Raw genomic sequence first — 56,771 nt, forward strand, 5'->3', positions numbered from 1 at the left:
TGGCCCTTGGCCAGAGGACGCCGCAGGAATACCGTTCTCTGGCAAGCCCTTCAGGGGTGTCGGAGGGCTCCGTAGCCGTCGAAGGCTAACGCTGGATCTGGACCACCAAACCCAAGCGCCTCACGGTTCCGCCGAAAAACCTAACACCTCAGATGGACCACTTTCGCCGGGGCACCTCAGCCTGGCGGGCCTGGACTGGCGGGTGCCGCACGACAACATCCTCTGACTACGGCAGAAGGACCTGGTGGTCACCATCCCCTACCGGCCGCGGCGCGGGCCGCTGCACCTCGTCATCAACAGTACCGGGCCTAAGGTGCTCGGCGAGGGCGAGTGGAAGGCGAGGAAACACGGGCCGACAAGCGCCGGGTCTGGCGCACGGTGGCCCTGGTGATCGACGCCGAGACCCACGAGGTGCGGGCAGTCGAGATGACGGATCACCGGCATGCGACGGCGAGATCGTGCCGGGCCTGCTGGCTCAGCTTCCGCCAGGGAGCGGATCGGCGTTATCAGTGGCGATGGCGCCTATCACACCCGCGGCGTCTACGCGGCTTCCGCCTCACGTCAGGCCGCCATGATCGTGCCGCCGCGTCGTACCGGCAGGCCGTGGAAGGCCCGAATGGCAGGTGCGGGCGAGCGGAACGAGACGGTCCGCGCCATAAAGCGTCTTGGCCGGCGACTCTGGAAGAGGTGGAGCGGCTACCATCGCCGCAGCCTCGCCGAGGAGGCCATGTCACGCCTCAAGCGCCTGGGCGAGCGCCTCTCGGCCCGCGAACCCGCCTATCAGGTCGCGGAAGTCCAGATCCGGTGCGCCATCCTCAACACCTTCACCGTCCTCGGCATGCCCGACACCGTCCCTTGCGCCTGATCAAGCCTCGAAAGGGAATAGAGTGTCCTCGGGCGGGATTGTGCAACAGCACCAATCGGCTCATCCAAAGATCGGCTTGCTTGGCCCACTTAGCTGGCGCACAGTTGGGAACGGCGATTTAAACTTCGCTGCGAATCAGACTTGACGACCGTCCGGCTGCGCGGATCCAGGTTCCTCAGCCAATCAGCGGCCTGGCGCTTCCGGTTGATCTTATACTCAGCGATGCGGCTTGAGCTGCTCAGCACGCTTCGCAAGCAACTCAACATCTAACTCGGGATAGCGGAGCAACTCCATCGCATCGGCGAGTTCCGTGTGAGAAAGGCCGCTGTTGTACGTGCCTCCCGTCATGCTGTTTCCATGGCTGTGGCCGAGCAGTGTCCGGATGATGGTTTCCGGAACTTTAGAGGCGAGAAGTCTTGTATTCACGCCATGGCGCATCGAGTGGAAGTCCTGTCCCTCTTTGTAAGCATCGACGGCGAGGCGGTACCCCGTCCACCACTGGCTGAAATTGTGTCCGAAGCGCTTGTCGGGTCCAGCTCGCTTGAAGCCGGGAAAGAGTAATCGAGAGCCGCTCTGCCGCATGGTCCGGACGTAGTCGAGAAAGCCGAGCTCCTTCAGGACGCTGTGAACCGGTACTTTGCGTACACTGCTTGCGCTCTTCACCTGAGTCCGCTTGCGGTCATGGATGGCTCCGATGGAGATCAGTTCAACCCCATCCTCCTTGACTACGTCATCAGGCCAGAGTTCGAGAAGTTCCTCCAGACGTTCGCCCCCGTAGAGCGCGACAAGCGGAACCCAGTACCGCGCATCGCGAATGAGCGTGTTCCCTGGCAGGAAGCGGTCCTCGGGATTATCACTGAAGCCGGTAAAGGCTGGGCCGTGAAAGATGGCTGTGAGGCGATCATCCTCGAGCTGCCTGCGATCGAAGGTGGCATTGGCCTTCACATATGACTTCGAAAATCGGACTGCGAGAAATGGGGTCTGCCCCTTGCGGTCAACATCCAGTTGTTCGCCTACGAGGGTCTGCAAGCTCGTGAGGTGCTTGTTGATCGTGGCCGCCGACATGCGCGGAACTCGTGGTGCGTCCTCCGGGTCGGAGTTGGCGGCGATCGCGGTCCGTATGGCTACCGCATCGTCCTCGTCCGCCAGGAGGATTGCCTCTCGGGCGGTCCTGTTCCGGAAGCGCCCGCCCTTGCCGTGCTGGTTAGGAACGCGGCCTAGCTGCTCGCGTAAGTCCTGGCAGGTCTCTTTCGTGATCGCGGTGATGTTCAGATCGCCGCAGATGTCGCCGAAGAGGCGTCTGGCCACATTGTAGTCGCGGATCTGCTTCGGTCCGACCTGATCCATCGTGCGAGCTTTGATCCGGGCGATCGCGGCCGCCGAGGCCTGCATGAAGCCGGCTGGCTTCGCCGAGGGAACCTGCTCCGCCTGCGCGGGCGCCTCGTCCCCCTCCTGCTGATTGCCCGTCGTCGACGCCGCCGGCTTGCCCGTGACGTTCAGGTCGCGTGCCCTTCCCGGGTCTTCCCTGACAGGGCGGCTCTGGATCGGCATGGCCATGAGTGGATCAAGCTCAGGTGCCGGGTACTGCCCGCGCTCGCGACGGGCGTCCTCGCGTGCGACATCCGCCAGCACCCGGAGCGCATACCGGAGCATGATCCGCCGCTCGGCAGGCTCGAAGGCAATGCCCTCCTCCAACTCAAAGCGCGACAGATGCTCCTCTGCAAGGTCGGTGTCGTTGGCCAGCAGCGCTCTCTCGAAGATGCCGGCCCGTCCCTCGGCGACGGCGGCTCGCCGGGCGCTCTCGCCGAGCAGGCTCGCCCGTATCGGCGTTGCCTTCCCGCCTTCTACCAAGGCCGAGGCAAGTTGCTCTGCAATCGCCCCGTAGGACTCGCCCGAGGTATCCGCGCCAGGGGCAAGCTCCTCTGTCAGACGTGCCAGGAGATTCAGGGGCAGTGTCTGGCCCATTGCGTCAGGTTGGTCCGCGAAGGCGCAGAGGCTACGGCCCAACTCGCTTCCGATGGACCACTCCCTTGCCGGGGCATTGGTACCCCTCACCCCGGCAGGACGTGCCGCCCGCTCCCCCTCGCGCCACGTAGTGGCGCACTTGCGGAAGGCCGCGAGCGCCGTCCCTAGCGTTTCCGTCTGCCCTGCCGTCCCCGTGCCCGTTGCCATCGCCACCAGCCGCTCGAATTCGGCGTCGAGCTGCGCGGCGCGAATCACCGCGGTTCCCCGATCACCTGTTCCCAGGGCCATCTGGACCTCAGAGGACTTGCACGGGAAATCGCCACCCCCGCGATGCCTCAACAGGCGGGAGGGGAGCCGGCGGCGCCAGACCCAGCGACCATCCCTGAGGGCGAGATGGGTGGTGCGGCGCCGCGGCCGCCGCCGGGCGGGGCGGGCCGTTGTGTGACGCTCTTGTGTGACATCGATGTGTGACACGGGCCGCCGAGCCGCCTCTAAGGGCTGGATCGCCGACGTAAGACACTGAAGTAGAAAAGAAATCTGATTCGCTGGTTGGGGCGCCAGGATTCGAACCTGGGAATGGCGGTACCAAAAACCGCTGCCTTACCGCTTGGCTACGCCCCACCAGTGGCTGCGTCTCGCGCGGACCGGAACATGTCCTTGCACGCGCTCCACGTAAAGCCCCCCGCGGCATCAAGTGGCGGAGCGCACGCTGCCGCCCCAACGCCACCAATCCTGCGGCAGCAGCGCCGCGGCCCGGGCCGCGGCGGCGGCATCGGGGAAAATGGCAAAGCAGGTGGCGCCTGATCCGCTCATCCTCGCCATCAGGGCCCCCGGCAGGGCCGAAAGGGCGCCCAGCACCTCCGCGATGGGTGGGCATAGCGCGATGGCGGGCGGCTCCAGGTCGTTCCGCAGCCCGCGCAAGGCAGCCGCCATCTCCTCGGCATTCTTCCAGCCAGCGGGCAACTCCGCAACCGGGGCGAAGGGGCCGCTCCTTGCCGCGAAGATGCGTGGCGTCGCCACCGAGATCCGTGGATTGGCCAGCACCAACCCGAAAGGCGGCAGGACCGGCGCGCTTGAAAGTACCTCCCCCACACCCTGCATCCGGGCAGGGCGGGAAGCGAGGCAGACCGGCACATCCGCCCCCAGGCGCAGCGCAAGCGCCGCGAGCTGCGTGGGGCCGATCTCCACTCCCCATAGGCGGGCCAGCGCCCGCAATGCCGCTGCCGCATCCGCGGAACCGCCGCCGATGCCTGAGGCAACCGGCAGCCGCTTCTCAAGGCGCAAAGCTGCCCCCGGCCGATCAAGGCCCGCCATCTCCGCCAGGAGCCGGCCGGCCCGAAGCACCAGGTTGTCGGCCTCGGCGGCCAGCGACCCGGCCTCTGGCCCTCCAAGGCTGAGGGCCATGCCCTCGCCGCCGGCAGCCGTCACCTCATCCGCCGCATCGGCGAACACCACCAGACTGTCCAGCAGGTGGTATCCATCAGCACGCCGTCCGGTGACATGGAGGTGCAGGTTCACCTTGGCCCGCGCCAGTTCGGTCACCGGCCCCACCACGGGCCGTTGACCCGCCGTCATTTCAAGCATTGCCACGCAGCGCGGAACCCCGGGCTCAGCGCAGTGCGGTGGCGGCGGGCAGGCCGTCCCGCAGCTTGGCCTCGATCCGGCTGGTCTCGCCGGGCTCGGGGTCCAGGCCCAGGGCGCGGCGCCACTGGAAGCGCGCCTCGACTTGGCGCCCGGCCGCCCAATAGGCATCCCCCAGGTGGTCATTGATGACGGCGTTGCGTGACTCCAGCTCCACTGCCTTCTCCAGCCACTCGATCGCGGCCTTCACCTCGCCCAGGCGGAAAAGCGCCCAGCCCAGGCTGTCCGCGATATTGCCGTCCCGCGGGCGGGCGGCCACGGCCCGCTCGAGCATGCCCCTCGCCTCCTGCAGGCGTTCCCCGCGTTCCACCCATGTATAGGCCAGGTGATTAAGCAGCGCGGGCTGGTCCGGTGAAAGCGCCAGCGCCTGGCGCAGATCCGCCTCCGCCCCGCTCCAGTCGCCCGCCCGCTCCCGCGCGAGCGCACGGGCATGGAAGAGCGGCCAGTCCGCCGCACCGGGCCGGGGAAGCAGCGCGATCGCGGAACTGTACGCAACCACCGCCTCCGCCGCCCGCCCCTCCCGGCGCAGGAGATCCCCCATCGCCAGCGCTGGCTGGGGGGCACCGGGATGGGCATCCGCCAGGCGCTGCAGGAGCGCCAGCGCCTCGCCACCCCGGCCGAGACGGCCGAGCACCGCGGCCTGGCGCAGTGCCGCCAGGGGTGCCATCGGATCCGCCGCCGGCACCTGCTCCAGCACAGCCAGCGCGGGCGCGACATGCCGCTCATCAGCCATGCTCTCGGCGGCCAGGATCTGGGCGGGAACGAAGCCGGGGCGAAGACGAAGCGAGAGGCGGGACAGGATCAGGGAAAGCTCCGGAGAGCCCTGGCCACGCAAAGCCGCCCCCAGGGCCACTTGCGCCTCCGCCATGCCCTCCACCGGAGAGGCGACGGCGCGCTCCGTCAGGGCCAGCCGCCGCGCCGCGGGGGTGGCCGTCAGGGCAATGTCGTCGGATCCAAGAGACATCGCATCGAACAGCCGCGCGCCATCCTCCTCGCGGCCCACCCGGGCGAGAATCCCGGCCGCGATGGTGGCGAGCCGCATGTTGGGCTCATCCGCCTCGGCCACCGCAATGCGGATCAGCCGTTCGGCGTCGCGCGGGCGGTTCGCCAGGTCCGCGATCATGGCGCCATGCAGGGCAGCAACCCCACGCAGCGGACCGCCCTCGGTCAGGGGGCGCAGCGTGGTGAGCGCCGCATCCACGCTACCGCGCCCGGCCTGGGCCCAGGCCAGCAGCAGCGGCTGGAGGATCTGTGCGCTGCCCTGGCGGGGCAGGCCGCGGATCCGCGCCTCCGCCCGCTCCCACCGGCCCGCCTGCGCATCCGCCCCCGCCAGCAGCAGCGCGGCCAGCTGGTTCTCGGGCAGGCGGCGGGCCAGGCGCACCGCCTCCGGCCGGCCATCCATCACGGAGGCGTTGAAGGCGCGGGTCAGGATCTCCGGCTCGTCCGGCTCGGCGTTCAGGGCCCGCAGCAGCGCTTCGGCCGCAGCGCCGGCATCGCTTTCATTGGCGGCCAGCCGCCCGGCCAGATAGGCCCCGAACACCCCGGCCGGCGCCGGTACGGAAGCCGGGTTCACCGCCGGAACCGGCGATGCGGGGCGCTGCGGCGAAGCCCCCGCCGGCGCATCCGGCGCAATCCGCATCGGGCCGGCCTGGGCCAGCCGTTGCGGCCCCTCGGCGGCGGTTACCGGGCCGCTACCGCCCGCGGCACATCCCGCGAGCATCGCCACACCCAGGAAAAGGCTCCGCTTGCGCCCGGCAATGCCCATCCAGGCACGGGCCGAGGAAAAGGAGAGGAACCGGAGGGAGCTCTCGGAAGGCATCATGAGTCCTACCGTAAGATCACCCGCCCGTGAGTTTCCAGCACGACCTTCGCCTCCTTCGCGACCGAAGGGCCACTGTGGCATTTCTGTGGCTGCACCACCCGGCCCCAACCGCTCTTCCCGCTCCTCTCCGACTGTGTTTCATTCCGCAATACTCTCGAAGAGGAAACGAAATCATGCGTGCCATGTTCGTGGCCTTCGCCCTGCTGCTCGGCCTCGCCGCCGCGCCGGCTGAAGCCCAGAACCGCTTCTGGCTGGTGAACAACACCGGCGACACGATCCAGACCGCCCATGTATCCCCCTCGCGCCTGTCCAACTGGGGGCCGGACATCCTGGGCAACGGCGTTCTCCCGGCGGGGAACCGCGTCTACGTCACGCCCAATTTCGGGGACTGCACCCTCGATGTCCGCGTCACCTTCTCCAGCGGGCGGGAGGAGACGCGCATGGGGCTGAATGCCTGCTCCCTCAACACCATCGCCTTTGGCGGCGGGACCGGCGCCATCATCAGCGGCGGCCCCGGAGCCAGCATCGCCGCTCCGCGCGGAGGCAACCCATCCTTCAACTTCGTCAACCGCTCCGGTCAGACGATCCGTGAGCTCTATATATCCCTCGCCTCGCAATCCAGCTGGGGCCATGACCGGCTCGGGAACAACGTGATGGGCCCCGGCCAGTCCGTCTGGGTGGACCTCCCGGGCGGCGGCAGCTGCGCCGCGGATATCCGCGTGGTCTACGCGAACGGCTCCGCTTCCGAGCGGAGAGGTGTCGAGACCTGCAGCAGGACCGATCTCGTCTGGCGCTGAATCGCAGCCCCAGGAACGCCGCAGAGGAACGAGCCGCGCGAAAGCCCCGCGCGGCTCTTCTTTTCACGGCTTCGTTCCCTTCTTGTTCTTGACGTTCCGGCCCCTGGGAGACCAAATAGGCAAGAACACAAGGCGAACTCGATAGGAGGCCACCATGCCGGACGGCAGCCTGGGCAGCCCTCTCCTCACCCGCTCAACCCTGCCCGGCCTGCGCCGTGGCCGTGGCGCCATCTCGAACCCCGCGAGCCGCTTCGAGCGGACCCGCCCGGATGCCTTCGACGATGGATGGGGCACCCTGGCGCAGGCCCTGGCCGAGTTGCCGCCCCTCGCCACCTCGCTGACGCGGGACGCCTCCCGCTCTGCCCTCACCTGGAACGACAGCCCGGATATCGGCTTCGACCGTTCGGTGAACCCCTACAAGGGCTGCGAGCATGGCTGCATCTACTGCTATGCCCGCCCGACCCACGCCTATATCGGCCTGTCACCCGGGCTCGACTTCGAATCCCGCCTCCTGTTCAAGCCGGAGGTGGCGAGCCTGCTGGAGAAGGAACTCCGCAAGCCCGGCTATGTGCCGCGCCCCATCGCCCTCGGCTCCAACACGGACCCCTACCAGCCCGTGGAGCGCACCCTCGGCCTGACACGTCAGGTGCTGGAGGTGTTGGACCGCTTCAACCACCCCGTCACCATCGTCACCAAGTCCGCGGGCGTGCTGCGGGACATGGACATCCTGACGCGCATGGCCGCGCGCAACCTCGTCCAGGTCTGCCTTTCCGTCACCACGCTGGACAACCGGCTGGCCCGGATCATGGAGCCCCGCGCGGCCGCGCCGCTGCGCCGCCTGGCCGCCATGCATGAGCTGTCCCGTGCCGGCATACCCGTGGGCGTCCTGGCCGCGCCCATGATCCCCGGCGTGAACGATGCCGAGTTGGAGAAGATCCTGGAAGCCGCGCACGCCCATGGCGCCCGCGCCGCCGGCTATGTGCTGCTGCGCTTGCCCCTGGAAATCCGGCAGATGTTCGAGGACTGGCTGAACGCGCATATGCCGGACCGTGCAGCGCGCGTGCTCGCCCTCATCCGCGAGACCCGAGCCGGCCGTACCTATGACTCCCGCTTCGGCACCCGGCAGACTGGCACAGGCCCCTATGCCGATATGCTGGCCCGCCGCTTCCAGGTGGCGATGAAGCGCCTGGGCCTGGACCAGGCGCGGGAGAATGGAAGCCTGGATTGCAGCCGCTTCGCCGTGCCGCGCGAAGAGGAGCGGCAGCTGGAGCTGCTCTAGGGCTGACGGTTCTCCGGAGAGGGCGCTGCCCTCTCCGGACCTCACCCGCCAAGGGCCTGAGGCCCTTGGAACCCCGTCTGGCTGCCGCGGATATGGTGCAACACGGGGTTTCTTGTTCCCCATCCTGCCCTTGCAGTCGCCTCCGGTCATCGACCGGAGGCGCACCGTCAGCCGGGCTTTTCCAAACTTCTAAAAGAAGATGATGGTGAGGGGTCCGGGGAGAGGAAGAATTCCTTCTTCCTCTCCCCGGCGGCCAGCCGCCTTTACTGCCCCACCCGCACGAAGCGCAGCGGGAAGTAGTTGTCCGCCATCTGCTGCAGGGTGATGTTGTTCCGCGCCGCCCAGACCACGACCTGCTGGTGCAGAGGAATGTGGCCGACTTCGTCGGCGTGCAGGCGCATCGCCTCGTTGATCAGCTGCTGGCGCTTCGCGGCGTCGGTTTCCACCGCGATCTGGTTCGTCAGCTCATCAAAGCGGGCATTGCTCCAGCCGCCCGAGTTGAACACGCCGCGGGCACCGCCCCGCGTGCCCATGATGTTGAACAGCGTGTTGTGGGCGTCATAGGTCGTCGGGGTCCAGCCGAGCAGGTAAAAGCTCGTCTGATAGCGCGGCGCCAGGATTTCCGCGAAGTAGCGGGCGCGGGTCTGGGCGTTCAGCGTCACCTTCACCCCGATGCGCGCCAGCATGGATACGATCGCGGTGCAGATCGCCTCGTCGTTCACGTAGCGGTCGTTCGGGCAGTCCATCGTCACGCCGAAGCCGTTCGGATAGCCCGCCTCGGTCAGGAGGCGCTTCGCGGCGTCGATATTCGGGCGCACCACCCGGTCCTCGGCCTCGGTCCAGCCATTCACACCAGGCCCGATCATCAGCCCGGTGGGGCGGGACTGGTTGCGCATGATGCGCGTCTTGATCGCTTCGAGGTCGATGGCCTGCTGGAAGGCGCGGCGCACACGCACGTCGCGGAAGGGGTTCTTGCCCTTCACATCGGACTTCAGCAGCTCGTCCCGGGCCTGGTCCATGCCCAGGAACACGGTGCGCAGTTCGGCCTGCTGGTGGATCCGCACATTGCCGGAACGGCCCAGGCGGTCCGTATCCTGCGGCGGCACGGTGTAGACCATGTCCACCTCGCCCGAGAGCAGGGCGGCCACGCGCGTCGCGTCATTGCCAATGACGTTGAACACCACCTCGTCCAGGTTGTGCTCCGGCTTGTCCCACCAGTTCGGGTTCGCGCGCAGCACCGTGCGGCGATCCGGCTCGCGGCTGACCAGCATGAAGGGGCCGGTACCGTTCGCATTGCGGGTGGCGAAGTTCTCCTGGCCGGTCGTCAGGTCCACCGCCTGGGCGGCGTTGTTCGCCTCCGCCCAGCGCTTGGACATGATCCCCCACTGGGTGATCTGCTCCAGGAAGATCGGGTCCGGGTTGTTCGTCTCGAACTCGACCGTGAAGTCGTCGATCTTCCGCACCTCCTTCACGGAGGCGAGCGAGGAGGTGAGGTTCGAGCCCGGGCCCCGCACGCGCGTGGCGCTGAAGATCACGTCGTCCGCGGTGAAGGGCGTGCCATCGTGGAACTTCACGCCCTGGCGCAGATTCAGCCGCCACACGGTCGGCGAGGGCTGCGACCAGGAGGTGGCGAGCGCCGGCTCGACCTTCAGCTCCCGGTTCCGGCGGACCAGCGGCTCGTAGATGTTCTGGGTGAAGGAAAGAAGGAAGGTCTCGTTCCGCGCATACGGGTCCATCGAATTGACGTCGCCGTCATTGGCCCAGCGGAAGGTCGCGGCCTCGGCGGAACCCGCCCCCGGGGCAGCCCCGAAGCCCATGCCCAGCATCAGCGCGGCGGCGCTGGCGAGTAGAAGTCGTCGCATTCCCTGGTCTCCCCGCTTGGAATTCGGGAGGCAGGCTATGCGGGCGGGGCGGAAATGGAAACGGGGGCCGCGAGGCCCCCGTCAAACATTCGTCACTTCCGTGGCGATCTATCCAGGCGCTGTGGGCCCGGCCTCAGGCGGCGCGCAGGGCGCGGGGCAGGTCGGCCACGGCCTTGTCGATCATCGCGGCGTCCTGCTCCGCGGTCATCTTCTCCGCGATCACGGAGCGCGCCGCAGCGGCGGCGATCTCGGCAGCGGCGTGGCGCACCTCGGCCAGGGCGCTCGCCTCGGCGGCGGCGATGCGGTCCATCGCCATCCGCTCCCGGCGGGCGGCATTGGCCTCAGCCTCGGCAGTGGCGGCGGCGGCCACGCGATCGGCCTCCGCACGCGCACGGGTGATCATCGCCTCGGCATCCTTCACGGCCTGGGCACGCTCGGCTTCGGCCTGCTTGCGCATGGTCTCGGCTTCCTCGCGCAGGCGGGTCGCCTCAGCGAGCTGGGCGCGAACCTGGGCGCCGCGGGCATCCAGAAGGCCGCCCAGCTTGGACCAGATCATCCGGCCCAGAAGGACGATGAAGAGGATGAAGGAGACAGCGACCCAGAACTTCGGGTCCAGCCAGAAATGCTCGTAATGGTGCATGGCGTCCCCCTCAGCCGGCCGTCTTCAGGTTGCGGGCGGCCAGCTCGCGCTGGACGGCAGCCTGGACAGCCGCCTTGTCCTGCACGCCCGAAAGGCGCTGGACCAGGGCCTCGGTCGCATCGGTGGCCACTTCGCGCAACGCGCCCATGGCGGCGTCGCGGGCGGCGCCGATCCGGGCCTCGGCCTCGGTGATCTGCTTGTTCAGCCGCTCGGCCAGCGCCTCGGCGCGGGCGGCGGATTCGGCCTGCGCGGCCTGCGCCGCGGCGGCGACCGAGGCCTGAGCCTCGGCACGGGCACGGGCGGTGCTGTCGCGCCGGCCAGCCTCGGCGGCCTCGGCCTCGGCGCGGGCGTCACGCGCCGCGTCCAGGTCGGCTGCGATGCGGGCGCGGCGGTTCTCCAGCACCTCGGCCACGGGGGGCAGGAGGAACTGGTAGCAGAGGAAGACGAGCACCCCGAAGATGATCAGCAGCCAGACCACCTGGGAGATCATCAGCGGGTTGCCGAAGTCGAGCTGCGGCATGCCGCCCTTGTCGGCGTCCGACTGGGCGGCCTGCTGGTACTCGGCAGCCGTGCGGTCCGCCTCGCGCACCGCACGGGCGCGGTCGGTATCCGCCCGCACGGCGACGCTCTCGCCCTGCTGGCCCGGCAGGGGCGCGGTGGTGTGCACCGGGCCGGTCGCGTTCGGTGCCGTGACGTGCTGGGCGATCGCGGCGGGTGCCTGCGAGAGCAGGGCAGCCAGCGCCAGCGCGTGCCAGACCTTACGGTGCGAGAGGCGGATCATGCGGTCTCCGTCCCGCGGCGGACGGCCAGGCAATGCGCCCGGCCGCGCCGCGGACCCGATCAGGCGAAGAGGATCAGGAAGGCGATCAGCAGCGCGAAGAGCGCGACGGCTTCCGTGAGGGCGAAGCCGAGAATGCCGATCGGGAACACGGTGTCGCGGGCCGACGGGTTGCGGGCAACCGACGAGATCAGCGTCGAGAAGATGTTGCCGAGCGCGAGACCCACGCCGAACAGCGCGAAGACGGCGATGCCAGCGCCGAGCGCCTTGAAGGCGCCAAGATAGGCGATAGGATCGTTCATCGGAGGACTCTTCCTTGTTAAGCGGTTGGGGATGGTTGCCGGCGCGGCTTAGTGCAGGTGCACCGCGTCGTGCAGGTAGATGCAGGTCAGGATCGCGAACACATAGGCCTGCAGGAAGGCCACCAGGATCTCGAACCCGACGAGCAGCACGTTCACCGAGAGCGGCAGGAGCGCGGCCACCGGCCCGATCATGCCAAGCCCCCCGAGGAGGACGACGAAGGTCGCGAAGACCTTCAGCAGCACGTGCCCCGCCACCATGTTGGCGAAGAGACGCACGGAAAGGCTGACCGGACGCGAGAGGTAGGACACCACCTCGACCGGCACGATGATGGGCGCGAGCCAGAGCGGCGCACCCTCGGGGAAGAAGTAGCCGAAGAACTTCTTCCCGTGCAGCACCAGGGCGACGATCGTGGTCACGAAGAACACGGTGGCCGCGAGGCCGAGCGTGACCGCGATGTGGCTGGTGTAGGTGAAGGCGTAGGGCAGCAGGCCGATCAGGTTGCCGAACAGCACGAACATGAACAGCGCAAAGACGAAGGGGAAGTACTTGCGCCCCTCATGGCCCACCTGGCCTGTCACGAGGTTCTCAATGAACTCGTAGAACATCTCGGCCGCGGCCTGCAGGCGCCCGGGGATCAGGGCGCGCCGGCTGATGCCGTAGAGCATCAGGGCGGAGATCAGGCCAACGGCCAGCAGCATATGCGCGTTGGACTGGGAGAAGCCGACGGCCCGGCCGACCGGGCCCAGGACCGGGATCAGCTCGAACTGGCTCAGCGCGTCGATCGTCTTGCCTTCGGCGGCCACGTCTCGGTCCTTGCATCCCCGTTTGGGGCAATCACGGTCGGGCACCAGGCCGGGGATTGAACAGCCGATAGACGTTCAGCACCCCCGCGGCGCCGCCCACGAGGAAGAAGACAAGGAAGAGCCAGGGGAACGTCCCGAGCCAGCGATCGAGCCCGAAGCCCAACGCCGCGCCCACGACAAGCGCCGACACCACTTCGACCCCCGCGCGGAAGCCAATCCCCCACGGGCCTGTCGGCAGGCTGCCCTTGCCCTGGTCGGGCTTGGGATCCAGGCCCTGTTTGGCCCTGGCCTGCCGCAGTCGGTCGTCGAAGCCGTCCCGGTGTTCCACTTCGCTCCCCCGTGGTCATCCCCCGGAAGGCAGGGGGTCCCTAAATTGGCGTCCATGTGGTGTCAAGCACATGCCGCATCGCAACGCGCCGTATCCGTCCCCTGTTGCCGCAACGGTGGAAGGAGAATCGGCCTCACCCTCCGATAAACCCGCCGGACTGCCGTGCCCAGAGCCGGGCATAGGCCCCGCCCCGGGCCAGCAGTTCCGCATGGGTCCCGCTCTCGGCCACCCGCCCTTCCTCCAGCACCACCAGCCGGTCCAGCGTGGCGATGGTGGACAGGCGGTGGGCGATGGCGATCACCGTCTTGCCCTGCATCAGCGTGGCCAGTTGCTCCTGGATCACCGCCTCTACCTCCGAATCGAGGGCGCTGGTCGCCTCGTCCAGGATCAGGACCGGGGCGTCCTTCAGCAGCACCCGGGCGATGGCGATGCGCTGGCGCTGCCCGCCCGAGAGCTTCACGCCCCGCTCCCCGGCATGGGCTTCATAGCCCTGGCGCCCCCGCCAGTCCGAAAGCGCCTCGATGAACTCCGCCGCCGCGGCCCGGCGGGCGGCCTCCTCCACCTCGGCATCCGTCGCATCCGGCCGGCCGAAGCGGATATTGTCCCGGATGGAACGGTGCAGCAGCGCCGTGTCCTGGGTGACCATGCCGATGGCCGCCCGCAGGCTCTCCTGCGTCACCCCGGCGATGTCCTGGCCGTCGATGGTGATGCGGCCGGCCTCCGGGTGGAAGAAGCGCAGCAGCAGGTTCACGGCGGTGGTCTTCCCGGCGCCGGAATGGCCCACCAGCCCCACCCGCTCCCCCGGGGCGATGTCCAGTTCAAACCTGTCCAGCACCGAGCCGCCTTCCCGCCCATAGCCGAAGCGCACCTGCTCGAACCGGATGGCACCCCGGCGCACGGCCAGCGGCCGCGCCCCTGGCGGGTCCGGCTCGGTCGGCTCGGCCGCGATGCTCCGCAGCGCCTCCTGCACAACGCCGATATTTTCGAAGATCCCGGCCACGTTGAAGGCCACCCAGCCCGAGATGTTGGCGATCTGCCATGCCATGGGCAGGGCCGTGGCCACCGCCGCCGCCTCGATCCGCCCCTGGGTCCACAGCCCGATGGCCATGGCTGCCATGCCCACCAGCAGGGCAGCGTTGAGCAGGCCCAGGAGCAGCGCGTTCAGCGTGACCATGCGGGACTGGTTCTGGAAGGCCCGGGTCAGGCCCATCACCCCTTCCTGGGTGAAGGCATCCTCCCGCTCCGCCCGCGCGAAGAGCTTGATGGAGAGGATGTTGGTATAGGCATCCACGATCCGCCCGGTCAGCAGGCTCCGCTGCTCCGAAGCGGCGCGGGACCGGTCCCGCATGCGGGGCACCACGAAGCGCAGCAGGGCGGCATAGGCAACGAACCAGACAAGGATCGGCATGGCCAGCCGCCAATCCGCGCCGGCCAGCCAGAACACCGCGCTGGAGCCATAGACCAGGATGTACCAGACGGCCGTGACCGACTGGACGACGGATTCCCGCAGCGCCGGCCCGGCCTGCATCACCCGGTTGGCGATGCGCCCGGCGAAGTCCTCCTGGAAGAAGGGCCAGCCCTGGCGGGAGACGAGGCGGTGGGACTGCCAACGGATCAGGCTGGTGAAGCCCGGGTTGATGCCCTGGTTCACCACCAGGTTCTGCGCGAGAATCGCCGCGGGCCGTGCGGCCAGCAGCACCGCCGCCATCGCCAGCAGGCCACCCCCGGCCTCCGCCCAGAGCGCACCCGGCTCATGCCGCGCCAGCAGGTCCACCACCCGCCCGATGAAAACGGGGATCAGGCTGTCCAGCACCGCGACGAGGAAGCCGGTGATGAAAACCGCGATCACCAGCGCCTTCGCCTGGCGCGCGAAGTGCCAGTAGAAGCCGATCAGCCCCGGCGGCGGCGGCGCCTCCGGCACCGCAACGCCCAGGAGCCGCGCGGCCCGCGCCCCGGGCGGCGCGACCGGGTCTATGAAGGATTCGAGGAGGCGGAAGGGCATGGGCGGCATGTAGGTCCGCCCAGCCGGACCCGATAGCGCCGCCCCGGATCACCAGGAGGCGATAAGCCTCGCCCCTGCCGCGCTCAGATCGGGCAGACCCCGCTCGCGCATTGCAGATGCGCCCAGTCCACCGCCTCCTGCACCGCCCCGTCGCGGATACCCTCCACGATGGCGGCGAAGCGGCCGGCGGAGACCTCCTCCTCCGGCAGGTATTCGTAGCCCAGTTCCGAATCCGGCCGGCTCGGCAGCACGGAGCAGCAGCGCACCCCCGGCTGCTCCTCCCGCATGATGCCGCGGAAGGCGTCGAGGTCCACGCGGTCGGTATAGACCTTCAGCGTGTAGCTCACCTGGTTCCCCTGGGTGGCGCCGATCCAGTGCCGCTCCAGCAGGCGCAGCCAGGCATATTGCTCGGCCGGCGTCGCCTCCGGCGCGGTCACCAGCTTCCCACCCAGGCCGAGGCGGAGCGCCAGCGGCACGGTCGGGAAGCCGACGATGCTCATGCCCGGGAAGCTCCGCAGGGTGCGCACCGGATAGCCACGCGCCTCGTATTCGGCCAGCAGCGGGTCGGAATCCGGCAGCCAGGCGCCGCTCACCTCGTCCTTCATGCCCCTGAACTGCACCCAGCGCAGATATTGCCGCCGCGCCGGCAGATGCGCGCCCTCGGTCAGGCCAAACAGCTTGCTGGTGGTGCCGGCGGGCTTCACCGTCGTCACCGTCACCGGCCGCGCCATGCCAAGGCTGGCGGAATAGGCATCCGCCTCCTCCTTCGCGGCGCGGGAGAGCCGATCCAGCGCCTGCCAGAAGGGGCGTGACCGCGCCTCGTCCAGCAGGTCGTGGAAGCCCAGGCCGAAGCGCATCCAGGCCCATTCATGCAGGCCGGTGGGGCCGATGCCGATGCGGTTGGTCCGCGCCACCTCCTCGCCATACAGGGCGTCCATCCGGTTCGCGCGGATCAGGAAGCGCACGCCCAGCCGCACGCTGTCCTCCACCCGCTCATCCCAGAGGGCGGCGATACCGGCCGGCACCTCGCCGGGCGCGAAGGCGTCCAGATCGGCCGGGCAGGCCAGAAGCGGTGCGAAATCGGCGATGACGCAGTAGCCGCCCGTCACATGCAGCGTGATCTCGCCACAGGGATTGGTGGTGACCGGGAAGCGCGCCTCCGCGGCATGGCGGGAGGCCTGGGCCAGCAGCCCGGCCGCATGGTCCACCTGGTAGCGCGCGCTGCGGAAATCCCGCCCATCCTCGTGCACGGGCTTCTCCCAGGCGCTGCCGGTGCGGTGGTCCTCCAGCCGGTCGCCATTGATGAAGCCGGGCTCGCCATTGATGTAGGCACACCGCGTCACCTCGGCGAAAACCGCCTTGGCATGGGCGGTCAGCGGGTCGTCCTCGCCTTCAGCCGCCCGCACGCGGGCCCAGAACTCGGCATCGACCATCACCGAGTTGTTCGCCGTCCAGAGCCCACCCTCAGACTTGGCGCGCACGAAGCGCAGCACGCCCGGGTCGCGCCAGGACTTGGTGGCCATGCGCGCAGCCCGCCGCGCCCCGCCCACCTGCACCTCCACCGAGAGATAATGGTCCACCAGCAGCGCCTGCTCCCAGGGCTGCAGCGCCTCGCCACCGGGGTCGCGCTCCCGCGCCGGGGCCAGCACGTGGCGGCGGATGTTCAGCAGCCCGCGCAGCAGCGAAACCGGACCCGAGGAAGGCCGCCCCTGCATGCCCCGGATCGGGCTGCCCGAAGGCCGGATGGCCGAGAGATCGATCACCAGCACGCGGTCCCGCGCGCCTTCGAAGGCCATGGATTCCAGCTGCTCAACCGCCTTGGCCCAGCCCTCCCGGCTATCGGCCACGGGGTGAACCAGCGCGCCTTCGGGCGCCGCGTCCAGCCCGCCCAGCAGCTCATCGGCCAGGAAGCCCCGCACCCGCGCCTCGGCGGCTGCGTCGAAGCCGGCCTCATCCGTGCCCCAGGGCAGGATGCCCAGCTCGATCCCGAAGCGCCGCAGCCCATCCCGCCCCCGGGGGTAATCGGCATGGGCCGGATCCAGATACAGCAGCAGCGAAGGCGCCTGCCCCCAATCCACGAGACAGAGCTCGTCATCATAGGCCCGGCCCACGCCGCTTCCGTTCAGCAGCAGGTAGAACTCGGCGAAGGAGGCGATCGCCGTCGCGCAGTTCGTGAACACCTCCATGTTCCGCCCGGCCTGCCCTGCATCGCCATGCTGCAGGTGGCGGCCGGAGGTCAGCAGCGCCCCGGTCGCGATGGCGTTGCGCAGCCGCGCCCTCTCCCGCGCATCCGGCACGGGCGCGAGGCTCATGTTCCCGGCCGCCACCCGATCCGCCACGCGGCCGAAATCCTCCGCATCCTCCGGGCGGAAGACGGTGCGGCGCCCCACGGCCATGCCCATCCCCTCATCCAGTGGCCGCCCGGGAAGGGGCACCTCGCCGAAGCCGGCCCCGGGCAGGGCACGGCTCCGCCGGAACGCTGCCGGGGCATCGGAATGAGAGGGAAAGCCGTCCATCGGCATGCTCCGCATCGGGTCTTCAGGCATGGCTCGGGCGGCCCGGTACGGGGGCCTTCCGCTCCGGGGCAGCGCGAATCGCCCCGAGGCAGACACCATATATCGTGTCGCTAACGCCCGATATCCACCACATGTTGCTTTCCGGAGGTGGAATCATCGGCCTGGGCAGAGGGGCCGCCGGCCTGTCCACCTCTTGGTTTCCCCGGGCCCAACGCATAGTGGACAGAACACCCGCGAAGGCCCCGCCCCATGTCCCCCAGCCTCACCGAGCCCCTGGCCGCCCGCCTTGCCGCCATCGCGCTGGGGCATGTGGAGCGGGAATACCCGAACAAGCCCGGCCATGTGCTGAACGGGCCAGAGGACGCCCGCACCCCCTCCGCCCTTCACCCGATCTTTTTCGGCAGCTTCGACTGGCATTCCTGCGTGCATGCCTACTGGATGCTGGCGCGCCTCCTCCGCCGCTTCCCCGAAATGGAGCCCGCCCCGGCCATCCGCGCCCTTTTCGCCCGCCGCCTGAGAGCGGAGGCGGTGGCCGGGGAAGTCGCCTATCTCGCCGCCCCCGGCGCCCGCGGCTTCGAGCGGCCCTATGGCTGGGGCTGGCTGCTCTCCCTCCAGGCCGAGCTGGCCCGCCATGCCGATGAGCCCTGGGCCGCCACGCTGGCGCCGCTGGCCCAGGTCTTCGCCCAGCGCTTTCGCGACTTCCTGCCCATCGCCACCTATCCCGTGCGGGTCGGCACCCATCCCAACACCGCCTTCGGCCTGCTGATGGCGGCCGACCAGATGGGGGAGGACCTTCATCTCCTCCGGGCCACAGCCCTGCGCTGGTACGGACAGGACCGGGATTGCCCCGCCTGGGGCGAACCCTCGGGCGATGATTTCCTCTCCTCCGCCCTGATCGAGGCCGCCTGCATGGCCCGCCTTCTACCGGAGGAGGATTTCCGCCCCTGGTTCGATGCCTTCCTGCCCCATATCGCCGAAGGGCAGCCCGCAACCCTCTTCCACCCCGCCCGGGTCTCGGACCGCACCGATGGCAAGATCGCGCATCTGGACGGGCTGAACCTGTCCCGTGCCTGGTGCTGGCGCCGGCTCGCCGCCACCCTTTCGCCGGGCGATCCCCGGCGCGCGCCCATGGAGCAGGCAGCCGCCCGTCACCTGGAGGCCGGGCTGCCCCATCTCGCCGGCCACTATATGGGCGAGCACTGGCTGGCCAGCTTTGCGGTGCTGGCGCTGGAGGGGTAGGGCGGAAGCACGTTCCCGGCTATTCTCACCACTGGACGGAACGGGGCCAGCGGCGGCTCATGGGCCAAAGAGGGGACGACTTGCCAACGCCGCAGACTGCTGCAAGGCCCGATGACCGGAGGCCCCTGCCTCCGCCCGACCGCCCGCGCAGCCTGCGGGACACGCTGGCCTTCTACGGCGTGGTGGCCGTGCTCGGCGCCGCCTATCTTGGCTGGGGGCTGGTGGCCATCCTTCTCTCCTACGTGATGCCGCCCCGCATCGGCGCACCCTTCGGCCGCAAGGCCATCGGCATCGGCTTCCGCCGGCTGCTCCGCCTCATGGAACAAGCCGATCTGGTGGAATTCGACCTGGACGGGCTCGATGCCCTGCGCGATGCGCGAGGCCTCGTGGTGGCCCCCAACCATCTCTCCAAGATCGACGTGATGCTCATCGTCGCGCACCTGCCGGACACGGTGTGCATCATGAAGGCCGGGCTGGAGCGGAACCCGGCCATGGGGGGCGGCAGGCTGGCCGGCTACATCCCCAACAATGCCGGGCTGCCCGTTCTCCGCCGCGCGGTCGAGGCCCTGCGCGGCGGCGCCAACCTCCTTGTGTTCCCCGAAGGAACGCGCTCGCCCGATGGAAAGGTCGGTCCCTTCCATCCGGGCTTCGCGCTGATCGCCCGCCGCGCCCGCGCCCCCGTCCAGCCCGTCTTCATCGAGAGCAACAGCCCCTATCTCGGCAAGGGATGGCCCATCTGGCGCCGCCCGGACTTCCCCCTGCGCTACCGCATCCGGCTGGGCGAGCAGGTGATGGTCGAAGGTCCGGCCGAGGCTTTCGCCGAAACCCTGCGCCGCCAATGCGCCGAAGCCCTGGGAGAGGCGCGCCCTTGAGCCGCACCCATCTCGTCGTCATTCCCAGCTACAACACTGGCCCGCAGCTGGCGGAGACGGTCGCGGCCGCCCGTGCCGCCTGGCCCGTGGTCTGGGTCGTGATCGATGGCAGCACCGATGGCTCCGCCGAACCCCTCCGCGCCATCAACGATCCCGGCTTCCGCTTGATCGAGCGCCCGCGCAACGGGGGCAAGGGCGCCTCCATCCGCCAGGCGCTGGAGGAGGCGGAGCGTGAGGGCTTCACCCACGCCCTCACCATGGATGCCGACGGGCAGCACCCCGCCGGCCGCATCGCCGATTTCATGGCCGCCTCCGCGGCGCATCCCGCGGCGATGGTGCTCGGCACCCCCGTCTTCGGCCCCGAGGCACCGCTGCTGCGCGTGCGCGGCCGCCGCGTCTCCAACTGGTGGACCGGCCTTGAAACCCTGTGGTGCACGCGGGGCGGCGAGCCGATCCGGGACAGCCTCTATGGCTTCCGCGTCTATCCCATCGCGCCGCTGCTGCGGATCATGCGCCGCAATCCCTGGATGCGCCGCTATGACTTCGATGCCGAAGCCGTGGTTCGCCTGGCCTGGCGCGGCGTCCCGGCCCTCAACATCCCGGCCGCCGTGCGCTACCTCACCCCGGCCGAGGGCGGGATCTCCCATTTCCGCTACGGCCGCGACAACCTGCTGCTGACCGGCATGCACACGCGGCTGGTCCTCGGCTTCCTCCTGCGCCTGCCCCTCCTGCTGGGCCGGGCGCTGCTTCCTCGCAAGGCCCGCCCATGACCTCCCCGATCCCCATGGTCGAGATCCGCCGCGGCGGCGTGGCCGAAAGCATCCATCACGGCATCGCCGTGGTGGCTGATGCGGATGGCCGCCTCCTCCATGCCTGGGGGGATCCGGATTTCCTCACCTTTCCCCGCTCCTCTCTGAAGCCCTTTCAGGCCCTCTCCCTGGTGGAGAGCGGCGCGGCGGATGGGCTGGACGCCGCCCATCTCGCCCTGGCCTGCGCCTCCCACCGCGCCGAGCCCTTCCAGGTCTCGATGGTGGAGAACTGGCTGCGCCGCCTCGGCCGGCCCGAATCCGCCCTGGTCTGCGGCCCGGCCCTGCCCATGGGCGAGGGCGACCTGGCCGATGCCGTCCGCGCCGGCGGCAAGCGCCGGGTCTTCCACAACTGTTCCGGCAAGCATTGCGGCTTCCTCGCCGCCGCCCAGGCCTTCGGCACGCCCTCCGGCTACGACAGCCCGGACCATCCGGCCCAGCGGCACTGGCTCGCCGCCCTCTCGGAGCTGATCGGGCACGACGCCACCGCCCTGCCCCAGGGCACGGATGGCTGCGGCTTGCCCGCCCTCGCCATGACCATGGCCGATACCGCCCGCGCCGCCGCCCGCTACGCCGCCCTGGGGGTCGCGGATCCGAAGCGTGAGGCCGCCATCCGCCGCCTCCTCGCCGCGCTGCGCGAACACCCCGACCATGTCTCCGGCCACAACCGCCCGACCTCGCGCATCGTCGCCGCCACGGATGGCCGCGTGGTGTTGAAGGAAGGCGCGGAAGGCTTCGTCCTCGGCTTCGTGCCGGAACGCGGGCTCGGCATCGCGGTGAAAATGCTGGACGGCGCCTCCCGCGGTAAGATGGCGGTCTTCGCCACCCTTCTGGGCCGGCTCGGCATCCTGCCGGAAATCCGCGCGGCGGAGCTGGCGCGGGCCGTGGAAGCACCGGTGCTGGACAGCAACAACCGCGTGGTGGGCGAGGTGGCGGCCCTCGCCCTGGGTTGATCCCGCGCTGCCGGGGTTTTTGATCTTGCCGGTTTCCGGAGAGGGCTCTGCCCTCTCCGGACCTCACCCGCCAAGGGCCTGAGGCCCTTGGGACCCCGTCTGGCTGCCGCGGATACGGTGCAACACGGGGTTTCTGCCCCTGCTCCTGCCGTTGCAGTCGCCTCCGGTCATGGACCGGAGGCGCACCGTCAGCCGAACTTTTCCAAACTTCTAGAAAAAGATGATGGTGAGGGGTCCGGGGAGAGGAAGAATTCCTTCTTCCTCTCCCCGGGAGCGCCACGGCTATGCGGAACTGCCGTCCCGCAGCGCGTCATAGGCCGCCCGGACCCGGTCGGCCCCATAGATGCGTTCCAGCTTGCGCACGGTGAAATGTGCGTTCGCCACGCCCCGGAAATGTTCAAGGAAGGCGAGGTTGATGGCTGCCCCGGCCGCCGCGCCGATCACCGGCACTGCCTGGGCGGAGAGCTTCAGCCCCACCGTGCCCGTGAAGCGCGCGGCGATGGCGCCCAGGAAGCCGGGAAGCAGGCCCGAGACGAGGCCGCTGGCCGCATTGGGCAGCATCTGCGCCAGGGCGATGCGCGCGGCGAAATAGCCCGTCTCGGCCACATCGTCCTCGGTGCTGTTGGGGCTGCCGATGGCGAACACGGCCATGCATTCCGCGGCGGTGGCGGCCACCTTCGGATCCTCCCCGGCGGCCGCGGCCTCTGCCGCGATCTGGCGGAGGAGGATGGTGGTGGAGACCGGCAGCTCGGCCAGGGTTCCCAGCAACCCCAGCGCGCCACCGGCCGCGCCGCTGGCCATGGCCACGCCACGGTGGAACCAGGCCACATCCATGTTGAAGGGCGTGCGGCGGGGCTCGCTGCCCACCGCCGTGGACCAGGCCTTCTCCAGGGCACGGCGGACCGCATGGTCCAGCTGGTCCCGCACGCCTTCGGGCAGGCGTGCCTTCAGCGCCTCCACCGGAGTGCCGGCGATGCCGGCCAGGCGGGCGGCGAAAGAGGGGCCCTCCAGCGTGGCCACGGCCTTGGCCAGGTCGGTCTGGGCATCCTCCGGAAGGGTCAGGAGGGCGGGCAGGGTCGTGCTCATCGGCGCGCGGACCATGATATGCTCATGCCGGTGAAATGGTGCGGCGCGGGCCGGGTTGCATCGGCACCGCCACGCCTCGCGCCGGGGATCGTTGATCCCGCCCCCCGATAGCCCTATCCCGCCCGGATCGAGGGTAAGGGATTCCGGGCGGTGGTGACACTGGCGGTGCTGGCTGTGATCGCCGGGCTGGGCGTGATCGCCTGGCGGATCTGGGCGGTCCGCGCCGGCCGGCGCAAGGCGATCGAGGCGCTGATGCTGGAATGCCCGGGCCTGGACGACCGGCTGGACGGGCAGGACGCGACCCTGCTTTTCAGCGGGCATGAGGAGATGGTCGGCATCGCCTCCCACAAGGTCACGAAGCTCCTGCCCTTCTCCATCATCCGCAAGTGGCGGGTGGAGCCGGTCTATAACTCCGCGGACAAGCGCGTGGGCTGGAACTTCATCATCGAGACGGCGGACACGCTGGAACCCATCTGGACCATCCGGATGAGATCCGGCCCGGGGAACGCGATGCCGAATTTCTGGATGGCGAAGTTCAGCGCCCATCTGAACGGCTGAACGGCGAAAGGGCCGGGGATCGCTCCCCGGCCCTTCCCGCGATCAAAGGATGAAGCGCGAGAGGTCCGTGCTGGTGGCCAGCGGGGCGACCTTCTCCTGCACATAGGCGGCGTCCACGCGCACCGTCTCGCCCCGGCGGTCGGAGGCGTTGAAGGAGACCTCCTCCAGCAGCCGCTCCAGCACGGTCGCCAGGCGGCGGGCGCCGATGTTCTCCACCCGGTCGTTGATGTCCGCGGCCAGCTCCGCCACGGCGTCGATCGAATCCGGCGCGAAGTCGAGCGTGACGCCCTCCGTGCCCAGCAGCGCCGTGTACTGCGCCGTCAGCGCATGCTCCGGCTCCGTCAGGATGCGGCGGAAGTCGTCCCGCGTCAGGCCCTTCAGCTCCACGCGGATCGGCAGGCGGCCCTGCAGCTCCGGCAACAGGTCGGAGGGCTTGGCGATGTGGAAGGCGCCGGACGCGATGAAGAGGATGTGGTCCGTCCTCACCGGCCCGTGCTTGGTGTTCACCGTCGTGCCCTCGATCAGCGGCAGCAGGTCGCGCTGAACGCCCTCGCGGCTCACATCGCCGCCGCGGAAGCCGTTCTCCGTGCGGGCGCAGACCTTGTCGATCTCGTCGATGAAGACGATGCCGTTTTGCTCGGCATGATGCACGGCGTCGCGCGTCAGCTTCTCCTGGTCGAGCAGCTTGTCCGCCTCCTCGCGCTGCAGGGTGGTGCGGGCCTCGGCAACCGTCATCTTCCGCGCGCGGGTGCGGCCGCCGAACATCTTGCCCATCATCTCCTGTATGTTCTGGGCACCGGGCGGCATGCCCGGGATGTCCATGGCGCCGATCGGCGTGGCCTGCTCGGCCACCTGCACCTCGACCTCCTTGGAATCGAGGCTGCCCTCGCGCAGCATCTTGCGGAACTTTATCCGCGTCTCGCCATTCGCCCCCTCGCCCACCAGGGCGGTGACCAGGCGTTCCTCCGCGTTCAGCTCGGCCTTGGCCTGCACCTCGGCGCGCGCGGCATCGCGCAGCTGGACGATGCTGGCCTCCACCAGGTCGCGCACGATGCTCTCCACGTCGCGGCCGACATAGCCGACCTCGGTGAACTTCGTCGCCTCCACCTTCAGGAAGGGAGCATTGGCCAGGCGCGCCAGGCGGCGGGCAATCTCGGTCTTGCCGCAGCCCGTGGGGCCGATCATCAGGATGTTCTTGGGCACCACCTCCTCGCGCATGCCGTCCGGCAGCTGCTGGCGGCGCCAGCGGTTGCGGAGCGCGATGGCGACGGCGCGCTTCGCGTCATGCTGGCCGACGATGTAGCGGTCCAGCTCCGACACGATCTCGCGCGGGGAAAGGTTCACGGCTTCCTGGGTGTTCATTCGTATCATCCGGGCGCCGGTTGGCGCCCCTTGGGGGTGTTCCATGCCGTCAGGCCGGCTCGGCCAGCCGCGGGAGGGACGGATCCTGCCGGGCGCCGTTCAGCACGGCATCCAGAAGGCCGGGGAATCGCGCGTCCAGTTCCTCCCGGCGCAACGCGACGATGCGCGCGGCCCCTTCGGCCCTCACCCGGACCACCCCGGCCTCCCGCAGGCGGGCGACGTGATAGGTAAGGTTTGTCTTGGTCGCGCAGTGAAGGAACGAGGAGCAGCGCTTCTCGCCCTCCTCCGACACCATCAGGACAATGGCACGGCGGATCGGATCCCGCAGCGCATCCAGCACCGCGGAGAGGTCGATCGCCTCCGCGTCGGGATGGAGGAGCGCCTTGGACATGCTCCCGAGATAGGCAGGGACCCGCCCGGCTCCAAGAGGCGCGGTCCAACGACCGTTGGACTGGCCCGGCGGTGGCAACCGCCGCTCAGGGCTGCCGCCGCGCGTCCCGCAAGGCCGCCGCCAGCCCGGCGGCGTCATAGGGCTTCCGCAGGAGCACGGCCCCCTCCAGCGCATCCTGCGGCGCCACTTCCCGGCCCGTGGCGAAGACGATCCCCATCCCGGGCCAGGCAGCCCGCACCTCCTGGGCGAAGGCCCCGCCGGAAAGGCCGGGCAGGCCGAGATCGGTCACCACCACATCCGCCCCATGCGCGCGCAGATGCACCATCGCCGCCTCCGCGCTGCCGGCCTCGGCCACCTCATGGCCCTGCGCGCGCAGCATCTCCGCCGTCGTGGTGCGGATCAGCGGATCGTCCTCCACCAGCAGCAGGCGGCAAGGCGCGGAGGCGTGCGGGAGGCGCACCGGCGCCGCGGTGGCGCGCTGCGCGCCATTGGCCAGCACATGGCGCAGCTTCCGCGCCAGCGCCTCCCGGGTATAGGGCTTGGAGAGCAGCTCCACCCCGGCATCCAGCCGCCCGCCATGGACGATCGCGTTCTCGGTGTAGCCGGAGGTGAACAGCACGCCGAGGCCGGGCATCAGCTGCCGCGCGCGCCGCGCCAACTCCGGGCTCTTCAACGGCCCGGGCATGACCACGTCGGTGAACAGCAGGTCGATGGGGATCCCGCTCTCGATCACGGCCAGGGCGCTGGCCGCGTCATGCGCCTTCAGCACGCGGTAGCCGAGCTCGGCCAGCATCTCCACCACGGTGCCGCGCACGGCCTCGTCATCCTCGGCCACCAGGATCGTCTCGGTGCCGCCGGTCACCGGCCCGGCCTCGGGCGGCGCCACTGCCTCCTCGGCCGCCATGGCGCGGGGCAGGTACAGCTTCACCGTGGTGCCCTGCCCCACCTCCGAATAGATCTTCACATGGCCGCCGGACTGCTTGACGAAGCCATAGACCATGGAAAGGCCGAGGCCCGATCCCTTGCCCTCGGGCTTGGTGGAGAAGAAGGGCTCGAACACCATCGCCTGCACCGCAGGCGGCATGCCGCATCCCGTGTCGGTCACGGCGATCATCACGTATTCGCCGGCCTGCACCTCGGGATGGGCGCGGGCATAGGCCTCGTCGATCACGGCGTTCCCCGCCTCGATGGTCAGCCGGCCGGTGCCCTCCATGGCGTCCCGCGCGTTGATGGCGAGGTTCAGCAGGGCGTTCTCGACCTGGGTCGGGTCAACCAGCGCGTTCCACAACCCGCCCGCGATCACCGTCTCAATCTCGATCGCCTCGCCGATCGTCCGGCGCAGCATCTCCTCCATGCACAGGATCAGGCGCCCGGGATTCAGCACCTTCGGCTCCAGCGCCTGCCGCCGCCCGAAGGCGAGGAGCTGCGCGGCCAGCTTCGCACCGCGCGCGACGCCGGCCATGGCGCTGGCCAGCCGCCGTTCCGCCCGCTCGTTCCCCGCCACGTCGCGCGAGAGCAGCTGCAGGTTGCCCGAGACCACCTGGAGCAGGTTGTTGAAGTCATGCGCCACGCCACCGGTCAGCTTGCCGATGGATTCCATCTTCTGCGCCTGCTCCAGCGCGGCCTCCGCCTGCCGGCGCTCGGCGATCTCGGCGGCAACCCGCGCCTCCAGCGTCTCGTTCAGCTGGCGCAGCTGATCCTCGGCCCGGCGACGATGCCGCAGCTCGCGCTGGGAGGATTGGAACAGGCGCGCATTGTCGATGGCCACTGCCGCCTGGCCCGCGATGCCGAGGATGACCTTCTCATGCTCGGCCCGGAAGCGGTCAGGCTCCGGATGGCCGAAGAACAGCCCGCCCAGCACCTCGCCCGATCGGGAGATGACGGGGATGGCCAGATAGCTGCGAACGGGCAGATGCCCCTCCGGCATACCCATGAAGGGCGCGTTCTTCCCATAGCGCGGATCGGCGAGGATATCGTCCGAGCGGATCACGCCCGCACCCTTGAAGGTGGGCTCGAACACCGCGGTGGCGCGCGGCATGGGAAAGCGTTCGAAGGCGGAGCGCGGCACACCGGAAAGGGCATAGAGCATGTAGCTTCCGCCCCTTTCGTCGAGCACGTTGTAGAAAAAGGCGCCAAAGGCAGCGCCGGACAGTTCCACCCCCGCATCGGTCACGGTCTGCACCACGCGGTCCAGCTCCAGCTCGGCGGCGATGGCCGTGCCGGAGCGGTTCAGTACCTCCAATGCGTGCTTCTCGCGCCGCAACGCCTCCTCGGCATGCCGGATCCCGGTGACGTCCACGTTCACGCCGATCATGCCGAGGAACTCGCCCCCCGCACCGAAGCGCGGCTGGGCCTCGGTGCGCAGGATGCGCCACTCCCCGTCGTGGCGGCGGAAGCGCGCCTCGGTCTGGAAGGGCGTGTGGTCGCGCATGGCGGCCCGCCAGGGACCAGCCAGCGTCTCCACATCCTCGAGATGCAGGGTGGAGAACCAGTCGAACTGCTCCACCTCCTCCTCCCCCACGCCCCAGAAGGCGCGCTGGGCACGGTTGAGATAGATGCAGGAACCGGACGGCGTGCTCATCCACAGCTTGACCGGAGCGCGTTCCGCCACCAGCCGGAACCGGTCCTCGCTCTCGCGCAGCGCATCCACGGCGCGCTTCTGCCCCGTGACGTCATGGCCCTGGACGAAGATGCCGGTCACCGCCCCATCCTGCAGGATGGGCTGGTAAACGAAGTCGACGAAACGCTCCTCGGGTTCCCTGTCCGGGGATGGCATCAGCTGGATGGGATGCTGCCGGCCCATGAAGGGCTCGCCGGTCCGCCACACCTGGCCCAGCAGCCGCACGAAGCCCTGCCCCACCATCTCCGGCAGCGCATCCGCCACGCTGCGTCCCAGCACCGGGCGGTCTCCAACCAGGCGGAGATAGGCGGCATTGGCCATGGCGAAGCGATGCTCCGGCCCTTCCAGCAAGGCCATGAAGCCAGGCGCCTGCTCGAACAGGGCGCGCAGCCGCCGCCGCTCGGCATCGATCTGGGCGTTCGCCTCCTGCAGCGCCTGGGCGCGGCGGAGAAGATTGCTCTCGGCCTGCGTGGCCATGCCGGCGGCCTCGGCCCGGCGGGCGAGGCTCCGCAGCCGGCGGAGCTCGGTCACGTCCACCGTGTATTGCAGGACGAGCGCGACCTGCCCGTCCGGGCCCGGCAGCGGCGTATGGGTGGCGCTCCAGTAGCGTTCCTCGAACCCGCTCCCATCCGGCAGGGGGATGTCGTAGCGGATGAGCGGCAGGTGGTCCCGCTCCCCCGTCTCCAACACGCGCCGCAGCGAGGCGCGGAGAAGACGGTGGCTCTCCGAATCCGGGTCGCTCGGAAAAGCCTCGAAGATGTTGCGCCCGAGGATGTCCTCCCGGTGGCGCATCGTGGCGCGGAGATAGGCCTCGTTCATCTCCCTGATGACGAGGTCCGGATCCATCAGCACGTAGGGATTCGGCGATACACCGAACAGCGCCCTGAAATCGGTCAGGGGCACCGGGCCGCCCATGGGTTCGCGCCGGCCGGTGCCCCTGATCGATGCCAGGGCGCTGTCTGGAATGGAATTGTCCAAGGCGGATACCAGAGTGGAACGCGTGGCATATAGGGGCAGCCCTGCCCCCGCGCCAACCGCCTCCGCCTCGTCCTCCGCCTTTCTAACGCGCCGCGCGCGCGCGCCACGCCCCCCAGAGCCGCGGCCCGGACAGGGCCAGCACCGCCACCAGCAGGATCCCCAGCGAGATCGGGCGGGTGACGAAGGTGCTCCAGTCGCCCTGGCTGATGGTCAGCGCCTGGCGCAGCGCCTGCTCCGCCATCGGCCCCAGGATCATCCCGATCACCACCGGCGCGGTCGGAAAGTCGAAGCGCCGCATGAACATGGCGATGATGCCGATGCCGTAGAGCAGCACGAGATCGGTCACCGAGTTGCTGATCCCGTAGGTGCCGATCGTCGCGAAGACGAGGATGCCGGCATAGAGCTGCGGCGTCGGGATCTTCAGGATGCGCGCCCAGAGCCCGACCAGGGGCAGGTTGAGCACCACCAGCATGACATTGGCGATGTAGAGGCTGGCGATCAGCGTCCAGACCAGCACCGGCTGCTGCGTGAAGAGCAACGGCCCGGGCTGGATGCCATAGGACTGGAAGGCCGAGAGCATGATGGCCGCCGTGGCCGATGTGGGCAGGCCCAGCGTGAGCATCGGCACCAGCACGCCCGCCGCCGCCGCGTTGTTCGCCGCCTCCGGCCCCGCCACGCCCTCGATCGCGCCGGTGGTGCCGAATTCCCCGGCATGCTCTGGCTTCACCAGCTTCCGCTCGGCGTAATAGCTCAGCATGGTCGGCATCTCGGTGCCGCCCGCCGGCAGCACGCCGAAAGGAAAGCCGAGGAAGGAGCCGCGCAGCCAGGGACCGATGGAGCGGCGCCAGTCGCCCGCGCTCATCCAGAGCCGCCCGACCGGCCGCACCTCCTGGTTGCCCTCCACATGCCGCCAGGCCAGATGCAGCGTCTCGCCCACGGCGAAAAGCGCCACGGCCACCAGCACCACATTCACCCCATCCAGCAATTCGGGGATGCCGAAGGTCAGGCGCGGCTGTCCCGTCTGCAGGTCGATGCCCACGAGCCCCAGCATCAGCCCGAAGCCAAGGGAGGTGAGGCCGCGCAGCGCCGACCCGCCCAGCACCGCCGAAACGGTGACGAAGCAGAGCAGCATGAGGGAGAAATACTCAGCCGGGCCGAGCTTCAGCGCCACCTCCACCACCAGCGGCCCGACGAAGGAAATGCCGAGGGTACCGACCGTTCCGGCAACGAAGGACCCGATCGCCGCCGTAACCAGCGCGGGCCCGGCGCGGCCATGCCGGGCCATCTTCGCGCCTTCCAGCGCGGTGATGATCGAACCCGATTCACCCGGCGTGTTCAGCAGGATGGAGGTGGTGGAGCCACCATACATCGCGCCGTAGAACACCCCGCAGAACAGGATGAAGGCGCCGGTCGCCTCCACCTGGAAGGTCACGGGCAGCAGCAGCGCGATGGTCAGCGCCGGGCCGAGCCCGGGCAGCACGCCGATCGCGGTGCCCAGGAAGCAGCCCAGCAACGCCCATCCGAGATTGATGGGCGTGAGCGCGTTGCCGAAGCCCATGGCAAGGCCAGAGATCGCGTCCATCAGAGAAGTCCCTCCAGAACGCCCGCGCCGATATTCACGCCCAGCAACCGCGAGAAGCCGAGATAGGCGCCCAGCGTCACGGCGATTCCGATCGCCAGATCCCGCACCGGCCGGCGGGAGCCGAAGGCGGCGCAGACCAGCACGTACTGGATGGTGGCGGCGATGACGAAGCCGAGCCAGCCGATCAGCGCAACCTGCACCAGCAACCCCGCGCCGAGCAGCGCCAGCGCGCGCCAGTTGGTCGGCGGCGCCGCCATGGCCTCCTCGTTGTCGCGGCTCCAGCCGCCCCGCAGCGCCACGGCGGAAAGCCCGCCACCGAGCAGGACGAGGATCACCCCGACGAGATAGGGAACCGCCTTGGCCCCCACCTGGGCATAGAGCGGGGAATCAGGGATGGCGCAGGCCGCGTAGAGCGTCAGCGCCCCGAGCAGCATGACGAAAAGGCCTACGGCCAGGTCGGCGCCCGGCGTGCCGGCGGGCGCGATGGGTTGCTTCATGGAGGTTCCGTTCCCTGGCCCGCCCGGCATTCACCCCGGCAGCCCCGATCCGTGAATGGCATGGGCCCGGGGCCACGGGAAGCGGCGGGCGCGTGAAGCCTTCTCCACGCGCCCGCTGGCGGCCTCAGGCCAGGCCGATCTCCTTGAGCACGGCGGTGGTCGCCTCGATGTCACGCTTCAGGAACTCATCGAAGCCCTCGCCCGCCAGGAAGGCGTTCTCCCAGCCGCGCGTCTCCAGCAGCTGCTTCCAGGCGGGCAGGGCGTTCAGCTCGGTCGCGAAGCGGATGTGGTTGGCCCGGGCATCGGCGCTGATGCCCGGCGGCGCGAACAGGCCGCGCCAGTTGCCCAGCACGATGTCGATCCCGCTCTCCTTCAGCGTCGGCGCCTGCGGGTCGATCCGCTGCTCGCCGCTGGTGGCCAGCACGCGCATCCGGCCCGCCTTGATCTGCTCGGCGAACTCCGAATAGCCGGAGATGCCGGCCTTCACCTGGCCACCCAGGATGGCCGCCTGGGCCGGCCCGCCGCCGGCGAAGGCGACATAGGAGGCCTCGCGCGCATTGCGCCCGAGGGACTTGATCATCAGCCCCAGCAGGATGTGGTCGATGCCGCCCGCCGAGCCGCCACCCACGGCGACCGTCCCCGGATTGGCCTTCAGCGCATCCATCAGGCCCTTGATGTCGCGGATTTCGGAATTGGCCGGCACCACCACGGCCAGGGTCTCCTCCGTCAGCCGCGCGATGGGCGTGACGTCGCGGATGCCAACCGGGCTCTTGTTGGTCAGGGTGGCCCCGACCATCACGGCCCCGGCCACCATCAGCGCATCCGGCCGCCCGCGGCGCTGCGCCACGAAGCGCGGCAGCCCCACCGCGCCGCCGGCCCCGCCCACATTCTCGAACTGCATGGAGCCGACCAGCCCGGCCTGGCGGGCCACCTGCTCGATGGCGCGGCCCAGCCCGTCCCACCCGCCGCCAGGCGCCGCGGGGATGAACATGTTCAGGCTGGAATAGCGCTGGCTGCCCTGTGCCCGGGCGGCGGCACCCAGGAAAGGCAGGGCGGCGGCGCCGGCCAGGATCTGGCGGCGGCCGGGTGTGAAACGCGTCATGGCAATCGGTCCTCCCATGGACATTGCCCGTATCCTATCCGCGATCTGCCCGCCGCAGAATCCGGCACGGCATGGAATCCGCGACCCGCCGCGTGAAACCCGCGTCATGCCTCCTGGCTGCCCCACGCACTCTCGCGCCGCCGTGAAGGGTGGAACGTCGGGCAGAATGGCACCTGTGTCTTTCCTGCAATTGCGCCGTGGCTTTCATGCGACGATCCTGCCGCGAGCCCTCCGGACGGCCCGGCGGGGCGCGGGATCGGGGCATCTGGATGGGTTGGATCATCCCGAGGATCGGGGCGGCACTGGGCGCGGGGCTTGGATTTGCGGGCCTTCTGCTCGCGCCCATGCCAGCCCAGGCCCAGCCGCGCCCGAATCCCGAGCGCGAGGCGGTGGTGGCGAACGAGACCGGCCTGGCCGTCCGCGAGCTTTACATGGCCCCGGCCAGCGAAGCCGACCCGGGCCCGGACCGGCTGGGCGCCGACACCCTCCCGCCCGGCGGCAGCTTCCGGGTCCGGCTGGGGCGGAACCAGCCCTGCTCCTGGTCCCTTCGCGCCATCCTGGCCGATGAGACCATGGAGGAACGGCGCAACGTCGATCTCTGCCGCAGCACGCGCGTCCTCCTCGGGGACAGTTCCGTCCCTGCCCGCGAGGCATCCATCGTCAACGACACGGATCTGGACCTGCGGGAACTCTATGCCGCCCCGCCCGGCGCCGCCCGCGGCCCGGACCGGCTGGGGGCGGAGGTCGTTCCCTCCGGCCGCACCCACCGCCTGCGCCTCGGCCGCCGCCGGGACTGCCTCTTCGACATCACGGCGGTGATGATGGACGGCTCCGAGGTCTCTCGCCCGCGCGTGGATGTCTGCCGCACCCCCCGCGTCACCCTGGCTGATCCCAGCCATTCCTGGCGCGACGTGACCATCGCCAACCGCGCTGGCAGGCCGCTGCATGGCATGCATGTCGTCGCCGCCGGCCGCGGCGGGCCGCTCGACTCCGACGAGGGATGGAGCGTGGACCGCATGGGCGAGGAGCCCGCGCCCGATGGCAGCACCTTCCGCCTGCGCCTGCGCCTTCCGGGCTGCGAGGCCGATCTCCGCGCCGTCTATGAGGATGGCGCGGCGGAGGCGAAGCGCGGCGTGAACATCTGCACCACCAGCCCCGTGATCTTCGATGGCAGCGGCATCCCCCGCCCGCCCGAGCGCCCACTGACCATCGTGAACCGCCACGGCGCGCGGATTGACGAGATCTATGTCTCCTCCTCCTCGGAAGGAGACTGGGGGCCGGAACGCCTGCCCGGCGGGCTGGACCGGAACGAGAGCCGCATCCTCTCCGTGCCGGTGGACTGCGTGGCCGATATCCGCGTCGTCTTCCCCACCGGCGGCGCGGAGGAGCGGCGCGAGGTGAATATATGCCAGGTCGCCGCCATCGCGGTCCGCCCGGGCTGGACCATCGCCCAGCGCCTGGACGAGGGCGAGGAGGAGGATGACGGCCCACGGCCCGGCAGCGTCCGCCTGCGCAACACGGCCCGCCTGCCCATTATCGAGCTCTATATCGACCCGCCCAATGCCCCGCAGGGCGTGGACCGGCTGGGCGCCACCGTCCTTGGCGCCAATGAAACCCTGGATGTCGCCCCGCCCGATGGCGGCACCTGCCCCGCCCGCCTCACCGCCGTCTTCCGGGATGGGCGGGAGGTGACTCGCGACCCGATCGATCTCTGCGCCGGGATCGAGGTGCCCCTGCCATGATCCGCCCCCTCCGCCAGTTCCTCGCCCAGTTCCTCACCGGCCTGGCCTTGCTGGCCGCCCCCGGCCTCGCCCAGGCCCAGGCCCAGGCCCAGACTACGGCCCCGGTCCCTGCGCCTGAAGTGCCCGTCGCCGCCCCGCTGCGCGGTGCCTGGTTCCAGGGCGAATGCGCCAGTCCCTCGGCCATGCTGGCCCTTTCCGCCCGCGGCGCCGCCCGGGTGCCGTCCAGCGGCGCCGGGCGGCTGCTGCGCTTCACCGAGGCGCGTGGGATGGAGGGCGGCTGGATCGTCGCCACGGCCCGCGGCCCCGAAGCCCCGCGCCTGATGCTCCGCGCCGCAGGGGAGGCGCTGGAAACCGCGGAGCCCTCGAACAAGACCCGGGACGACCGGCTGCCCGGCGATGTCCCCATCCTGTCCTGGCGCCGCTGCCCCACCACGCCCCTGTCCTTCGCCGCCCAGGGCGAGGGCATCGCCTTCCTCGGCGCGGTGGAGGCGCTGGAGGCGGCCTGCGGCCCCGGTACGGGCAGCGTGGCGGAATGCGCCGCCACCCTCATCCGCACCGGCGATGTCTCGGGCGACAACATGCTCGGCACGGCCGAGCTGGCCCGGCTGTTCCGCGGCGCCACCTGGCTGCTCTCGATGCAGAGCGAGGCCTCGCCGGAAGTCTCGGGCCTCACCAACACCGCCGGGGCCATGGGCGGGGTGCTGGCGGCCCGGGTGATGATGGAGAGCCTGGACTACGACGGCGATGGCCGCCTCTCCGCGCGCGAGCTTCTGCAGGACCGCGGCACGCTCGCCACGGCCGGCGAGGAACGCGGGCGGCCCCTGGCGCTGGAGCGCCTTTCGGAGGGCGCGGCCCTGCTGCGGGGGGTCGTCGAGGGGCTTCTCGGGAGCGAATGAGCCAGGGGGCGCCAGCACTGTCCTAGCCGAAGCGCTGGGACAGTCCCCTCCGGATTCCTCCTGACTGTCCCTTCCCCGGCAGCCCCTACCTGGGACACCCTGGCTTCAAACAGAAGACAAGCCAGGGAAACGTCCATCATGCATCGCCGCACCCTTCTCGGCTCGGCCCTCGCCCTGCCGGCCCTTTCCGCCCATGCCCAGGGCACCGCCCAGGGCAACTGGCCCGAACGCGCCATCGCCCTGATCGAAGGCTATCCGCCGGGGGGCGTGACCGACCTCGCCTCCCGCGCCGTGGCCGAGCCCATGTCCCGCAATCTCGGCGTGCCCGTGGTGGTGGAGAACCGCCCGGGCGCGGCGACCTCCGTCGCCGCCACCTATGCCGCCCGCGCCCGGCCCGACGGCTACACGCTGGTGATGGGCACCACCACGCTCGCCATCAACCAGACCCTCCAGCCCAACCTGACCCCGAAGGAGCCGCTGAAGGAGCTGGAGCCGATCGGGATGGTGTTCCGCACCCCCTTCATCCTGCATGTCCATCCCTCCGTGCCCGCCAGCAACACGGCGGAGCTGATCGCCCACTGCAAGGCCAATCCGGGCAAGGTGCTCTTCGGCTCCCCCGGCACCGGCTCGGTCAGCCATCTCTGCCTGGAAATGTTCCGCGCCCGCGCCGAGATCGACATCGTGCATGTCCCCTATCGCGGCGGGGCGCCCGCCGCGCTCGACCTGCGCCAAGGCCGCATCCATGTGGTGTTCCAGGCGATCCAGGAGGCCGCGACGACGCTGGCCGATGGCGGCACCAAGGGCCTGGCCACCACCGCCAACGCGCCGCTGCCGAACTATCCGAACCTGCCGCCCGTCTCGAACACCCTGCCGGGCTTCGAGGTGTTCTTCTGGCAGGGCCTCTTCGCCCCCGCCGGAACGCCCGCCCCCGTCATCACCCGCGCCGCCACCGCCCTGCGCGCCGCGACCGAGGATTCCGCGCTGCGCGCCCGCCTGGCCGACCAGGGCGTGGAACTCGTCTCCGGCAATGCCACGGCCCTGCGCGAGGCGCTGGTTGGCGACACGAAGAAGTGGGGCGACGTGATCCGCGAGGGCAACATCAAGCTCGAATAGCGCCGGCCGAAGCCCCTTCCCGCCCACACCCGGACAAGACCATGAGCATCAGCAATCTCACCTCGCGCATCTCCGGCTTCCATCGCATGAGCACGGCGGAACGGCTGGAGGCGGTGGCCGCCTTCTCCGGCCTGGACGACGCCACCCGCGCCCAGCTCGCCGCGCCGGGCAATATCGACACGCATCTGGCCGACCACATGATCGAGAACGTGGTCGCCACGCTTTCCATCCCCATCGGCGTCGCCACCAACATGCGCGTCGATGGCAAGGACGTGCTGGTGCCGATGGCAACGGAGGAATCCTCCGTCGTTGCCGCGGTCTGCAACTCCGCGCGCCAGTGCTACGATGCCGGCGGCTTCACCACCTCCGTCTCCGGCAACCTGATGATCGCCCAGGTGCAGCTGGTCGGCGTGACGGATCCGGAGAATGCGCGGCTCCGCATCCTCGAGCGCCGCGACGAGATCGCCGCCATCTGCGACCGGTGCGATCCCATGCTCGTCCAGCTCGGCGGCGGCTTCCGGGACCTGGAGGTGCGCGTCGTGAATTCGCGCGGCGGGCCGATGGTGGTGACGCATCTCATCGTGGACACGCGCGATGCGATGGGCGCGAACACCGTCAACACCATGGCGGAGACCCTCGCCCCCTCCGTCGAATCCTGGACGGGCGGCAAGGTCTTCCTGCGCATCCTCTCCAACCTTGCCGACCGCCGCCTGGCCCGCGCGCGCGCCGTGTGGCCGGCGGAAGCCATCGGTGGCGAGGCGGTGCGGGACGGCATGATCAGCGCCTACCACTTCGCCGAGGCCGATCCCTACCGCGCCGCCACCCACAACAAGGGCATCATGAACGGCGTCTCCGCCGTGGTGCTCGCCACCGGCAACGATACCCGCGCGGTGGAGGCTGGCGCCCATGCCTATGCCGCCCGCAACGGCCGCTACACCAGCCTGACGAACTGGGAGGTCACGGCCGAAGGCCACCTCGCCGGCTCCATCGAGCTGCCCCTGCCGGTCGGCCTTGTCGGCGGCGCCACCAAGATCCATCCCACGGCGCGCGCCTGCCTGAAGATCCTCGGCGTCTCCACCGCCGCGGAGCTGGCGCGCATCATCGCCGCCGTCGGCCTCGCCCAGAACTTCGGCGCGATGAAGGCCCTGGCCACCACGGGCATCCAGAAGGGCCACATGGCGCTGCACGCCAACAACGTCGCCATCGCGGCCGGTGCCGTGGGCGAGGAGGTGGCGAAGCTGGCCGCCATCCTCGTGGAACGCCGGCAGGTGCGGCAGGATGTGGCGACGGTGGAGCTGGAGAGGATGCGGGCCGGCGTTGCCTAGGGCAGTGCCGGTGGTGCAGGGGCCATGTCAGAGATAGGCCCCGCTCCGCCGCCCCTCGCGGATCGATTCCTCGCTGAGATGCGCCCCGATCAGTTCCTCATGCTGCACGGTGCGCGTCTCGTTCAGGATCTTCCCGCGCTGGTTTCCTTCCAGCGTGCCGAAGCTGGAGAGATTCACGCGCCGGGGCTTGTCGTGCAGGATCACGCCCCATCCCTGCGCATTGCCGCGCACCCCCACCATGTCCCCGCTGCAGGAGGCGGCGATGGAGATGTTCTCCGCCTGCCCGCCGATCAGGATGCCCGCCATGCTGCCTGGCCGCATCACGCCGTTATCCCCCACCAAAAGCCCGGAAAGGGCCGCCCCCTTTCCCGCGGTGATGGACATGCCCTCGCGCGCATTGCCGTAGATGCGGCAGGCCGAAAGGGCCAGGTCGCCACGCCAGGCCCCGCCCGCCAGCAGCCCCGCGCCGCCGAGGGATGAGCCGAACCAGGAGGTGACGGCCTCGAACCCCTCGCCGGCCCAGAGCTCCACGCCGCCCTGCGCCGTGTGGTCCGTCTCCAGGTCCTGCGCGAAGGCCCACATGGGATAGGAGGCGCCGTCCGCCACGTCGTCTGCCATCGTGTAGCCGCGCCCGCCATTCAGCAGCGCCGCCTTGTCCACCTCCACCGAGTAGCTGTAGCTGTTGTGGTCGATCGCATCGTATTCCGGGCTCTCCGCCTCGGCGGAAACCATGTCGTCCACGATGCACCGGTAGAGTGCCCGGGCCTTGCTGGGGGCGAAGAAGCGCAGCCCCTTCCGCCCGCGCAGCTTCCGCAGTTGCAGCCGCCGGATCCGGTGCTCCGCGCCGCCGCCGACCAGCACGCCATCCGCCATGGCATGGATGAAGATGTTGTCCAGCTCGCAGAAGGCGGCGGAGGTGCCGTTCTCGTCCTCGATGGTGATGGCCGCGCCGGCCCGCATGCGGATCTCCTGTGGCGTGCCCCAATGGCCCGGGCGGATCATCATGTTCGAGATGGACATGTACTGGTTGCCCCGCAGCGCGAAGACGGTCGCCTTGTCCGGGTCCCCATGCCACTCCACGGTGCTGGCCCAGGGCGCCGAACCCCAGAAGCGCTGCCCGGCCAGGCCGAAGCGGATGGTGCGGTTCAGGCGCAGGGGCTGGCCCGATCCCGGATCGAAGAAGATCTGCCGCGCCCGCTGCGCCAGTTCCGTCAGCCGCGCCGTGTCCTCCTCCACCGAGCCGGAGGGCTTGATCACCTCGATGGTGCTGTCCGTGATGGGCATGCAGGCATTCTCCATGGCGGCCGCCGGGCGGGGCCACGCCCGGCATGACGCCCTTCGCCCGTTTCAGCGTTTAAGGCGGGACCGGGTTGGAGTGACGAAATGCGAGCAATGGTGGTGCGCGCCCCGGGCGGGCTGGACAGGCTGGAGCTGGCGGAGAGACCCGATCCCGGCGCCCCCGGCCCTGGCCAGATCCGGGTGGCCCTGCATGCCAGCACGCTGAACTACCATGACTTCGGCGTGGCCAATGGCCGGGCGCGGGCCGCGGATGGCCGGGTGCTCATGGCGGATGGTACCGGCGTCGTGGAAGCCGTGGGCGAAGGCGTGGCGGAATTCGCCCCCGGCGACCACGTGGTTTCCTGCTTCTTCCCGGACTGGCAGGCGGGCCCGCCGACCATCGCCGATTTCTCCCGCACGCCCGGCGACGGGATCGACGGCTTCGCGCAGGAGCATGTCGTGCTGCCCGCCACCGCCTTCACCCACGCCCCGCGCGGCTTCAGCCATGTGGAAGCCGCCACCATCACCACCGCCGGCCTCACCGCCTGGCGCGCCCTGGTGGTGGATGGCGCGCTCAGGCCGGGAGACACGGTGCTGGCCCTGGGCACCGGGGGCGTTTCCATCTTCGCGCTGCAGCTGGCGAAGATGATCGGCGCCCGCGTCATCATCACCTCTTACTCGGACGAGAAGCTGGAACGCGCCCGCGCCCTGGGCGCCGATGAGACCATCAACTACCGGCAGGTGGAAAACTGGGGCGCCCGCGTGCGCGAGATCACCGATGGGCGCGGCGTGGACCATGTGGTGGAGGTCGGCGGCCCCGGCACCCTGCCCCAATCCATCCAGGCCGTGCGCGTGGGCGGGCATATATCGCTCATCGGCGTGCTCACGGGCCGGGGCGGCGAGATTCCCACGGCCCTGTTGATGGCCAGGCAGGCGCGGTTGCAGGGCCTGATCGTGGGCAGCCGGCGCAACCAGCAGGATTTCGTCCGCGCCCTGGATGGCGGCGCCCTGCGCCCGGTGATCGACCGCATCTTCCCGCTGGAGCAACTGGCCGATGCCTTCCGCCACGAGGAATCCGGCAGTCATTTCGGCAAGATCGGCGTGGAGTGGTAGCGGCGGGGTTCAGCGCCCCGCCAGTTGCGCGCGCATGAAGGCCAGGAAGCGCGGGTCGCTGGCATGGGCCACGTTGATCCGCAGCATCGGCGGGTTGCCGCCCCGCTCCGGGCTGAACACGGATCCTGGCGCCAGGAAGATGCTCTGCGCCGCGGCCTCCCGCACGATCCTCGCCTCCTCCACGTCCTCGGGCAGGGGCGTCCACAGATAGAAGCCGCCGCCGGGCGGGCGGGGCGGGTTCAGCCCCGCCGCGCGCAGGTCGCGCAGCGCCGCGTCCGTCGCCCGCTCCACCCGGGCGCGCAGCCGCCGCAGGTGGCGCAGGTAATGCCCGCCCGCGATCAGCCCCGCCACCATCCGCTCGGCATATTGGGAGGTGGCGACCACGGTCAGCAGCTTCATATGCGCCAGCGCCGTCACCATCCCCGGCGAGGCCGCGACGAAGCCCACCCGCAGCGAGGCCGAGAGCGTCTTGGAAAAGGTGCCGACATGCAAGACCCGCCGCAGCCCATCCAGCGCCGCCAGCCGCGGCGCGGTGGCGGGCAGGAGATCGGCGAAGGGGTCGTCCTCCACGATCTGGAAGCCGTGCCGCTCCGCCATCTGCAGCAGCCCATGCGCCACCGCGGGGGAAAGCGTGCCGCCCGTGGGATTATGCGCGAGGGACTGGGTGAAGAAGGCCTTCGGCCGCGCGACGGCCAGCTTCGCCGCCAGATCCTCCAGGTCCGGCCCATCCGGCCGCCGCCGCACGCCCAGGATCCGCGCCCGCGCCAGGCGCAGCTTGCCGAAGAGCGGATAGTAGCCAGGGTCGTCCACCAGCACGGCATCGCCCGGCTCGATCATCTGGCGGATGATCAGGTCCAGCGCATGGTTCGCGCCCTGGGTCAGCAGCACCTGCTCCGGCGCGCAGGGAATGGCGCGCTCCTGCAGGGAAAGCGCGATCCGCTCCCGCAGCGGCGCATAGCCCCAGGCGCTGCCGTAGTCATGCGCCTCCCCGCGGCCGCCCAGCCGGGCCGCGCGCGCGAAATGCGCGCCCAGCTCGGATTCCTCCATCCAGGCCGGGGGCGGGCGCCCCTCGCCCGGGCGCACGGCGTAATGCGCCTCGGTCTGCTCCCGCAGCAGGGAGACGAGGTCCAGCGCCTCCGCCACATCCGGCGCCCGCCGCCGCACCGCACGCCTTGCGCCGGAGGCCACGAAGTACCCCGCTCCCCGCCGTGCCTCGAGATGGCCGGAAGCCACCAGCCGGTCATAGGCGCCGGCCAGGGTGTTCTTGGACACGCCATGCTCCCGCGCGGCATCCCGCACGGAGGCCAGGCGCTCCCCCGGCCGCAGCGCGCCGGATTCAATGGCCGCAGCCAGGCGCTCGACGATGCCGCCGGCCTTGCTCAAAGGATGGCGCCCTGCTCCAGCAACACGCGCCGCACCGCCCCTGCCCCCGGCGCGGCGCCCGATCCGGCCTGCAGGGCCGCGGCCACGCCGGCGGCCTGGCCGGTGGCGAAACCCGTGCCCATGACCCGGACGGAGCCATAGGCGGGCGCATCCGCCCCGATCACCCGCCCGCCGGCCCATAAATTATCCATGCCGTCGGGCCGGATCGCGTCCAGCGGCACGTCGAAAAACCCCTCCCCGCCCAGCGGGGTGAAGCTCGGGCGGCCGGGCTCCGCATGCACCTCCATGGGCCAGGCGGCGCGCGCGATCCCGGCCGGGTCGCGGCGCCCCGCCATCGCATCCGCCTCCGTCACCGGGCGGCGCGTGGCGAAGCGCCGTGTCTCGCGGATGCCGAATTGCGGGCCGGTCGCGATGATCCGTGCATTCTCGCAGCCCGGCTCCCCGCGCAACGCCGCCAGGCAGGTCCAGGCGATGCGCCGCCCCTCCATCTCGGCGGCGGTCAGGGAGGCGCTGCTCAGCCCATCCGTCGGCAGGTCGATGCAGGTCCACCAGGCCTCGTCCGGCGCCGCCATCTCCATGAAGACCCCGCCATCGGCGCGCACGCGCACGGCATCCTTCCGCCCCCCGGCCAGCATGGCATTTGCCCGGGCGGCGATCCGGGCCAGCGCCGGCTTTTCCGGCAGCACCGCCCGGGGCAACCCGCCCAGGCGAATGGGCAGGGAAGCCGCATTGCCCGGCCCGTCGCGCAGCGTGTCCACCATCATCGCGGCACCGCAGAGCGCGCCGAGGGCCGCCTCCCCGCTGGCATCCACGAAAGCCGCCGCCCGGAGGGGATGGGACCCGGCATGGTCGGTCAGCGTCATCCCGGCCAGCACGCCATCCCCGGCCTCCACCGCCGTCACCCGGGCATGCAGCGCCGGGGTCAGGCCAGGCACGCCGCCCACCAGCGCGTCCAGCGCCCGCTTCAGCGCCTCCGGCTCGAAGGTGACGATCCAGTTGCCGCTTCGGGAGCGGCGCGGGGCCGCGTCCACCCCCAGCCCGGCCAGCCCGCGCAGCACCTCCACCGCCACGCCGCCCACGGCCGGGCGCGCAACCGGCCCCTGCTGGAACAGCCCGCAATAGGCGAGCACATTCGCATTGGCGGCGGCGCCGCCCAGGAAGCCGTAGCGCTCCGCCAGCAGGGTGCGGGCCCCGGCCCGCGCGGCGCCGATGGCCGCGGCCACCCCGGCCGCGCCTCCCCCGGCCACGATCACGTCATAGGACGGTACATCTCTCATCCACCCAGTGTCGGACGTGGGCTGGCGGCGCGCTAGGCGCCCTGCGGCAGGCCGCGCGGGCGCATCAGCGCATAGAGCGCCAGGATGACCAGGAGCAGCGCGCCCGCCAGGGCCGGCGCCCGCCAGTCACCGGCGACAACCCGGTTCCCCAGCAGCGTCAGGCACACAACCGCCCCCAGGGCCGGCACGAAGGAGGGCACCTCGAAGCCCCCGCGCGCCTCGCCGGGGCGGCGCTGCAGCACCAGCAGCGCGGCATTCACCACGGTGAAGACGGCCAGCAGCAGCAGCACCGTGGCGGAGGCGAGCTGCCCGATATCCCCCGCCAGCACCAGCGCGACCAGCACGACCAGCAGCGCCCCGATCGCGATATGCGGCGTGCGCCTGCCCGGATGCACCCGGGCCAGCGGCGCCGGCAGCAGCCCGTCCCGCGCCATGCCGAAAACCAGGCGGGAGGCGGTGACGTAGTTCAGCAGCGCCGTGTTGGCCACGGCGAAGATCGTGATGGCCACATAGCCCCAGCCCGGGAACCAGGGCGCCGCCACCGCCGTGACCGCCGCCAGTGGCGAGGGCGCCTCGGCCAGCTCCCGGAACGGCACGACGGAGACAGCGGTGACGGCCACGGCCATGTAGAGCACGGTGGCCGCCAGCATGGCCCCGATGATGCCGAAGGGCACGGTGCGACGCGCGTCCTTGCACTCCTCCGCGACGTTCAGCGTGTCCTCGAAGCCGATGAAGGCGAAGAAGGTGAGGATGGCGCCGGAGAGGATGAGGGAAGCCGTGATCCCATCCGGGGAGGGCGTCTCCAGCAGGTCCACCCCGCCCCAATAGGGAATGCCGACCAGGATCACGAAGACCAGCCCCAGGAACTCCACCAGGGTGCAGACCACATTGGCCGCCATGCTTTCCCGGATGCCGCGGAACACCACCCCGGCCACCAGCAGCAGGAAGCCCAGCGCGACGATCAGCGGCGGCACGCCGATGGGAAACAGGGAGAGCAGGTTCACCGCCACCACGCGGGACTGCGTGGCCACCGATGTGAGGCCCGAGGCCATCACCGTCAGCCCCACCATCCAGGTGAGCAGCCGCATGCCGAAGGCCCGCTGGGTGACATAGGCCGCGCCCCCCGCCCGGGGATAGCGGGAGCCGAGCGAGGCATAGCTCAGCCCGGTGAGCAGCGCGGCCACCATGGCCACGGCGAAGCCGAGCCAGACCGCATTGCCCAGATTCCCCGCCGCGCGCCCCACCAGCCCGTAGATGCCCGCCCCGAGCATCCCGCCCAGCGTATAGGCAAAGAGCTGGAAGGGGCCGATGCTCCGCTGCAGCTCCGGCTGCCCAGCCGCCGGATTTCCGGTCTCCGCCATGCTGCCGCTCCATCGTGATGCGGAAGCAGCGTTCTTCCCGGCGCCCGGGTTGTCCAGCATTACCTGGCTTTCGGCAGGCCACCAGCCGGAACGGCGGCGCCTAGCCCGCCGGAAGGATGCCCCGGCCGGACAGCAGGCCGGCGGCCACGCCGCCGCCCATCCCCATGGCGCGGCGCGCGAAGAAGCCCTTCAGCCCCGGCATCCGGTCCACCGCCGCGATGCCCAGGCGCCGCGCGATGCGGATGGGCGCCAGGTCATTCCCGAACAGCCGCTCCAGCGCATGGGTGGCCCCCAGCATCACCAGGGAGTCCGGCCGCCGCGCCGCCTGATAGGCGGCCAGCAGCGCGGGGGAGCCCACATCCTGCCCCGCCGTCCTGGCCTCGATCACAAGCTCCGCCAGCGCCGCCACGTCCCGCAAGCCCACATTCAGCCCCTGGCCGGCAATGGGGTGGATGCCATGGGCCGCATCCCCCACCAGGGCCAGCCGCCGATCCACGAAGCGCATCGCCTGCAGGGCCGAGAGCGGATAGGACCAGCGCCCGCCCACCAGCTTCACCGCGCCCAGATGCCCACCCATGCGCCGCGTCACCTCGCGCGCGAAAGCCTCGGGCGGCATGGCCATGAAATAGGGGGCGAGGTCGCTACGCTCGGACCACACGATCGCCGAGGCATGGGGGAACCCCTCCCGCGCCGCCCGGGAGCGCTCACCCTCTCCTTCCGGGGAGGCATCGGCGAGCGGCAGCTGGGCGAAGGGCCCGTTGGGCAGGAAGGCCTCCAGCGCCGTGCCGTCATGCGGCCGCTCATGCGCGATGGCGCAGACGATGCCGGCGGTTCGGTAGTCCAGCCGCGTGGCGCCGATCCCGGCCTCTCCCCGCAGGGCGCTCCGCCGGCCCTCGGCCGAAACCGCCAGCCGCGCCCGGATCACACGCCCGTCTGAAAGCCGCGCCACCACCCCATCCGCCTGCCGGTCCAGCGTCACCGTCATGGGCGCCAGCACCTGGAGGTTGGGAAGGGCGGCCAGCCTTGCATTCAGCGCCACGCGGAGGGACCGGGCCTCCACCATCCAGCCGAAGGCCTCCTCCCCCATTTCCGCCGCATCGAAGCGCAGGCGCAGGCGGGAGGGGCGCTCGCCCGGGCGCCCGTCGGTCACGTCGATGCCGGTGATGGCGCAGGGCGTCTCCGGCAGCAGGTCCCACAGCCCGGCGGCGGAGAGCAGGTTGCGGCTGCCGGCGGCGATGGCATAGGCCCGGCCATCGAAGGCCGGCAGCTCCATCGGCGGCAGGGCCTGGGAATCCACCACGGCCACCGAAAGCCCGCCCGTGGCCAGGGTGGCCGCCAGGGTTCCCCCCGCCGGCCCCGCCCCGATCACCAGCACGTCCAGATCGGTTGCTTCGGCTTCGAGCGGCATCACGGGGAGATCCTGCATCACGGCGACGGGTTCTGCCCATGATTTGGGCAGCGCGCCAGATCCCGCCACCCCCGGCCCGTGTAACGCATCATCCAAGGGTGCCGAACTGCGATGGCACGCAACTCGCATCTACCCCCCTGTCCAAGCGGAGGAAGGGGGCCGCGACACGATGAAGTTGGTGATGGCGATCATCAAGCCGTTCAAGCTTGACGAGGTGCGCGAAGCGCTCACCCCGCTCGGCGTGCAGGGGCTGACCGTGACCGAGGTGAAGGGCTTCGGCCGGCAGAAGGGGCAGACGGAAATCTACCGCGGCGCCGAGTACCAGGTCTCCTTCCTTCCGAAGCTGAAGATCGAGGTGGCCGTGCCCGCGGAACTGGCGGACGCCGTGGTGGAGGCGATCGCCACCACCGCGCGCACCGGCAAGATCGGCGACGGCAAGGTCTTCGTGCTGGACCTGGAGCGCGCGCTCCGCATCCGCACCGGCGAGACCGACGCGGGGGCCCTGTGAGAGAGATGAAGAACAAGGACGTGACGATGCGACCCCAACTCCGCGGCTGGGCGGCCACCGCCGCTGCGGCCGCCATGCTGCTGGCCGGCCCCGCCATGGCGCAGGATGCCCCGGCCGCCGCCGAGGCCGTGGTGAACAGCGGCGACACCGCCTGGATGATGACCTCCACGGCGCTGGTCCTGATGATGACCGTCCCGGGCCTCGCGCTTTTCTACGCGGGCATGGTGCGCAAGAAGAACATCCTCGGCACGCTGATGCAGTCCTTCTCCATCGCCGCCCTGGCGACGGTGGTGTGGATGCTGGTGGGCTACAGCCTCGCCTTCGGCGAGGGCGGCGCCTATGTCGGCGATCTCTCGAAGATGCTGCTGCGCGGCGTGGCCGAGAACTGGGACCAGCCCTTCACCCTGGGCTCGGGCGACGCGGCGGTGGCCTTCACCATCCCCGAGACGGTCTTCGTCATGTTCCAGATGACCTTCGCGATCATCACGCCGGCCCTGATCACCGGCGCCTTCGCGGAGCGCATGAAGTTCTCCGCCATGGTGCTCTTCACCATCCTCTGGCTGATCGTGGTCTATGCCCCGATCGCCCATTGGGTGTGGCACCCGAATGGCTGGATCTTCGCCCTGGGCGCGCTGGACTTCGCCGGCGGCACGGTGGTGCACATCAACGCGGGCGTTGCGGGCCTGGTGGCCGCCATCGTCCTCGGCAAGCGCGTGGGCTACGGGCATGACAACATGTCGCCCTTCAACCTGGGCCTGGCCGTGATCGGCGCCTCGCTCCTCTGGGTGGGCTGGTTCGGCTTCAACGCGGGCTCGGCCGGCGCCGCCGGCGGCCGCGCGGGCATGGCCATGCTGGTCACGCAGGTGGCGGCTGGTATCGCGGCGCTGGCTTGGCTCTCCGCGGAGTGGATCGTGAAGGGCAAGCCCTCCGTGCTCGGCGCCATCTCCGGCGCGGTCGCGGGCCTCGTCGCCATCACCCCGGCCGCGGGCTTCGTGCTGCCCGTGCCGGCGCTGATCATCGGCCTGATCGCCGGCCTCACCGGCTTCTGGGGCGCCACCGCCCTGAAGCACTGGTGCGGCTACGACGACAGCCTGGACGCCTTCGGCGTGCATGGCCTGTGCGGCATCGTCGGCGCGCTGCTGACCGGCATCTTCGCCTATGGCCCGCTCTCCGCCACCACGGCGGCGCCGGAAGGCGTATCGGGCAGCATGGACCAGTTCATGATCCAGCTCTACGCGACGGTCGCGGTCTTCGTCTTCACCGCCATCGCCACCTGGATCCTGCTGAAGATCGTGGACGTGATCATCGGCCTGCGCGTGACCGAGGAAGACGAGCGCGAGGGCCTCGACGTCTCGCTGCACGGCGAGCGCCTCGGCTGATCGCGGCCCGTTCCCTGTCCTGAACCAAAGAGCCCCGGCGGAGCGATCCGCCGGGGCTTTTCGTTGCGGGGCTTTGCGCTGCTGGCCCCGGAGAGGGCTCTGCCCTCTCCGGACCTCGCCCGCCAAGGGCCTGAGGCCCTTGGAACCCCGTCTGGCTGCCGCGGATGCGATGCAGGACGGGGTCTTCTCCCCCATCCTGCCCTTGCAGTCGCCTCCGGTCATGGACCGGAGGCGCACCACCAGCCGAACCTCTCAAACTGATAGAAAAAGATGATGGTGAGGGGTCCGGGGAGAGGAAGAATTCCTTCTTCCTCTCCCCGGGAGCGCCACATCTATTGCGGCTGGAAGTTGCTCGCCTCCGCCGCCCGCCGGAAGCGGTCGATTTCGCTCATCTGGAATTCCCGCATCCGCTCCGGCCCGAAGGGCATGATTTCCGCCCCGTTCGCCTCGATGAAGCTTCGGCTGTCCGGCTGGGCCAGGGCTTTCTCCATTGCTTCGGACAGGGCGTTCACCCGCTGGTCCGGCGTGCGCGCATCCACCCAGAAGGCTGTCCAGCTGTAATGCACCGCCTCCGGGTAGCCGCTTTCGCGCAGCGTGGGCACCTCGGGCAGGTCGGGATGGCGCTGCTCGCCCGTCACGGCGAGGGCGCGTACCTCCCCGGATTTCGCGGTGGGGATGGAGCCGGTGGAATCGATCACCGCAAGTTCGATCCGCTGCCCCATCAGGTCCGTCAGGGTCTGCGCCAGCCCCCGGTAGAGCACTGTCTCGAAGGCAAAGCCCGCCTTGGAGGAGAACTGCGCGGCGGCGAGCTGATAGCCGACCGAATAGGTGCCGGACTGCACCGCAGGCTGCCGGCGCCCCCGCTCCTCCAGATCCGCCACGGTCCTCAGCGGGGAGCGGGGCGGCACCATGAACAGGGCCATGCTCCGCGTCATGCCCGAAATCGGGCGCAGGTCTTTCACGGGGTCATAGGGAAAGGTCCGGAGCGTCGCCAGATTGACGGCCATGGGCGTGTTGCTGCCCAGGAATAGCGTGTGCCCGTCCGGCGGATCGGATTGCAGGCTGCGTACCGCGATGGCGCCATCCGCGCCCGGCCGGTTCTCCACCACAACGGGCTGTCCGAGCAGCTCGGACAGCTTCTTGCCGAAGAAGCGCGAATACACGTCGGACCCGCTGCCCGCCGCGAAGGGCACCACGATGCGAAGCGCCCGGTTCGGGAAGTCCCCGCCCTGCGCGCGCCCGATCCGCGGCGCGGCCAGCAGGCCGAGCGAGGCAAGGGCCGCGCGGTTGATCCTCCGGCGCGTGGGCGGCGGAATGGGTTCGCTCTCCATGGTCGCTTCCTCCTGTTGCTGCCCCGTTTGGCCGGGGCTTGTGATGCGGAGTGCGCGGCCGGTGCCGTCAGGAGGCTGCTTCGCCCCCCGCTTCCACCTGCGCCCAGCGCTCGTAATGCTTGATGACCGAGACCAGGTCTTCGGGCCCCGAGCCCTGGGACATGGCGAAGGCGAGGAACTGCCGCGTCGCAGGCCCGATCCACATGGGCATGCCCAGCTTCTCCGCCTCGTCGAGGCAAAGCTTCACGTCCTTGTACATGAGCTCTGTGGTGAAGACCGTTGGGAAGCTCCGGTCCAGCACGGCGTTCGGCACGCGGTGCTCCGTGGCATAGGAGCGGCCGCTGGAGGCGTTGAGCACATCGATCATCACGCGCGTGTCGATGCCCGCCTTGGCGCCGAAGACCAGGCCCTCGCAGCAGGCCACGATGCTTGTCGCGGCCATCAGGTTGTTCACCACCTTCATGGTCTGCGCCTGCCCGGCCTCGGCACCGAGATAGAAGATCTTCTGCCCGATCTGCCGGAGCAGCGGCTCCACCGCCTCGAACAGATCGCGCGGGCCTGAGGTCATCACCGCCAGCGTGCCCTTGCGCGCGCCCGCCACCCCGCCGCTGACCGGCGCATCCAGAAGACGGATGCCGTGGCCGGCCAGCTCCTCCGCCACGCGGGCGGACATGGAGGCGCCGGTGGTGGAAAGATCGATCACGGCCTTCACCGCGCTTCCTCCGGCCACCCCGCTGGCCACCTGACGCACGATGGCTGGCGTGGGCAGGCTGAGGAACACCCACTCGCAGCGGGAGGCCACCTCCTCCGGACTGCCGGCGAGCTCCGCGCCGGCCTCGGCAAGCGCCGCGGCCGCGACAGGATTGATGTCATGCACCACGAGCCCATGCCCGTGCTCGGCGAGGCGACGCGCCATGACGCCGCCGATATTCCCCAGGCCGATAAAGCCGAGCCTCATGCGCCATTCCCCCGCGCGGGCGGCAGCCTGGCCGGGCGGGCACCCGGCAGGTGGAGGCAGCATCCAAGGACCGGCCCCCGGGAGGCCGGCACGGTGAGCGGTTCCTGGGCCATCCGGCCATTTCCTCCCGGCAGCTGCCTCGGCCGCCGCTATTTCATTGAATGAAAGTACGTTTCATCAACGCTAGGTTCGACATTCCCGTGGGTCAATGAGAATTCTCCGCCCAGGTTGCCGGCAGCCGGCGGGCAACCCCGGGAAGCCGGGGCGGTTAGGAGAGTTCCCGCTGCCACGGTGCCGCCGGATGCCTTCGGAACTCGAAACCCTCGCCAGTGTCGTCCGCGAAAGGCGCGCCATCCTCTTCGTGGGCGCGGGGCTTTCGATGACGGTCGGGCTGCCCTCATGGCGCCAGCTGATCGAGCATCTGGGCCAGGAGCTTGAACTGGGCACGGAGCTGGTGCTGGGCACCGACAGCACCTACCAGACGCTGGCCGAATACTACCGCCTGCGCAAAGGCAGCATCGGCCCGCTGCGCAGCTGGATGGACCGGAACTGGAGCGTTTCGGACGAAAAGGTTCGGGCCTCGCGCCTGCACGAGATCGTCGTGCAGCTGGACTTCCCCATCATCTACACCACGAATTACGACGCCAACCTGGAGACCGCCTTTCGCGTGCATGGGCGGGACTACGTGAAGATCGCCAACACGCGCGACATCGCCAAGGCCAACCAGGGCGTTACCCAGATCATCAAGTTCCATGGCGATTTCGACGACGACCAGTCGCTGGTGATCGCGGAAACCGATTACCTGAACCGCCTCAGCTTCACCTCCCCGTTGGACATCAAGCTCTGGGCGGACGCGCTGGGCCGCACGCTCCTGTTCATCGGCTACAGCATGTCGGACCTGAACATCCGGCTGCTGCTGCACAGGCTGGCCCAGATCTGGAAGGAATCCGGCCATGAGAAGGACCGGCCCTGCCCCTTCGTCTTCATGTCCCGCCGCAACGAGGTGCAGGAGGCCGTGCTGGGCCAATGGGGCATCAACGTCATCACCGGCGCGGAGGAAGATCCCCAGGCTTCCCTGGCGAACTTCCTGGAAGAACTCGTCCGCCGCGTGCAGGCGCCGGGCTGAAGCCTCCCGCGGCTCCGGGGCCGGATGTCAGGTGCGGGCCGCGAAAGCCTCGACGAGCTTCGTCGGCCCCGACACGATCAGCAGGTCGCCAGGCCTGATGGTGGTTTCCGGCCGCGCATAGGTGAAGTCGGTTTTCGGCCGCTTCACCCCCACCACGGTCACGCCGTACTTGCTGCGCAGGGCGCATTCGGCCAGCGTCCGGCCCTCGGCCTCGCGCGGGGCGCGCGTCTTGCCGATGGCGAAGCCATCGTCGAACTCGATGAAGTCGATCATCTTGCCGGTGACCAGATGCGCCACACGCTCCCCCATCGCGGCCTCGGGATAGACCACGTGATGGGCGCCGGTGCGCTCCAGGATCCGGCCATGCCTGGAGCCGTTCGCCTTCGCCCAGATCTCCCGCACGCCGAGCTCGTTGAGCGCGAGCACGGTGAGCACGCTTGCCTCCAGATCGCTGCCGATCCCCACCACGGCCCGCGCGAACTCGTGCACGCCGAGGCGGCGCAGCGTCTCGGTACTTGTGGCGTCCGCCTGGACCACATGGGTCAGCCGGTCCGCCCAGGACTGGACGAGATGGGCATCCTCGTCGATGCCGAGGACCTCGTGGCCGAGATGGATGAGCGATTCCGCCAGGGCGCTGCCGAAGCGGCCAAGGCCGATGACGACGACCCCGTCTTCCGCGGAAGAAGTGTTGCTAGCCAACGATGGGGCGCTCCTCTGGGTAACGATAGGGCCTCTGCCGGCTGCGCAGCGCCAGGCCGGTCGCGACGGTGATGGTACCGACACGGCCGAGGAACATCAGCACGATCAGCACCGTCTGACCGGCCGGCGGCAGGTCATCGGTGAAGCCGGTGGACAGGCCGACCGTGGCAAAGGCCGAGATGGCCTCGAACAGCACGACCTCCAGGGGAAGGGTGCTCACGCTGAGGAGGACGAGCGTTGCGATGGCAAGCGTGCCGACGGCCAGGAGGAGCACGGTCAGCGCCTGTCGCTGGACGCCGCGCGGGATCCGCCGCCCGAAGGCGGTGACATCGGGCTCCCCGCGGATCTCGGCCCAGACCACGAAGCAGAGCACGAGGAAGGTGGTCACCTTGATGCCGCCGGCAGTTCCGGCGCTGCCGCCGCCGATCAGCATCAGGCCATAGGTGATGGAAATCGTCTCCGGCCGCATCTGCCCCACATCGACGGCATTGAACCCCATCGACCGCGTCGCGACGGAGTGGAAGACCGCCCCGAGCAGCTTTCCCGCGGGATCGAAGGGCCCGAGGGTGCTCGGATTGCCCCATTCATAGGCCAGGACCGCCACCGCCCCTCCCAGGAGGAGCACGGCGGAGCCGAGCAGCGTGGCCTTGGTATGGACCGACCAACGGGCAGCCTGGCGCGGCATCTGCCGCAGCTCGTGGAGGACGGGAAAGCCGATCCCGCCGATGCTCGCCGCGATCATGATCGGGGCCAGGATCAGCGGATCGAGCGCGAAGCCCATGACGCTGTCGGAAAAGGTCGAGAAGCCGGCATTATTGAAGGCCGACATCGCGTGATACAGGCCGTTCCAGACCGCCTCCCCCCAGCCCTGCCCATGGCCGAGGCGCAGCCGCAGCGTCAGGATGGCGGCGACGGCCAGCTCGACCGTGATCGTCACGAGCAGGACCAGCCGCAGCACCGCCGCGATATCGCCAAGGGCAAGGCCGCGTGTCTCAGCCTGGGCAAGCAGGCGGGTGCTGAGCTGCAGCCGCCGGGACACAAGAAGGCCAAGCAGCGTGGCCCCGGTCATGATCCCGAAGCCGCCGACCTGGAACAGGACCAGGATCACCACCTGCCCGAACACCGACCAATAGACGGGCGTGTCCACCACGATGAGACCGGTGACGCAGACCGCCGAGGTGGCGGTGAACAGCGCGGTCAGGAACGAGGCCGCGCCCTCCCCGCTGCGGGACACGGGGAGCATGAGCAGGACGGTGCCGAGCGCGATGGCCAGGAGGAAGGCCAGCGGCACCAGCCGGGCCGGGTGCTGAAGCGTGCGCAACAAGCCGTTCCCCTCGATCTTTCCATGCGCGCCCAGGGCCACGCTCAGGCCGGGCGCCCTGCGCGCCGGATGGCGCGCCAGGCCTGGCCTCGGCCATCCCCGTCAAGGCGGGCCTGCGGCCTCACGCCGCCAGCGCCGCGTCCACGGCCTCGCCGAGGCGCGCGACGATCAGGTCGATCTCCTCCTTGCTGGCGGTATAGGGCGGGGCGAGCAGGATGTGGTCGCCCACCACGCCATCCACCGTGCCACCGCCGGGATAGATGGCCAGGCCACGGGCCAGCGCCTCCTCCTTGATCCGCAGGTTCAGCTTGCGCGCGGGATCGAAAGACCGGCGCGTGGTGCGGTCCTCCACCATCTCGATCGCCTGGAACAGCCCGCGCCCGCGGATATCGCCGACATGGCGGTGGTTGCCGAAGCGTTCGGTCAGCCCGGTTTCCAGCCGGGCACCCAGCACCCGCACGCGCTCCAGCAGCCCGTCACGCGCGATCACCTGCTGCACCGCCAGCGCCGCCGCGCAGGCCACGGGATGGGACAGGTAGGTGTGCCCATGCGCGAAGGCGCCCGATCCGGCCATGATCGGCTCCAGCACGCGGTCATTCATCAGGATGGCGCCGATCGGCTGGTAGCCGCCGCCCAGCCCCTTCGCGATGGCCTGGATATCCGGCGCCACGCCCTCCTGCTCCCAGGCATGCAGCGTGCCCGTGCGGCCCATGCCGCTCATCACCTCGTCCAGGATCAGCAGGGCGCCGTGGCGGTCGCAGATCGCGCGCACCGCGCGGAAATAGCCGGCGGGGGGCGGCACGCAGCCCGAGGTCGCGCCCACCACCGTCTCCGCCACGAAGGCGGCCACGTTCTGCGGGCCAAGCCGCTGGAACTCCGCCTCCAGCTCCTCCGCCAGCCGCGCGACATAGCCTGCCTCGTCCTCTCCATCCTCCATCCCGCGATAGGCGAAGGCCGGGGAGACATGGCTGAAGCAATCCGCCAGCAACGGCGCATAGGGCGCGCGCCGCCCCGCATTTCCCCCCGCCGCCAGGGCGCCGAGCGTGTTGCCGTGGTAGCTCTGCCGCCGGGCGATGAAGCGCGTGCGCCCGGGCTCGCCCTTCTCCAGGAAGTGTTGCCGCGCCAGCTTCAGCGCCGCCTCCATCGCCTCCGACCCGCCGGAGACGAAATAGGCGCGGCTCAGCCCACCCGGCTCATCCCCCACCAGGATCTCGGCCAGGCGCTCGGCCGGGTCATTGGTGAAGAAGCCGGTATGCGCGTATTCCAGCGCCCCGGCCTGGGCCCGCACGGCCGCGACGACATCCGGATGCCCATGGCCGAGGCAGGACACCGCCGCCCCGCCGGAGGCATCCAGCACCTGCCGCCCATCCCCCAGATGCAGCCAGGAACCCTGCCCCCCGACAGCCATGGGCGGGGCGGCACGGCCGCGATGCAGGATACGGGAGGTCATCGGGAGTCCCTTGCCGGTGTGGGGCGCCGAGTTTGTTCCAAAGCGCCGCTTCCGTCACACTCCCTCCATGCGGATCGCCCTCATCCATGCCCTGCGCCATTCCCCCCCGCCGACCGAGGCCGCCTTCGCCCGGCTCTGGCCCGAAGCGGTGCTGATGAACCTGCTGGATGACAGCCTCTCGGCCGACCTCGCGCGGGATGGCACCCTCACCCCCGCCATGACGGACCGCTTCCTCACCCTGTCCCGCTACGCCAGGGGGACAGGGGCGGATGCCATCCTCTTCACCTGCTCGGCCTTCGGCCCCTGCATCGAGGCGGTGGCGGCGGAAATGGCCCCCATGCCCGTGCTGAAGCCGAACGAGGCCATGGTGGCGGATGCCGCCGCCATCGGGGGCCGGATCGGCCTTCTCGCCACCTTTCCCCTCACGCTGGAGAGCATGCTGCCGGAATTCCCCCCGGGCGTCACGGTCGTCCCATGCCTCGCGGAAGGCGCGCTGGAGGCGCTGAACCGCGGCGATGCCGAGGCGCATGACCGCCTGGCGGCCGAGGCGGCGCGGCGCCTGGCGGATTGCGACGCCATCGCCCTGTCCCAGTTCAGCCTCGCCCGCGCCGCGCCGCTGGTGGCCGCGGCCACGGGAAAGCCCGTTCTCACCACGCCCGACAGCGCCGTGAAAGCGCTCCGTGCCCGGCTCGGTGCCTGAAAGCCACCGGGCAACTTGTCAGACAAGTCTATCATTGTGCTATAGCACTTCCACGTCGCCGGCCCGGGCCGGCCGCGCCCAGATCCTGACGAGGAAGTGCCCATGCCCATCACCGGCGAGATGCTGATCGGGGCCACCGCGGTCCGCGGCACCGACAAGCCCATCCGTGCGATCGAGGCCGCGACCGGCCAGCCCATGGAGCCCGCCTTCGGCGGCGGCGGCGCGGCCGATGTGGACCGCGCCTGCGCCCTGGCCTGGGCCGCCTTCGATACCTATCGCGAGACCACGCCCGATATCCGCGCGGATTTCCTGGAAGCCTGCGCCCAGGCAATCATGGATATCGGCGACGAGCTGATCACCCGCGCCATGGCCGAGAGCGGCCTCCCCCGTGGCCGGCTGGAGGGCGAGCGCGGCCGCACCGTCGGCCAGCTCCGCCTTTTCGCGAAGGAGGTGCGGGAGGGCTCCTACCTCACCGCCCGCATCGACCCGGCCATGCCGGACCGCGCGCCCCTGCCCCGCCCGGACCTGCGCCTGCGCATGATCCCGCTCGGCCCCGTGGCCGTGTTCGGCGCCTCCAACTTCCCCCTCGCCTTCTCCGTGGCCGGTGGCGACACCGCTTCGGCGCTGGCCGCCGGCTGCCCCGTGGTGGTGAAGGCCCATTCCGCCCATCCCGGCACCTCCGAGCTGGTGGGCCGCGCCATCCAGGGGGCGGTGAAGGCGGCCGGCCTGCCGGAAGGCGTCTTCTCCATGCTCTTCGGCTCCGGCCAGGTGGTCGGGCAAGGGCTGGTGGCGGATCCGCGCATCAAGGCCGTGGGCTTCACCGGGTCGCGCGCCGGTGGCACCGCGCTGATGAGGACCGCCGCCGCCCGCCCCGAGCCCATCCCCGTCTATGCGGAGATGAGCAGCATCAACCCCGTCTTCCTGCTGCCCAGGGCCATGGCCACCCGCGCCGCCGCCATGGGCAAGGCCTTCGTCGGGTCGCTGACCCTCGGCGCTGGCCAGTTCTGCACCAATCCCGGCCTGGTGCTGGCGCTGGAAGGGCCTGAGCTGGACAGCTTCCTCGCCTCCGCCACCGAGGCGCTGGGCGGCGCCCCGGCCCAGACCATGCTGACCCCCGGCATCCTCAGCGCCTACCAGACCGGCGTCTCGCACCTGGCGGGCAACAACCGCGTGCGGAAGGTGGCCTCCGGCCAGCTCGCCACCGCCAGCACCCAGGGCGAGGCCGCGCTGTTCGAGACGACCGCCGCCCACTTCATGGAGGACCCTGCGCTGTCCGAGGAGGTCTTCGGCGCCGCTTCCCTCGTCATCCGCTGCCCGGATGTCGAGACGATGCTGCGCCTGGCCGAGGGGCTGGAAGGCCAGCTGACCGCCACCATCCAGATGGAGGAAGGCGACATCGAGATGGCGAGGAAGCTTCTGCCGGTGCTGGAGCGCCGCGTGGGCCGCATCCTCGTCAACGGCTACCCCACCGGAGTGGAGGTGAGCCACGCCATGGTGCATGGCGGCCCCTACCCCTCCACCGCCGATGGCCGCTCCACCTCCGTCGGCACCCTGGCCATCACCCGCTTCCTGCGGCCCGTCTGCTACCAGGACATGCCGGAAGGCCTGCTTCCCCCGGCACTGCGCGACGGCAACCCGATGGGGCTCTGGCGGCGCGTGGATGGGGTTCTCGGGCAGGATCAGTAGCGGCTGCCGCCCGGGCGGGGGCCGCTCCCCCGCCCCCCTTGCCGGGGAGCCGCAAGGCTCCCCGGACCCTCACCCCTCCGGCTGCAGCAGGAACACCAGCACCGAGCGCCCGGTGGCCTGGTACGCCGTTCCGAACTCGAAGGCCTCGCCCTCCTCGTCCTCCGGCAGGTTGGTATCGGCCAGGAGTTCCCAGCCCTTTCCGCCCGGCGCTTCCGGCAGGGTGAACTCCACCACGTCGTGATAGCCGTTGATGACCAGCAGCACGGTCGCGTCCTGGCCGCGCTTGCGGATGCCGGTCACCTGCGCGCGGCCATCCATCATCATGCCGAAGCACTTGGCATTCGTGTCCTCCCAGTCGCCCGGCTGCATCTCGCCGCCATTGGCATTGACCCAGGTGACATCGCGGACGCCCAGCTCCTCGTTCATCTCGCCGGTGAAGAAGCGGGTCCGGCGGAGGATGGGGTATTTGTGGCGGAGCGCCAGCAGCTTCTGCGTGAAGCAGATGAGGGACTGGCCTTTCTCCTCGATCTCCCAGTTGAGCCAGCTGATCTCGTTGTCCTGGCAATAGGCATTGTTGTTGCCGCCCTGGGTCCGGCCGAATTCGTCCCCCGCCAGCAGCATCGGCGTTCCCTGCGCCAGGAGTAGGGTGGCCAGCAGGTTGCGCATCTGCCGCTCGCGCAGCGCATTCACCTCGGGGTCGTCGGTCGGCCCCTCCGCCCCGCAGTTCCAGGAACGGTTGTGCGAGTGGCCGTCATTGTTGTTCTCGCCATTCGCCTCGTTGTGCTTCTCGTTGTAGGAAACCGTGTCGTTCAGCGTGAAGCCGTCATGGGCGGTGATGAAGTTCACCGAGGCCCAGGCGCGCCGGCCGCTGTTGTTGAACACGTCGGCCGAGGCGCAGAGGCGCGGGGCCAGCTCCGCCGGCGTCGCCTCGCCGCGCCAGAAGTCGCGCACGGTGTCGCGGAACTTGTCGTTCCACTCCGCCCAGCCCGCGGGGAAGCCGCCCACCTGGTAGCCTCCGGGGCCGCAGTCCCAGGGCTCCGCGATCAGCTTCACCGTCTGCAGCACCGGGT

Annotated in this window: 48 protein-coding genes and 1 tRNA gene (1 of these 49 running past the window's edge); 19 read left to right on the top strand and 30 right to left on the bottom strand. The window is 70.1% G+C overall.

What is annotated here, in order from left to right; translation table 11 throughout:
• The first annotated feature begins 241 nt into the window (after positions 1 to 241).
• The gene (locus J8J14_RS25770) at positions 242 to 391 is read left to right on the top strand and encodes a hypothetical protein (protein WP_408896247.1); all 150 of its coding nucleotides are present in this window, start codon (positions 242 to 244) and stop codon (positions 389 to 391) included.
• Between the two features lie 51 nt (positions 392 to 442).
• Positions 443 to 865, top strand: a complete 423-nt coding sequence (locus tag J8J14_RS25640) for a transposase (protein ID WP_342452478.1) — start codon at positions 443 to 445, stop codon at positions 863 to 865.
• 216 nt (positions 866 to 1,081) lie between these two features.
• Here the strand turns inward: J8J14_RS25640 and J8J14_RS17275 are convergent, their stop codons facing one another.
• The 4 genes from J8J14_RS17275 to J8J14_RS17290 all read right to left on the bottom strand — a co-directional run bounded on the left by J8J14_RS17275 (position 1,082) and on the right by J8J14_RS17290 (position 6,290).
• On the bottom strand, positions 1,082 to 3,304 hold the full coding sequence (locus tag J8J14_RS17275) for a site-specific integrase (RefSeq protein WP_342452479.1): 2,223 nt from the start codon (positions 3,302 to 3,304) through the stop codon (positions 1,082 to 1,084).
• A 72-nt stretch (positions 3,305 to 3,376) separates the two neighbouring features.
• Positions 3,377 to 3,451: transfer RNA gene (locus tag J8J14_RS17280), tRNA-Gln, on the bottom strand.
• Positions 3,452 to 3,520: 69 nt separating this feature from the next.
• A complete protein-coding gene (locus J8J14_RS17285; protein ID WP_209380797.1) occupies positions 3,521 to 4,405 on the bottom strand; it encodes a 4-(cytidine 5'-diphospho)-2-C-methyl-D-erythritol kinase in 885 nt (294 codons plus the stop codon).
• A gap of 34 nt (positions 4,406 to 4,439) precedes the next feature.
• Positions 4,440 to 6,290: a tetratricopeptide repeat protein gene (locus tag J8J14_RS17290; protein ID WP_245215900.1), complete on the bottom strand. Its 1,851-nt coding sequence runs from the start codon at positions 6,288 to 6,290 to the stop codon at positions 4,440 to 4,442.
• Between the two features lie 176 nt (positions 6,291 to 6,466).
• Here J8J14_RS17290 and J8J14_RS17295 point away from each other — a divergent pair, with 176 nt between their 5' ends.
• On the top strand, positions 6,467 to 7,090 hold the full coding sequence (locus J8J14_RS17295; protein ID WP_209380798.1) for a Tat pathway signal protein: 624 nt from the start codon (positions 6,467 to 6,469) through the stop codon (positions 7,088 to 7,090).
• Between the two features lie 154 nt (positions 7,091 to 7,244).
• Positions 7,245 to 8,369 carry a PA0069 family radical SAM protein gene (locus J8J14_RS17300; RefSeq protein ID WP_209380799.1) on the top strand — a complete coding sequence of 375 codons (1,125 nt, stop codon included), beginning with the start codon at positions 7,245 to 7,247 and terminating at the stop codon, positions 8,367 to 8,369.
• A 263-nt stretch (positions 8,370 to 8,632) separates the two neighbouring features.
• Here J8J14_RS17300 and J8J14_RS17305 read toward each other — a convergent pair whose 3' ends face one another.
• The 8 genes from J8J14_RS17305 to J8J14_RS17340 all read right to left on the bottom strand — a co-directional run bounded on the left by J8J14_RS17305 (position 8,633) and on the right by J8J14_RS17340 (position 17,601).
• Positions 8,633 to 10,231 (bottom strand): ABC transporter substrate-binding protein, encoded by a 1,599-nt coding sequence (locus tag J8J14_RS17305; RefSeq protein ID WP_209380800.1) that lies wholly within the window; start codon positions 10,229 to 10,231, stop codon positions 8,633 to 8,635.
• 133 nt (positions 10,232 to 10,364) lie between these two features.
• Entirely contained in the window at positions 10,365 to 10,871 is a 507-nt protein-coding gene (locus tag J8J14_RS17310; RefSeq protein WP_209380801.1) for a F0F1 ATP synthase subunit B family protein, read from the bottom strand.
• Between the two features lie 10 nt (positions 10,872 to 10,881).
• Positions 10,882 to 11,652: a F0F1 ATP synthase subunit B family protein gene (locus J8J14_RS17315; protein WP_245215901.1), complete on the bottom strand. Its 771-nt coding sequence runs from the start codon at positions 11,650 to 11,652 to the stop codon at positions 10,882 to 10,884.
• Positions 11,653 to 11,711: 59 nt separating this feature from the next.
• Complete coding sequence (locus J8J14_RS17320; protein ID WP_209380802.1) at positions 11,712 to 11,951, bottom strand: ATP synthase subunit C family protein; 240 nt, start codon at positions 11,949 to 11,951, stop codon at positions 11,712 to 11,714.
• A gap of 48 nt (positions 11,952 to 11,999) precedes the next feature.
• Positions 12,000 to 12,755, bottom strand: coding sequence for a F0F1 ATP synthase subunit A (locus tag J8J14_RS17325; RefSeq protein ID WP_209380803.1), 756 nt, complete (start codon positions 12,753 to 12,755; stop codon positions 12,000 to 12,002).
• 31 nt (positions 12,756 to 12,786) lie between these two features.
• The gene (locus tag J8J14_RS17330; RefSeq protein ID WP_209380804.1) at positions 12,787 to 13,083 is read right to left on the bottom strand and encodes an AtpZ/AtpI family protein; all 297 of its coding nucleotides are present in this window, start codon (positions 13,081 to 13,083) and stop codon (positions 12,787 to 12,789) included.
• A 133-nt stretch (positions 13,084 to 13,216) separates the two neighbouring features.
• Positions 13,217 to 15,085: an ABC transporter ATP-binding protein gene (locus J8J14_RS17335; protein ID WP_245215902.1), complete on the bottom strand. Its 1,869-nt coding sequence runs from the start codon at positions 15,083 to 15,085 to the stop codon at positions 13,217 to 13,219.
• 83 nt (positions 15,086 to 15,168) lie between these two features.
• Positions 15,169 to 17,601, bottom strand: coding sequence for a recombinase (locus J8J14_RS17340; RefSeq protein WP_209380867.1), 2,433 nt, complete (start codon positions 17,599 to 17,601; stop codon positions 15,169 to 15,171).
• A gap of 249 nt (positions 17,602 to 17,850) precedes the next feature.
• Here J8J14_RS17340 and J8J14_RS17345 point away from each other — a divergent pair, with 249 nt between their 5' ends.
• From J8J14_RS17345 to J8J14_RS17360, 4 genes are all read left to right on the top strand, one after another.
• On the top strand, positions 17,851 to 18,840 hold the full coding sequence (locus J8J14_RS17345; RefSeq protein ID WP_209380806.1) for a DUF2891 domain-containing protein: 990 nt from the start codon (positions 17,851 to 17,853) through the stop codon (positions 18,838 to 18,840).
• Positions 18,841 to 18,920: 80 nt separating this feature from the next.
• On the top strand, positions 18,921 to 19,712 hold the full coding sequence (locus J8J14_RS17350) for a lysophospholipid acyltransferase family protein (protein WP_209380807.1): 792 nt from the start codon (positions 18,921 to 18,923) through the stop codon (positions 19,710 to 19,712).
• Positions 19,709 to 20,482 (top strand): glycosyltransferase family 2 protein, encoded by a 774-nt coding sequence (locus J8J14_RS17355; protein WP_245215904.1) that lies wholly within the window; start codon positions 19,709 to 19,711, stop codon positions 20,480 to 20,482. Before J8J14_RS17350 ends, J8J14_RS17355 begins: the two co-directional genes overlap by 4 nt.
• Entirely contained in the window at positions 20,479 to 21,471 is a 993-nt protein-coding gene (locus J8J14_RS17360) for an asparaginase (RefSeq protein WP_209380809.1), read from the top strand. Before J8J14_RS17355 ends, J8J14_RS17360 begins: the two co-directional genes overlap by 4 nt.
• A gap of 282 nt (positions 21,472 to 21,753) precedes the next feature.
• Here the strand turns inward: J8J14_RS17360 and J8J14_RS17365 are convergent, their stop codons facing one another.
• Positions 21,754 to 22,572, bottom strand: coding sequence for an EcsC family protein (locus J8J14_RS17365; RefSeq protein WP_245215905.1), 819 nt, complete (start codon positions 22,570 to 22,572; stop codon positions 21,754 to 21,756).
• 135 nt (positions 22,573 to 22,707) lie between these two features.
• Between J8J14_RS17365 and J8J14_RS17370 the strand changes: the two genes are divergently transcribed.
• Positions 22,708 to 23,115 (top strand): hypothetical protein, encoded by a 408-nt coding sequence (locus tag J8J14_RS17370; protein WP_209380810.1) that lies wholly within the window; start codon positions 22,708 to 22,710, stop codon positions 23,113 to 23,115.
• 42 nt (positions 23,116 to 23,157) lie between these two features.
• Here the strand turns inward: J8J14_RS17370 and hslU are convergent, their stop codons facing one another.
• The 6 genes from hslU to J8J14_RS17400 all read right to left on the bottom strand — a co-directional run bounded on the left by hslU (position 23,158) and on the right by J8J14_RS17400 (position 31,647).
• Entirely contained in the window at positions 23,158 to 24,477 is a 1,320-nt protein-coding gene (gene hslU, locus J8J14_RS17375) for an ATP-dependent protease ATPase subunit HslU (RefSeq protein ID WP_209380811.1), read from the bottom strand.
• 49 nt (positions 24,478 to 24,526) lie between these two features.
• Complete coding sequence (locus J8J14_RS17380; RefSeq protein WP_209380812.1) at positions 24,527 to 24,868, bottom strand: ArsR/SmtB family transcription factor; 342 nt, start codon at positions 24,866 to 24,868, stop codon at positions 24,527 to 24,529.
• Between the two features lie 85 nt (positions 24,869 to 24,953).
• Positions 24,954 to 28,403: a PAS domain-containing protein gene (locus J8J14_RS17385; protein ID WP_209380813.1), complete on the bottom strand. Its 3,450-nt coding sequence runs from the start codon at positions 28,401 to 28,403 to the stop codon at positions 24,954 to 24,956.
• 145 nt (positions 28,404 to 28,548) lie between these two features.
• Positions 28,549 to 30,048, bottom strand: coding sequence for a tripartite tricarboxylate transporter permease (locus tag J8J14_RS17390; RefSeq protein ID WP_209380814.1), 1,500 nt, complete (start codon positions 30,046 to 30,048; stop codon positions 28,549 to 28,551).
• Positions 30,048 to 30,545, bottom strand: a complete 498-nt coding sequence (locus tag J8J14_RS17395) for a tripartite tricarboxylate transporter TctB family protein (protein WP_209380815.1) — start codon at positions 30,543 to 30,545, stop codon at positions 30,048 to 30,050. Before J8J14_RS17395 ends, J8J14_RS17390 begins: the two co-directional genes overlap by 1 nt.
• A 124-nt stretch (positions 30,546 to 30,669) precedes the next feature.
• Positions 30,670 to 31,647 carry a Bug family tripartite tricarboxylate transporter substrate binding protein gene (locus J8J14_RS17400; protein WP_209380816.1) on the bottom strand — a complete coding sequence of 326 codons (978 nt, stop codon included), beginning with the start codon at positions 31,645 to 31,647 and terminating at the stop codon, positions 30,670 to 30,672.
• Positions 31,648 to 31,916: 269 nt separating this feature from the next.
• Between J8J14_RS17400 and J8J14_RS17405 the strand changes: the two genes are divergently transcribed.
• The 4 genes from J8J14_RS17405 (at position 31,917) to J8J14_RS17420 (ending at position 36,723) form a co-directional block, all read left to right on the top strand.
• Entirely contained in the window at positions 31,917 to 33,389 is a 1,473-nt protein-coding gene (locus J8J14_RS17405) for a hypothetical protein (protein ID WP_209380817.1), read from the top strand.
• Complete coding sequence (locus J8J14_RS17410; protein WP_209380818.1) at positions 33,386 to 34,285, top strand: hypothetical protein; 900 nt, start codon at positions 33,386 to 33,388, stop codon at positions 34,283 to 34,285. The genes J8J14_RS17405 and J8J14_RS17410 overlap by 4 nt, the downstream gene beginning before the upstream one ends.
• Positions 34,286 to 34,423: 138 nt before the next feature.
• Positions 34,424 to 35,398 carry a Bug family tripartite tricarboxylate transporter substrate binding protein gene (locus J8J14_RS17415; RefSeq protein WP_209380819.1) on the top strand — a complete coding sequence of 325 codons (975 nt, stop codon included), beginning with the start codon at positions 34,424 to 34,426 and terminating at the stop codon, positions 35,396 to 35,398.
• 41 nt (positions 35,399 to 35,439) lie between these two features.
• On the top strand, positions 35,440 to 36,723 hold the full coding sequence (locus J8J14_RS17420; RefSeq protein ID WP_209380820.1) for a hydroxymethylglutaryl-CoA reductase, degradative: 1,284 nt from the start codon (positions 35,440 to 35,442) through the stop codon (positions 36,721 to 36,723).
• Positions 36,724 to 36,750: 27 nt separating this feature from the next.
• Here the strand turns inward: J8J14_RS17420 and J8J14_RS17425 are convergent, their stop codons facing one another.
• Positions 36,751 to 38,007 carry a hypothetical protein gene (locus J8J14_RS17425; protein WP_209380821.1) on the bottom strand — a complete coding sequence of 419 codons (1,257 nt, stop codon included), beginning with the start codon at positions 38,005 to 38,007 and terminating at the stop codon, positions 36,751 to 36,753.
• 108 nt (positions 38,008 to 38,115) lie between these two features.
• Between J8J14_RS17425 and J8J14_RS17430 the strand changes: the two genes are divergently transcribed.
• Entirely contained in the window at positions 38,116 to 39,114 is a 999-nt protein-coding gene (locus J8J14_RS17430; RefSeq protein WP_245215906.1) for a zinc-dependent alcohol dehydrogenase family protein, read from the top strand.
• Between the two features lie 9 nt (positions 39,115 to 39,123).
• On the opposite strand, the gene J8J14_RS17435 is transcribed toward J8J14_RS17430, so the two are convergent.
• The 4 genes from J8J14_RS17435 to J8J14_RS17450 all read right to left on the bottom strand — a co-directional run bounded on the left by J8J14_RS17435 (position 39,124) and on the right by J8J14_RS17450 (position 44,561).
• The gene (locus tag J8J14_RS17435; protein ID WP_209380823.1) at positions 39,124 to 40,497 is read right to left on the bottom strand and encodes an aminotransferase-like domain-containing protein; all 1,374 of its coding nucleotides are present in this window, start codon (positions 40,495 to 40,497) and stop codon (positions 39,124 to 39,126) included.
• A complete protein-coding gene (locus tag J8J14_RS17440) occupies positions 40,494 to 41,774 on the bottom strand; it encodes an FAD-dependent oxidoreductase (RefSeq protein ID WP_209380824.1) in 1,281 nt (426 codons plus the stop codon). Before J8J14_RS17440 ends, J8J14_RS17435 begins: the two co-directional genes overlap by 4 nt.
• 32 nt (positions 41,775 to 41,806) lie before the next feature.
• Complete coding sequence (locus tag J8J14_RS17445; RefSeq protein ID WP_209380825.1) at positions 41,807 to 43,135, bottom strand: APC family permease; 1,329 nt, start codon at positions 43,133 to 43,135, stop codon at positions 41,807 to 41,809.
• 100 nt (positions 43,136 to 43,235) lie between these two features.
• Positions 43,236 to 44,561 carry a UbiH/UbiF/VisC/COQ6 family ubiquinone biosynthesis hydroxylase gene (locus J8J14_RS17450; protein ID WP_209380826.1) on the bottom strand — a complete coding sequence of 442 codons (1,326 nt, stop codon included), beginning with the start codon at positions 44,559 to 44,561 and terminating at the stop codon, positions 43,236 to 43,238.
• Between the two features lie 151 nt (positions 44,562 to 44,712).
• On the opposite strand from J8J14_RS17450, the gene J8J14_RS17455 reads away from it, so the two are divergent.
• Together J8J14_RS17455 and J8J14_RS17460 are read left to right on the top strand one after the other, a co-directional pair.
• Positions 44,713 to 45,051, top strand: coding sequence for a P-II family nitrogen regulator (locus J8J14_RS17455; RefSeq protein ID WP_073134667.1), 339 nt, complete (start codon positions 44,713 to 44,715; stop codon positions 45,049 to 45,051).
• A gap of 26 nt (positions 45,052 to 45,077) precedes the next feature.
• Complete coding sequence (locus J8J14_RS17460) at positions 45,078 to 46,430, top strand: ammonium transporter (RefSeq protein ID WP_408896234.1); 1,353 nt, start codon at positions 45,078 to 45,080, stop codon at positions 46,428 to 46,430.
• A gap of 332 nt (positions 46,431 to 46,762) precedes the next feature.
• On the opposite strand, the gene J8J14_RS17465 is transcribed toward J8J14_RS17460, so the two are convergent.
• The gene (locus J8J14_RS17465) at positions 46,763 to 47,761 is read right to left on the bottom strand and encodes a Bug family tripartite tricarboxylate transporter substrate binding protein (protein ID WP_209380828.1); all 999 of its coding nucleotides are present in this window, start codon (positions 47,759 to 47,761) and stop codon (positions 46,763 to 46,765) included.
• A 67-nt stretch (positions 47,762 to 47,828) separates the two neighbouring features.
• Positions 47,829 to 48,719, bottom strand: coding sequence for an NAD(P)-dependent oxidoreductase (locus tag J8J14_RS17470; protein WP_209380829.1), 891 nt, complete (start codon positions 48,717 to 48,719; stop codon positions 47,829 to 47,831).
• Positions 48,720 to 49,020: 301 nt separating this feature from the next.
• Here J8J14_RS17470 and J8J14_RS25500 point away from each other — a divergent pair, with 301 nt between their 5' ends.
• Positions 49,021 to 49,845 carry an SIR2 family NAD-dependent protein deacylase gene (locus tag J8J14_RS25500; protein WP_209380830.1) on the top strand — a complete coding sequence of 275 codons (825 nt, stop codon included), beginning with the start codon at positions 49,021 to 49,023 and terminating at the stop codon, positions 49,843 to 49,845.
• 27 nt (positions 49,846 to 49,872) lie between these two features.
• Here J8J14_RS25500 and J8J14_RS17480 read toward each other — a convergent pair whose 3' ends face one another.
• The 3 genes from J8J14_RS17480 to J8J14_RS17490 form a co-directional block, all read right to left on the bottom strand.
• On the bottom strand, positions 49,873 to 50,544 hold the full coding sequence (locus J8J14_RS17480) for a potassium channel family protein (RefSeq protein ID WP_209380831.1): 672 nt from the start codon (positions 50,542 to 50,544) through the stop codon (positions 49,873 to 49,875).
• The gene (locus J8J14_RS17485) at positions 50,537 to 51,868 is read right to left on the bottom strand and encodes a TrkH family potassium uptake protein (RefSeq protein WP_245215907.1); all 1,332 of its coding nucleotides are present in this window, start codon (positions 51,866 to 51,868) and stop codon (positions 50,537 to 50,539) included. The genes J8J14_RS17480 and J8J14_RS17485 overlap by 8 nt, the downstream gene beginning before the upstream one ends.
• Positions 51,869 to 51,986: 118 nt before the next feature.
• Positions 51,987 to 53,315, bottom strand: a complete 1,329-nt coding sequence (locus J8J14_RS17490; protein WP_209380832.1) for an aspartate aminotransferase family protein — start codon at positions 53,313 to 53,315, stop codon at positions 51,987 to 51,989.
• Positions 53,316 to 53,382: 67 nt separating this feature from the next.
• Here J8J14_RS17490 and J8J14_RS17495 point away from each other — a divergent pair, with 67 nt between their 5' ends.
• Complete coding sequence (locus J8J14_RS17495) at positions 53,383 to 54,015, top strand: aspartate/glutamate racemase family protein (protein ID WP_209380833.1); 633 nt, start codon at positions 53,383 to 53,385, stop codon at positions 54,013 to 54,015.
• A gap of 102 nt (positions 54,016 to 54,117) precedes the next feature.
• Entirely contained in the window at positions 54,118 to 55,701 is a 1,584-nt protein-coding gene (locus J8J14_RS17500; RefSeq protein WP_209380834.1) for an aldehyde dehydrogenase (NADP(+)), read from the top strand.
• A 69-nt stretch (positions 55,702 to 55,770) separates the two neighbouring features.
• On the opposite strand, the gene glgX is transcribed toward J8J14_RS17500, so the two are convergent.
• Positions 55,771 to 56,771 carry the 3' portion of a glycogen debranching protein GlgX gene (glgX, locus tag J8J14_RS17505; RefSeq protein WP_209380870.1) on the bottom strand. The gene runs 1,084 nt beyond the window's last position, so 1,001 of the gene's 2,085 nt are visible here — the last part of the coding sequence; the start codon falls outside the window, past its right edge; its stop codon occupies positions 55,771 to 55,773.

The sequence above is a fragment of the Pararoseomonas baculiformis genome (assembly GCF_017813395.1).
Taxonomy (GTDB): domain Bacteria; phylum Pseudomonadota; class Alphaproteobacteria; order Acetobacterales; family Acetobacteraceae; genus Roseomonas; species Roseomonas baculiformis.

Excerpts from the sequence above, each read along its gene's own strand:
- J8J14_RS17410 (WP_209380818.1), top strand. The coding sequence starts at position 33,386 with ATGATCCGCCCCCTCCGCCAGTTCCTCGCCCAGTTCCTCACCGGCCTG.
- J8J14_RS25640 (WP_342452478.1), top strand. The coding sequence starts at position 443 with ATGCGACGGCGAGATCGTGCCGGGCCTGCTGGCTCAGCTTCCGCCAGG.
- J8J14_RS17335 (WP_245215902.1), bottom strand. The coding sequence starts at position 15,085 with ATGCCCTTCCGCCTCCTCGAATCCTTCATAGACCCGGTCGCGCCGCCC.
- J8J14_RS17365 (WP_245215905.1), bottom strand. The coding sequence starts at position 22,572 with ATGGTCCGCGCGCCGATGAGCACGACCCTGCCCGCCCTCCTGACCCTT.
- J8J14_RS17495 (WP_209380833.1), top strand. The coding sequence starts at position 53,383 with ATGCGGATCGCCCTCATCCATGCCCTGCGCCATTCCCCCCCGCCGACC.
- J8J14_RS17290 (WP_245215900.1), bottom strand. The coding sequence starts at position 6,290 with ATGCCTTCCGAGAGCTCCCTCCGGTTCCTCTCCTTTTCCTCGGCCCGT.
- J8J14_RS17405 (WP_209380817.1), top strand. The coding sequence starts at position 31,917 with ATGGGTTGGATCATCCCGAGGATCGGGGCGGCACTGGGCGCGGGGCTT.
- J8J14_RS17455 (WP_073134667.1), top strand. The coding sequence starts at position 44,713 with ATGAAGTTGGTGATGGCGATCATCAAGCCGTTCAAGCTTGACGAGGTG.
- J8J14_RS17340 (WP_209380867.1), bottom strand. The coding sequence starts at position 17,601 with ATGGACGGCTTTCCCTCTCATTCCGATGCCCCGGCAGCGTTCCGGCGG.
- J8J14_RS17395 (WP_209380815.1), bottom strand. The coding sequence starts at position 30,545 with ATGAAGCAACCCATCGCGCCCGCCGGCACGCCGGGCGCCGACCTGGCC.
- J8J14_RS17400 (WP_209380816.1), bottom strand. The coding sequence starts at position 31,647 with ATGACGCGTTTCACACCCGGCCGCCGCCAGATCCTGGCCGGCGCCGCC.
- J8J14_RS17425 (WP_209380821.1), bottom strand. The coding sequence starts at position 38,007 with ATGCCCATCACGGACAGCACCATCGAGGTGATCAAGCCCTCCGGCTCG.
- J8J14_RS17345 (WP_209380806.1), top strand. The coding sequence starts at position 17,851 with ATGTCCCCCAGCCTCACCGAGCCCCTGGCCGCCCGCCTTGCCGCCATC.
- J8J14_RS17320 (WP_209380802.1), bottom strand. The coding sequence starts at position 11,951 with ATGAACGATCCTATCGCCTATCTTGGCGCCTTCAAGGCGCTCGGCGCT.
- J8J14_RS17390 (WP_209380814.1), bottom strand. The coding sequence starts at position 30,048 with ATGGACGCGATCTCTGGCCTTGCCATGGGCTTCGGCAACGCGCTCACG.
- J8J14_RS17315 (WP_245215901.1), bottom strand. The coding sequence starts at position 11,652 with ATGATCCGCCTCTCGCACCGTAAGGTCTGGCACGCGCTGGCGCTGGCT.
- J8J14_RS17300 (WP_209380799.1), top strand. The coding sequence starts at position 7,245 with ATGCCGGACGGCAGCCTGGGCAGCCCTCTCCTCACCCGCTCAACCCTG.
- J8J14_RS17360 (WP_209380809.1), top strand. The coding sequence starts at position 20,479 with ATGACCTCCCCGATCCCCATGGTCGAGATCCGCCGCGGCGGCGTGGCC.
- hslU (WP_209380811.1), bottom strand. The coding sequence starts at position 24,477 with ATGAACACCCAGGAAGCCGTGAACCTTTCCCCGCGCGAGATCGTGTCG.
- J8J14_RS17420 (WP_209380820.1), top strand. The coding sequence starts at position 35,440 with ATGAGCATCAGCAATCTCACCTCGCGCATCTCCGGCTTCCATCGCATG.
- J8J14_RS17440 (WP_209380824.1), bottom strand. The coding sequence starts at position 41,774 with ATGAGAGATGTACCGTCCTATGACGTGATCGTGGCCGGGGGAGGCGCG.
- J8J14_RS17430 (WP_245215906.1), top strand. The coding sequence starts at position 38,116 with ATGGTGGTGCGCGCCCCGGGCGGGCTGGACAGGCTGGAGCTGGCGGAG.
- J8J14_RS17490 (WP_209380832.1), bottom strand. The coding sequence starts at position 53,315 with ATGACCTCCCGTATCCTGCATCGCGGCCGTGCCGCCCCGCCCATGGCT.
- J8J14_RS25500 (WP_209380830.1), top strand. The coding sequence starts at position 49,021 with ATGCCTTCGGAACTCGAAACCCTCGCCAGTGTCGTCCGCGAAAGGCGC.
- J8J14_RS17465 (WP_209380828.1), bottom strand. The coding sequence starts at position 47,761 with ATGGAGAGCGAACCCATTCCGCCGCCCACGCGCCGGAGGATCAACCGC.
- J8J14_RS17305 (WP_209380800.1), bottom strand. The coding sequence starts at position 10,231 with ATGCGACGACTTCTACTCGCCAGCGCCGCCGCGCTGATGCTGGGCATG.
- J8J14_RS17380 (WP_209380812.1), bottom strand. The coding sequence starts at position 24,868 with ATGTCCAAGGCGCTCCTCCATCCCGACGCGGAGGCGATCGACCTCTCC.
- J8J14_RS17450 (WP_209380826.1), bottom strand. The coding sequence starts at position 44,561 with ATGCAGGATCTCCCCGTGATGCCGCTCGAAGCCGAAGCAACCGATCTG.
- J8J14_RS17285 (WP_209380797.1), bottom strand. The coding sequence starts at position 4,405 with ATGACGGCGGGTCAACGGCCCGTGGTGGGGCCGGTGACCGAACTGGCG.
- J8J14_RS17500 (WP_209380834.1), top strand. The coding sequence starts at position 54,118 with ATGCCCATCACCGGCGAGATGCTGATCGGGGCCACCGCGGTCCGCGGC.
- J8J14_RS17385 (WP_209380813.1), bottom strand. The coding sequence starts at position 28,403 with ATGGGCGGCCCGGTGCCCCTGACCGATTTCAGGGCGCTGTTCGGTGTA.
- J8J14_RS17470 (WP_209380829.1), bottom strand. The coding sequence starts at position 48,719 with ATGAGGCTCGGCTTTATCGGCCTGGGGAATATCGGCGGCGTCATGGCG.
- J8J14_RS17445 (WP_209380825.1), bottom strand. The coding sequence starts at position 43,135 with ATGGCGGAGACCGGAAATCCGGCGGCTGGGCAGCCGGAGCTGCAGCGG.
- J8J14_RS17415 (WP_209380819.1), top strand. The coding sequence starts at position 34,424 with ATGCATCGCCGCACCCTTCTCGGCTCGGCCCTCGCCCTGCCGGCCCTT.
- J8J14_RS17460 (WP_408896234.1), top strand. The coding sequence starts at position 45,078 with ATGCGACCCCAACTCCGCGGCTGGGCGGCCACCGCCGCTGCGGCCGCC.
- J8J14_RS17295 (WP_209380798.1), top strand. The coding sequence starts at position 6,467 with ATGCGTGCCATGTTCGTGGCCTTCGCCCTGCTGCTCGGCCTCGCCGCC.
- J8J14_RS17310 (WP_209380801.1), bottom strand. The coding sequence starts at position 10,871 with ATGCACCATTACGAGCATTTCTGGCTGGACCCGAAGTTCTGGGTCGCT.